Below are 57,671 nucleotides of genomic sequence, written 5' to 3'. Positions count from 1 at the left end.
TGGACACATAGACTCTCTTAATGTCAGTGTTGCTGCAGGAATACTCCTATATGAAGTAAGACGTAATTCATAATTTAATTAATAATAGAATAAAGAAAACAAATCTAATTGTCATTTGATGATTAGATTTTTTTTTATTAAAGAAGAAGTTTTAATTTTCATGGTATGATATTTTTTATTAGTAAAAAAAGTATTATAAATTCTAACAATAATTTTTACCGAAATAGAAATTGAGATATATGTAAAAAATAATAATTAAAAATTATTAATAGATAGAAAATTATATAAAACGAATATATATACAATAAATTGAATAAATATTTTGTTTTTTTAGGGCAAATATTGCTATCTTATGTTATAATAGAAACGAAATTTTATATTTTTTTAATGGTTCAATCACTTTCCTTGTGTGATTTGGAATTAGTATCTTAAATAATAAAATTAGATTTTTTAATAGATTGTAAAAAAAAGGCAATTCCTTTAATGTTGTTGTTACCACACAATAACAAAAGAGAGTTGCCCTACATGGAATATATCAAATTACCTTCAGTATTGAAAGGTTTTACTAATACAAATACTAAAATTGTTGAAACAAAATCAAATAAACTAATGTATCTTATTGATGGACTATTTAAAAATGATGAAGAATCACCACTTTGTCCTAATTGTAATAAAAGATTACATGTTAATGATAAATATCAAGTTAATTTAAGACATCTAAGTATTGGAAGCAAACTCAGTAACATCCGATTTACTAAAGAAAGATATAGATGTCCTAGTTGTGGATATACTAAAATGGAAAATATTCCTTTTAAAGCTCCACGACATAGAATTACTTTTGAATTATATCAATATACTAGAGATCTTTTAGCTTATGGCTTTACTAATAAAGAAATATCAGAAATTACAGGGCTTGGAAAAAATACTGTTAAAGATATAGATTTAGAAAGACTAAAAGAGAAATATACAATTGATGGGACTAAGTTAATTAAACCTGAAAAACAAGCTAAGTTTCTTGGAATTGATGAATTTAAACTTCATAATGGTCATAAATATGCTGGAGTTATTATTGATATGGAAACAGGCCATATTCTTTGGTTAGCTCATGGTAAGAAAAAAGCTACAGTTTATTCTTTTATTGATCATGTAGGTCTTGATTGGATGGATGGTGTTGAAGCAATTGCTTGTGATATGAATAGTGACTTTGAAGAAGCATTTGAAGATTGTTGTCCACATATACAGCCTGTCTTCGATTTTTTCCATCTCCAAAAAAATCTTTGTGATAAAGTCATAGGAGAAGTCAGAAAAAATGAATATCGAAGACTAATGAAAGAAGGTGACAGTGAAGCTGCAACTTCTCTAAAAAGAAGTAGATACATTTTAACTTCATCAAAAACAACTCTTCAACGAAAAGATAAAGAAGCAGAAGAATCAAAAGTAATATCAAAAGGAAACACACTTTTTCATAAAGAAGAAGTAGTTAGAAAATCAGGTTATGTTGATAGATACGAAGAATTAATAAATCAAAATAAGCTTCTCTTTACTACAGATATAATTAAAGAGAAGCTATCTAAAGCATATAAAATGACAGATGAAGTTAAAATGGCTAAAGAGATATCAGAAATAATGGATATCTGCAGTGCTACAAAAAACAAACACTTTCTTTGGTTTAAAAGGCTACTAGATAATCACTTTGAAGGTATCATAGCTCATGCTACATATAATATATCAGCTGGAAAGATAGAAGGAATTAATAATAAAATTAAAACTATAAGAAGACAGGGCTATGGGTATCCAGATGATGATTATTTCTTTTTAAAGCTCTTCGATGCAAGTAGGAAAGCTTATGTTAGGAATCCTCCATCAAATAAAATCACACAAAGTTTGTGATTGAGCCTTTTTAATTTATCTAATATAAAACAAAGGAGATTTTTTTATGAAAAAAACGTTAACTATTGCTCTTAGTTTAGTTCTTTTAACAACATTATTTATTTCTTGTGGTGGTAAAAAAGAAGAAACTAAAACAGAGACAACTGTCACTAAAGAAGCTACTACATCTACTACTGAGGAACCAAAAGAAGAAGTAGTTGAAGATGAAGCATTCCATATTGGTATTGTAACAGGAACCGTATCTCAATCAGAAGATGATTTACGTGGTGCAGAAAGATTAATTGAAGAATATGGAACAGTTGCAGAACGTGGTATGATTCAACACGTAACTTATCCAGATAACTTCATGGATGAATTAGAAACAACGATTTCTGTTATTGCTGGATTAGCAGACGATCCGATGATGAAAGCTGTTATTGTAAACCAAGCTATTCCTGGTACAACAGAAGCATTTAGAACTATTAAAGAAAAGAGACCTGACATTTTATGTATTGCTGGTGAAGCACATGAAGATCCAGGTGTTATCCAATCTGCAGCAGATTTAGCAGTTAATAATAACTTCGTTGCTCGTGGTTATTTAATTATTAATACAGCTAGATAATTAGGTTGTGATACTTTTGTACATATTTCCTTCCCTCGTCATATGAGTTATGAAACACTAAGTCGTCGTGCTGCTATCATGGAACAAGCTTGTAAAGATTTTGGTATGGAATTTATATTTGAAACAGCTCCAGATCCAACTAGTGATGTTGGTGTAGCAGGTGCTCAACAATATATCTTAGAGAAAGTTCCATCTTGGATAGAAGCTTATGGCCAAAATGCAGCATTCTTCTGTACAAATGATGCACACACTGAACCATTATTAAGACAATTATTAACTTATGGTGGATATTTCATTGAAGCTGACTTACCTTCTCCATTAATGGGTTATCCTGGAGCTTTAGGTGTTGACTTAACAGAAGAAAAAGGTGACTTCCCTGCAATCTTAGCTAAAGTTGAAGAAGCTGTAGAAGAAAAGGGTGGTGCTGGAAGATTTGGAACTTGGGCTTATAGTTACGGCTATACAACAACAGCAGCTTTAGGCCAACATGCAATTAATGTAATTAATGGTGAAAGTGAATTACTTAAACTTTCTGATATAATGAAAGCTTATAATAAATACACACCAGGTGCAAAATGGAATGGTGCCTTCTTTACAGATGTTAATACAAGTGTAAGAGCTAAAAACCATATCTTAATTTATCAAGATACATATATCATGGGTAAAGGCTATATGGGAACTCCAGAAGTAGAAGTTCCAGAGAAATATTTTACTGTAAAATAGTGGATAATATTAATGGGTAAACCCAAAGTTTAAAGGATTGTAAAGTTTTTACTTTGCAATCCTTTATAGCGAAATATATAAGGAAAAATGATGAAAGAGAAGAAAAATCCTTTACTTGAAATGAGAAATATCAGTAAAGACTTTTCTGGTAACAAAGTATTAAATGATATTAATTTTTCAATAGAGGCTGGAGAAATTTTAGGGCTCGTTGGAGAAAATGGCGCTGGAAAAAGTACTTTAATGAAAATTCTTTTTGGAATGGATGAAATTAGAGAAACCGGAGGTTATGGTGGTCAGGTCATAATTAAAGGTGAGATTGTTAATTTTAATTCTCCTTTAGATGCCTTAGAGAAAGGTATTGGTATGGTTCATCAAGAGTTTTCATTGCTACCAGATTTTACTGCTGCTGAGAATATTGTATTAAATCGAGAACCATTAAAGAAATCTATTGCAAGTGAATTGTTTGGGGAAAGAATGAACTCCCTCAATAGAGAAAAAATTGAGGACATAGCAAATGCTTCCATTAAAAAATTAGGTGTTAAATTAGATACCACTATGAAAGTATCTTCTATGCCAGTTGGTCATAAACAATTTACCGAAATTGCTAGAGAATTAAGTAAAGATACATCAGGAGATTCAAATCCAATTGAATTATTGGTTCTTGATGAACCTACAGCTGTGCTTAGCGAAAAAGAAGCAGATAGTCTACTTGTTGCAATGAGAAAACTTGCTAAAGAAGGCATTGCAATTATATTTATTAGCCATAGACTTAATGAAATTATCGATGTTTGTGACAAAATGATGGTAATGAGGGATGGTTTAATAATTAAGCATACTCCTGTAAAAGGTGTAAAAGTTCAAGACATCGCAAAATGGATGGTTGGAAGAGCTGTATCAAATTCTACTAAAAAAAGAGAATTTGATTATAAAAATAAAGAAACTATATTAAGTATAAACAACCTTTGGGTTGATATGCCAGGAGAAATGGTAAAAAATGTATCTCTCGATGTTAAAAAGGGAGAAATCTTAGGCATTGGTGGTATGGCTGGCCAAGGAAAATTAGGTATTCCAAATGGTGTTATGGGGTTATATACTGCCGGTGGAAAAGTTATATTTAATGGACAAGAATTAAAGTTAAACAATCCTCGTTCTTTATTAGATGCAGGACTTGCCTTTGTAAGTGAAGATAGAAGAAGTGTTGGTTTACTTTTAGACGAAACTCTTGAATGGAATGTTGCTTTTACAGCTATGCAAGTACAAGATAAATATTTGAAAAAATATTTAAAAGGTTTTATGACTTGGAGAGATAGTAAAGCTATTGAAAAGGTTACACAGAAATATATCGATCAACTTGAAATTAAATGTACAAGTTCAAAGCAAAAAGCTAAAGAATTATCAGGTGGAAATCAACAAAAAATTTGTTTAGCTAAGGCTTTTGCTTTAGAGCCTAAATTACTTATTGTAAGTGAGCCTACAAGAGGAATAGATATTGGAGCTAAATCTTTGGTATTAGATTCTCTTAGGAAATATAATCAAGAGCTTGGTACTACAATTATTATCATTTCTTCGGAACTTGAAGAATTGAGAGCAATAAGTGATCGAATTGCTATTGTTACTGATGGTAAAATTGAAGGTATTTTAGAAGCTTCTAGGCCTAGTGAAGAATTCGGACTACTTATGATAGGTCAAAAGGTTGAGGAGGTTGTCTAATGGGAAAAATAGCGATTATAGAAAAGATAAAAGATTTTATACGTAATTTTGGATGGCCAAGAATAATAATAGGTTTATTCCTTTTTTCATTATTTGTTATGGCACCTTTTGTGGGAGTTAATATAAATACATCTCTTTCAGATACATTAACTCGATTTGGAATGAATAGTATTATGGTTTTAGCTATGGTTCCTATGATTCACAGTGGTTGTGGGTTAAATTTTGGGTTACCTTTAGGAATTATTGCTGGTTTATTAGGCGGTACTTTAGCTATTGAATTTAATTTTGTTGGACCCATTTCATTTTTAATGGCAATGATTTTATCTACGCCTTTAGCAATTATTTTTGGTTGGGGCTATGGTAAATTATTAAATAGAGTTAAAGGTGGAGAGATGATGATTGCAACTTATGTTGGTTTTTCATCAGTTGCTTTCATGTGTATGATGTGGTTATTATTACCATATTCAAGTCCAACAATGGTATGGGGATATGCTGGTAAAGGTCTTCGAACTACAATTTCAACTGAGGGATTTTATCTTCATGTATTAAATGATTTCTTATCAATAAGAATTGGGGATCACTTCTATTTTCCAACTGGAATGTTTATATTATTTGCTATATTAGCTTTTGTTATTTGGGCTTTTTTGCATTCAAAGAAAGGGACTGCCATGACAGCTGTAGGCTCAAATCCAGTTTTTGCAAAAGCCTGTGGAATTGATATTGATAAAACAAGAACACTTTCTGTTATTTTATCAACTTGGCTTGGAGCGATAGGTATTTTAGTATATCAACAATCTTTTGGTTTTATTCAGTTATATATGGGACCTTTCTTTATGGCTCTGCCTGCAGTATCAGCAATCTTAATAGGTGGTGCTTCAGTAAATAAAGCTTCTATTACAAATGTTATAGTTGGTACTTTTTTATTCCAAGGTATTTTAACTATGACACCTAGTGTTATGAACTCAGTAATACAAACAGACATGTCTGAGGTTATTCGTATTGTAGTATCTAATGGAATGATTTTATATGCATTAACTAGAAAAACGGAGGCTACAAGATGAAAAAAATAACCTTTAAAAGTATAAAGAATTTAGTTAGAAATAATCTTGTAACAGTTTTATTCTTGATTATATGTGGGTTTGGAATACCCTTAAGTGGATATTCTCCTTCATATTTAATTTCACAAGTTATTATTAGACTTTCAAGAAATTCGTTTTTAATTTTAAGTTTGTTAATTCCAATTATGGCTGGTATGGGTCTAAATTTTGGTATGACTCTTGGTGCTATGGCTGGTCAAATAGGATTAATTTTAGTAACTGACTGGAATATAATTGGAATTCCAGCAATGGTACTAGCCATGATAATTAGTATTCCAATATCTATTTTATTGGGTCAACTTTGTGGAAGAATTTTAAATAAAGCTAAAGGTAGAGAGATGGTAACATCATATATCTTAGGATTTTTTATGAATGGTGTGTATCAATTAGTAGTTTTGTATGGCATGGGCCCAATAATTCGAATAAAAAATGCTTCTTTAGTTTTACCAAGAGGTTATGGAATTAGAAATACTGTTAATTTAATTGGTATTAGACAAAGTCTAGATTCAATTTTTGATATTAGTATTTTCGGCATAAAAATTCCTTTAATGACTTTTATTGTTATAGCTGTAGTTTGTATTTTTATAGTTTGGTTTAAAAAGACTAAACTTGGACAAGATATGAGGGCTGTAGGGCAGGATATGGAAGTTGCTGCAGCTGCAGGTATCCAAGTTGAGCATACAAGAATAGTTTCAATTGTTATATCCACAGTCGTTGCTGGAATAGGTATGATTATATATCTACAAAATATTGGTACATTAAATACCTACAACTCACACACACAAATTGGAATGTTTAGTGTAGCAGCTTTATTAGTTGGAGGGGCTTCAGTTAGCAAAGCTAATATTGGTAATGTATTTTTAGGTGTTATTTTATTTCACTTAATGTTTATTGTATCACCTATGGCAGGAAAAAACTTAATAGGACAAGCACAGCTTGGTGAATACTTTAGAGTATTTGTCTCTTATGGAGTTATTACAATGTCTCTTGTTTTATATGAAATGAGAAAGAAAAGAGAGAATCTAGCAAATGCTGAGCTATTAGAGGAAAATCAAGGAGCTGCAAATGACGATTAATAAAAGAAGGTTTTATGTTAGAGCAGCTGCTATTGTTATAGTTATTTTATTCGGTGTTTTGATGGCATTTATTGGGAAACAACATACTATCTTACTTGATAATAAAAATATTGTGATAGATGGAACTGAATTGAAAGCTCTCTCTCTTGTTGAGATTCAAGTAGATGATGAACCTTCTATGGAGCTTGCAAAAAGGGATAGAGATTTAGTTTTAGTACAAGGCCAAAAACATACAGTCAAAGTTATTTATGCTGATGAGAACTGGAATGAAATTGTATTAGAGCAGAAATTTAAAATTCCATTTGGTCAAGATATGTTACTCTTTTCTATACCTGCTTTCATAAATAATATAGATGATGTAGATAATTTTATACAACCATTTGAAATTGAAGTAGTTTCAGATAATTAATTTAATGCTCAGTTTTAATATATCTAATTAAAGCTGAGCATTTTCAGTAAAGACAAATTAAAATACTTTTATTTATTATTAAGTTAAATTTTATAAATGATAAAAACGAAGTAAGAAAATATATTTCTAAATATATTTCATAATAAAACCACCCAATCATTTTATGGGTGGTTTAAAATAAAATAGATATTTAATTAAAAATTACAGATATCATAAAATTTAACTCCGATATCTTTTCTATACCACATACCCTCAAATTTAATATGTTTAATAGCTTTATAAGCCTCTTCGCTAGCTTTAATAATATTTGTTGATCTACCTACGATAGTAACACAACGACCACCGGTAGTAACAATCTTAGAGCCTTCTTTATCAATACACCCATAGAAAAATAGAGGTAAGTCTTTGCTAAAAGTATTAAAGAGTAAAGGAGAAGATATAGGTTCAACTTCTTTATTAATTACAGGATTTCCTGGATATCCTTCACTTGCTATAACAATAGCAGTACAAGTATCGTTGCTAATATCTAATTTAAAATTACCAATATTGTCATTATTTAAAGTCTCATATATTTCAACAGCATCAGATTTGATTAAAGGAATAATAGACTGGGTTGCGGGGTCATTAAGACGAACGTGATAATCTACCAAAATTGGACCTAAATCTTTATTAAGAATGAGAGAAAGAGTTAAAACCCCTCTATATAAAAGGTTTTCCTTTTTCATTCCTTCAAGGACAGGATTAATAATTTTATCTTTAATTATATCTTTGTTAATTTGAGAAATTGGAACAGGACAGATAGAGCCCATTCCACCAGTGGGTAGCCCTCCTTTTTCTGTTTTAGTATATTCACTACAGATAGGGAGCATTAGATAACCTTTATTATCTATGAATAAAGTAACAGTTAGAGGAAGTCCCTCAATATGATTTTCTAATAGTATAGGAGCATTTTCTAACAGTTTTTTAGAGAAAGACAATAGAGCTTGTTTATTATCACTATCTATCATAACTCTACTTGGTGCTTGTTCGTTACTTTTAATTACAAATCTTTTGTTTTCATTTTTATTGAGAAATTTAGAAAGGGAAGAAAAATCTTTAAATATTTTATGCTGAGGTATCAAAATATTATATTTTGTTGAAAAATCCCTAGCATACTCTCTATCGTTTTCTAGTTTTAAACAATGAGAAGGAGTTCCAAAGACAGTAATACCTTTTTCTTTTAAGAAATCGACAACCCCAGTCATTAGAGGAGCTTCTGTTCCGATAAAAACAGTATCAATGTTATGGAGAAGACATGCTCTATAAACACTTTCAGGAGAAGATGGATTAACGTATTTTAAATTTACAGCAATTCCTTCTGTCCCGATATTGCCATGAGCAACATATAAGCCATTTATAAGTTTGCTTTGCGAAAAAAACCATGTGATTGCATGGTCCTTAGCTCCGGAGCCTAGTACTAATAATCTCATTAAAGATCCCCCTTAGTTCTGTAAAGATACCATTATCATAATGTTAGGGTCAACATGTATTTATCCAACAAATTTAATTGTTATTGACTTAACAAAGATAATGCATCTATATAGTCTTGTTTACTATTAGCTTTCATCAATAATTGTTTAACTTTTGATGATCCTCTAATTCCTTTTAAATAAGCACAACAGTGTTTACGCATTTCTCTATAAGCAAGGTCTTCTCTTTTTACAGAGCACATTAAATCAAGTTGTTCTAGTATTATATTTACTCTATCTTCAATAGAAGAAGGGTAAATATCTTCTCCAGTTAGAAGTAAATGTTTTGTTTGTTCAAAAATAAAAGGATTTCCAATAGCACCCCTTGCGAACATAAGCCCATCGACATTTGTTTCTTTTATCATATTTAAGCCATCATTTGGTTTAAATAAATCTCCTGATCCAAAGACTGGAATCCCTTTGTAGTTTTCATGAACCATAGTTGCTAATTTTTCTAATCGATCCCAATGAGCAGTTGGCATATACCCTTGTGTTTTAGTTCTAGCATGCATACATAAACTACTGGCACCACTATCTATAGCTAGCTTTGCAAAGTCTATATAGTTTTCATTTTCTAAATCCCATCCCGTTCTAAATTTTACACTTACTGGAATGTCGGTGTGGGTAGAAATAAATCTAACTAAGTCAGCCATAACATTAGGTGTTTTCATAAGGGCACTACCTGCACCTGTTTTAGTTACTTTTGGGACAGGACATCCACAATTTATATCAATTATAGTTGGGTTAGCTTTTAATAAATTATCAAACCCTCTTTCAAGTGAATCTAGATTGTCAGTAAAAATTTGTATTGCAAAAAGTTTTTCATTTTCAGCACGTGTCATTAAGTCTGTAGTTTTTTTGTTATTTCTAGCAATACCTTCAGTGCTTACCATCTCTGAAGTGGTAAGGTTTGCCCCATGTTTAAGGCATAATGATCTAAAAGGAATGTCAGTATATCCAGCTAAAGGTGCTAAGAATAGATTTCCTTCAATTTTAACATTTTTTATATAGATTGGATGATATAAAGAATCGTTATACAATATTATCTCCTAAGGTCTTTCTTATTTTATTTAGTCTCATATTATATTTTATCAAAGAGTTCTAAAATATAATATATATTTTTGTAGTATAATTTAGTTTTTAAAGAAAAAAATAATAAATGTAATAGTTGAAAATCAAAAATAAGTAGATACTTCTCTATTATTTGACTTTTTATCTTACTCGTGATACTTTATTTTGTAACGTTGATTTCAAGTAAGTTACGTTAATAGGAACTTTATGAAGACTAATAAACAAAATAATGATAAAGAAATGAATCAAAAACATCCAGATTCTGGCTATATATATTTAATTAAAAATCCTGCTTCAAATGAGGTTGCACTTTGTGCTTGGGATAAACCTCTTCCAATAGGAGAAAAAGTAATTTTTGACACTCGTTATGGTCTTGATTTAGGGGTAGTTGTTGGAGATGCCTCTCAATTAGGTAAACCATATCGATGTGGTAATACTAATGCATGTGGAGCCTGTATTTGTGGTGAGAGCGTTGAAGAGGATAATAGTGATTTAGTTGCAGAAGGAGAGCCTTCTCAATTAGAAGATGAAGAAAAAGAAGTTGTCCTCTATAGGAATTTTGATAATCTAGATAATAGTTGTAAACATTGTGGAAAAGAAAAGGTAGAAATTAAAAACAATGTTACTTGGCTTGAGAGAGTTGCAACACAGCATGATTTAGAAAGATATGAAGATTTATGCAAGAGAGAGAAAGATGCTCTAACATTATGCAGGGAAAAGATAAAAAAGCATAAATTAGAAATGAAACTAGTAACTGCTCATTTTTTACTAGTAGAACCAAAGGTCGTTTTCTTTTTTACCTCAGATGTTAGGGTAGATTTTAGAGAATTAGTAAAAGATCTAGTAAGTGTTTTCAGGATTAGAATCGAGCTAAGACAAATTGGTGTTAGAGATGAAAGTCGAGTCCTTGGTGGATTAGCTGTTTGTGGTAGGGATTATTGTTGTCATGGAGTTACTGATAAATTACAACCTGTTTCAATCAAGATGGCTAAAGAACAGAATTTATCATTGAATTCAATGAAAATTTCAGGACCATGTGGTAGACTCCTTTGTTGTTTAGCATATGAGCAAGATTATTATGTAGAAGAGAAATTAAAATTTCCTCCTGAAGGAAGTAGATTAAAAATTGGAAGAGAGTTAATGAAAGTATCTGAGGTCAATGTAATTACTAAAAAGTTATTATTAGTTGCAGCAGATGGAAGGATGCTTAATATTGACGCTACAAAAACAAAGTATAATAGTGAAAGTAAATATTGGGTTGTTGATAAAGAATATGTCAAACAGCTTCTTGAAGATTAATCACTTAAATACTGATAGAGAAAAAAAATGTATTATTATTGAGTAAATAAATTATTTATTACTTAAAACTTCGGTTTGTATTGACCGAACTTATAAAGTTGTGATATTTTAGGTACTTGTTGGAAATAAGCCAACTCATTTAATTTTATAAATGACAAGAAAATAATAAAAAATATAAGTAATATTTTGGAGGTATTACGTGTCTAACAACAATTCCGCAAAAAAAAGAGAAAGACAAAATATCACTCGTCGCATGAGAAACCGAGCAATTAAGAGTGAAGTTAGAACAGCTATAAAGAAATTTGAGAAATGTATTTTAGCTGAAGATAAAGCTGCTGCTGAAGTAGCTATGAAAGAAAGTTTTAAATTATTAGATTCTGCTACAAGTAAAGGTGTTTTACATAGAAATACTTCAAGTCGTAAAAAATCTAGAATTTATGCTGCCCTAGCTAAATTAAACTAGTAGATAATATAATTTTTAAGGAGCATTTTTTATGGCAGAATCCAAGAAATTGACTAAATCTATTATAATTGATAATTTATATGCCAAATTAAAAGAACGTTATGAAGATACTGATATTACAAAAGCAGAAATTCATATGTTAATTGACGAGTTCTTTGAAGAAGTTAAAGATGGTTTGAAAAGAGACCAAGTGATAGAACTTAGAGGTTTCGGTACTTTTGAGGTACATACAAGAAAACAAAGAGATCGTGCACACAATCCTAAAACTGGTGCTCCTGTTACTGTAGATACTCATGGAGTTGCTTTCTTTAGACCAGGTCGTGAGTTAAAAGAAAGAGTTTGGAACCTTCGCGGTTAATAAATAATATTTCCTGATAAATAATGGAGATCTTCAATTGTTTAAATTACACTCTAATAGAAACCTCGGGACTGTAGTCTCTGAGGTTTTATTGTTAATAATATCTGCATTTATATTTGCAATATCTTTTCCTAGTTTCATTAGCCTTAATGGATTATGGGTTTTATCTTTTATTGCCCTTATTCCTATGTTTGCAGTTATCCATAACACAAAGTGGTATCTAACCCCTGTCTATGGATTTCTTTATGGATTTGTCTTTTATTTAATATTTAACTATTGGTTAAAGACTTTCCATCCACTAGCCATACTTTTAGTTCCAATAATTAAGGGTGGTGAATTGCTTATAGCTTTTCCCTTATTCAAATTAATTGATTCAACGTTCAAAAAACGTGGTTTTTTGCTTAATGCCATCTTATACACCGCCTATACATATGTATCTCAAAATTGGTTTGCTGGTTACCCTTATGGTATATTAGGCTATGCTCCTTATAAATTTTTACCATTTATTCAAATAGCTTCAATCACAGGTGTTTGGGGTATTAATTTTATCATGGTTTTACCTCAAATATTCTTTGGAGTTTACTTAGGGGATTATTTAGCAGATAAAGCTAAACCTTTTAAAGCTTTCTTAAAAGAATATATTATTGATGAAGTTGTATTTATAATAGTATTTATAGCAATTTTAATTTTTGGTTTTATTTCCATAAGGAAATGGGATAATACAGAACCTCAAGATATTTGGAAAGTTGCAAGTGTTCAACACAGCAGTGATACTTGGAAAGGTGGATATTTAACATATAAGAGAAACTTTAATAATTTAAGATTGTATTCGCTTGAAGCCTTAAGTGAAAATCCTGATATAGTTATATGGAGTGAAACAGCTTTTGTTCCGAGTGTAGCTTGGCATGAGAAATATCCTAGTGATGAGGATACAAGCAAACTTGTAGAAGAGTTTGTAAACTTTGGATATGAACTTGGAGTTCCTCTTTTAACAGGAAATCCTGAAGGTGTTCTTGATGATGAAACTAAGCCCGCTATATTAGAAAATGGTGAGTGGAATAGAAAAGATTATAATACAGTAATCTATTTTAATGATGGTAAAATTGAACAAACATATAGAAAACAACATTTAGTACCATTTACAGAGCACTTTCCTTATGAAAAACAGATGCCACATTTATATGCTCTCTTAAAAGCAAATGATTACCATTGGTGGGAAAAAGGTGATGAGCCTGTAGTCTTTACAGCTGAGAGGGGAATAACATTTTCAACACCAATATGTTTTGAAGATGTTTTTGGAGAAATCTCAGCAGACTTTGTTAGAAACGGTGCTAATGTAATTGTAAATATGACAAATGATGGTTGGGCATATTCTGTAGTAAGTGAGATGCAACATGCAGCCATAGGCGTCTATAGATCAATTGAGAACAGACGGTCTACCATTAGGAGTACTAATAGTGGTATAACCTGTAGAATAGACCCTGTAGGTCGAATGATTGATCCAATGGAACCTTTCCATCCAGGTTGGAAAATATATGAAGTTCCTGTTTTTACAACCGAAGCAAATGGCTTTTCATTTTTTACATTACATCCAAACTTATTTGCTATAATAACAAAGTATGTATCTATTCTTTTAATAATTATTGCAGTAATATTAAAAATTAGTAATCGAGGGAAAAATGAGTAATAAAACAGCATCTATTTGTATAATTGGTTCTGAATTAACTAAAGGAATCATAGAAGATAAACATTCAAAATTAATATCTCAAGAATTAAATAAATTAAATATTATAGTAAATCAAATTGCAATAATTAATGATGATGGTTCTATAGAAGAACTTTTAAAATCATGGTTAGGCAAAAATGATTTAATATTTGTTACAGGAGGACTTGGACCAACTAGTGATGATTTAACAAGATCTGCTATAGCAAATGTAGCTAATAAACCTTTAGTAGAAAGTAAAAAAGCTTACGATGAACTATATAAACGTGTTGGAAAGAGGATTGAGGGTGCAAATTATAGTCAAGTACTTATACCTCAAGATTTCACCTTATTAGAAAATCCTTATGGTACTGCTGCTGGATTTAGAGGAAGCATTAAAGATGAAAAAGGTGAGACTGTAATTGTTAGTATGCCAGGACCACCTAGAGAATTAAAACCAATGTTTTTTGATTTAGTTCTTCCTTGGGTTAAAGAATATATCGGTTATAATGAAAGAATTACAACAGAATTATCAACTTTTTTAGTCTGTGAAAGCAAATTAGAAGAGGCTTGTGAGAGTTTAAAAATTGATGGGGCTACCTGGGGTACTAGATTTCAAGAGAACAGAATAAGCTTATTTGTTTATGGAGATAATTCAAAGTATTTTATATCTAAATTAAGAGATCTAATTGGCAACGAATTACTTTTAGATGGTAATATAGAAGCTATAGATTTATTAGTAAATGATTTAATAGAAAGTAAAAAGACCATCTCTTGTGCTGAGAGTTGCACAGGCGGACTTTGTGCAAAATTATTGACAGATAGAAGTGGAAGTTCATCATATTTTGAAGGTGGAGTAGTAAGTTACTCTAATAAAGTAAAAAATCAAGTTCTAAATGTAAAAAAAGATACTCTAGAGACATACGGTGCTGTTTCTAAGCAAACAGTTATAGAGATGGCAACTAATGTTAGAAAAATTTTATCAACAGATGTTTCTTTTTCAATTTCAGGAATTGCAGGTCCCACTGGCGGAACAGAAGAAAAACCAGTAGGTACAGTTTGGTTTGGTTTTAGTGCTGCTAATTTAGAGCCACAGGCTATTTGTCTTCACTTTACAGTCACCGGTAGAGCTGGAATCAGAAAAAGAGCTGCAGTAGCTGCGTTTTTATTAACAAGGTTGTATTTAAAGGGATATAGTTTGCTTGACATTATTAATAAGTGGGAATATATTTAGATTATCACATAGCTTATATTGCTTTCAAATTGAAAGCCTTATATTTATACTATATATCTGATTAATATGAGTAAAAGATTTCTAGTTTAAATACTATATATTCATAAATTAAACAAAATTGATGTAAAGATGATTAGGTAAGATGATAAACCTAATTTATTTCTTTGTATCTTGTAATAAATTATCAAAAACTTAAATATCAAAACGGAGCTTATTATATGGCCGATGAAGTTAAGCAAGAAGAAGAGAAAAATCTTGCAACTGAAGAGAAGAAGAGTGTTAAAGTTGTTGTCAAAAAAAGAGTTAGAAAAACAACAGCAAAACAAAATTCTGCTGACACACAAACTAGTGAAACAACTGATACAGAAGCAGTTTCTATAGAAGACTCTTCTACTGAAACACCAAAAAAAACACGTAAAAGAACTACTAAAAAGAAAGTTGTTCAAAAAGCTGATGAAAATGAACAATTAGAATTAAATCTTGGTGAAGTCTCATCTTCTACAGAAAAAAAAGAAGAAGCAGAAACTGTTGAAGAAGCCCCTAAAAAAAGAAGAACTACTAGAAGAAAAACAAAAGCTAAAGTTGAAACTGATGCTTTAAAAGAAGAACATGATTCTTCTAAAGAAGTTGGAACTTCAGAGAACAACACTCAAGAAGAAAAAACTATTGAAGCAGAAGATAAAACTGAAACTAAGCCTAAAAAAACAACAAGAAGAAGAAAAAAGGCAATTAGTGAAGAGGATTCAAGTTCCACAAATGAAGAAACAGTTGTAGAAGACAAAGCTGATACAGATAATAATAGTGAAGAAAAAGCTGTAGTAGAAACAACTTCAAGTGAAGTAGCTTCTAAAACTGAAGAAAAATCTCAAAAAACTCTTGTTCAAAATAATAACAATAATAACCAGGTTAATACTTCTTCAAATAATAATTCTGCAAACAATTCAAACAGTAATACTTCAAATAATAATCGTAGAAACACAGCTAGAAATAATAACAATAATACTACAAATAATAATCGTAGAAATAATAATAATCGAAATAATAGAAATAAAAATAATAATAAAAAACATTATGAAGAGAGAATTGAAGAAGTTAATCTCGAAGAAAATCCTAATGCAGACAAGTTATTACTTAATGAATATTATGATATGAGTTTTGATCTCTTAAGAAAAAAAGGGATTGAAATTGGGTTAAATCCTGAGAATATATATGATTATAAAAGACAAGAAATACTAACAGAGATCTTAAAGGTTCAATGCCAAAAAAATGTAGCTTTAGTTGTTGAAGGAACATTAGAAGTCCTTCCTGATGGCTATGGTTTTTTAAGAAGTAGTCGAAATAGTTATATTTCAGGCCCAGAAGACATATATGTCTCATCTAATTTAATTAGACATAATGCTTTAAAAACTGGTGATTTAGTATATGGACAGGTTAAAACACCAAGAGATACAGAGAGATTTTATGGATTACATAAAATTTTAAGTGTAAATAATGACGATGTAGTGAAGGCTAAAACTAGACCTTCCTTTGATAGTTTAACACCTCGTTTTCCAGATGAGAGAATGAGATTAGAAAATAGTAGTGAAGATATTTCAACTAGATTAATTGATATGTTCTGTCCAATTGGTAAAGGCCAAAGATCACTAATTGTAGCTCCTCCAAGAACTGGTAAGACTGTATTAATGCAAAAGATAGCAAATGCAATAAGTGAAAATTATCCAGAAATTGAATTAATTGTATTACTTGTTGATGAAAGACCTGAAGAAGTTACTGATATGAAAGATAATGTAAAAGGTGAAGTTATAGCGTCAACTTTCGATGAACAAGCAACAAGACATGTACAAGTAGCTGAAATGGCAATTGAAAAAGCAAAAAGAATGGTTGAAGCAAATAAAGACGTCGTAATTTTACTTGACTCAATTACACGTTTAGCAAGAGCATATAACCAAACAGTTCCAGCTAGTGGAAAGATACTAAGTGGTGGTGTTGATTCCAATGCTTTACATAAACCTAAACGTTTCTTCGGTGCTGCAAGAAACATGGAAGGTGGCGGAAGCTTAACAATTATTGCAACAGCTCTTATAGAAACTGGTTCGAGAATGGACGAAGTTATATTTGAAGAGTTCAAAGGAACTGGTAACAATGAGATTGTTTTAGATCGACGTTTATCCGATCGAAGAATATTTCCTGCTATAAATCTTAAAAAGTCAGGAACTAGAAGAGACGATTTATTGATACCTAGTGATGAAGCACAACGTATTTGGATTATAAGAAATGCAATAAATGATATGGATGAGGTCGATCAGACGACTTTCCTTATTGACAAAATGCGAAAAGCAAAGAATAATGAAGCGTTCTTTAAATCTATTAATACAGCTATTGCGAAATAGAAATGAAATTTGTTTGCTGTCAAGAGGATTCTCGTATCAGCAAATTAAGATATATGTGGAGGCATCTTATGAAAGATAAAATTCATCCTAAATATGAATTAAGAGAAATTCATTGTTCATGTGGTAATGTTTTCAAAACAAAAACAACTGCAAAAAACGTTGAAGTAGAAATTTGTTCTGCTTGTCACCCATTCTATACAGGCACACAAAAGCTTGTTGATACAACAGGCCGTGTAGAGCGCTTTAAGAAAAGATATGGTATTTCAAAGTAATTATCATGGGGCCACTGAGGAAACTCAGTGGTTTTTTGTTTGCTCAGTAAGAATGATATCTTGATTATCTGATATCACTGTTTGACAAGAAACTCTGATACTAGATTTAAACTTTCAAAATTAATTTTTTTGTTGCAATATGCCTTTATATAGCTTAGACTAAAGAAAAAGGGCCATTTATGAATAATATCATTACTAAACATAAAAAGAATTATGATAAAATTGAACCTCAGGTTATAGCTAAAGCTCCAATTGTTTGTACTTTATTTGGTGCCTTTGCGGATGCGTGTCAAGGTTACTCTGTTCTTTGTTGTGGTATAAACTCAGTTATAATTGCAATATCAAAAAGTAATGATAATTTAGTAAAAGTTATAAAAGCTGATGGAAGTGATAGAAAAAGATTTGCAATTAATGCTTTGAGATTCAGGAAAGAGGACAGATGGGCTAACTATGTTAAAGCAGTAATTGCTGTTTTGATAAAAGAAGGTCATTCATTTGTCGGAATGAACATAACATTAGATGGAAACGGTCTAAATAGTGATAATACTTCTTTAAGCACTAGCCTTGCATTAGCGACTTGTTTGGCTTTGGATTCTTTATTTCAATTGAAATTATCCCAACAAGATATTGTTAGGGTAGTTCATCAAGCTAATACTTCATTTAATAATGAGACATGTCGTATTGGCGATTTAATGACATTGTTGAATGGAATAGAAGAACAAGTTGTTTTCTTCGATCACCAACATAGTACATATCAATTTGTTGATTTTCCATTTGGGAAACTTGATTCAAAATATAAAGCAATAATTATAGATAGTAAAATACCATCGCAAGCTATGAGGGAAGAAAACCTTATAGCTCATCAGTTGACTCAAGAAGCCTTAGATAAACTTCATGTATTTTATAAAGATACTCCAAGAAGAGATATTCCTGAAAAAGATATAGCTTCTAGAATAATTCCAATTGAAGAAAAGTATAGAAATATATGTGTTTTTACTTTGAGAGAGTCAAGATTTGCTCAGGAAGCCAAAAACCTGCTTGAACAAAACCAACCTGTACTATATGGTAGGGTTATGAACAGAGCTGAAGTAGACTTAAGAGATAAACTTGAGATAACTTGCCCTGAAGTCGATTGGTTAGTTAAGAGAGCTGGCGAACTTGAAGGCTGCAAAGGTGCACACCTAGTCTTTGATGGAAACAGTGGTTCAATTATGTTACTAATTAGTGATGAAGCTCTCGAACTATATCAAGCTAAGATGGAGGAATATGGACATATTTTTGGCTTTGAACCTACTTGGAAAAAATTTGTTCCAACAGGAAGTGCAAAAGTATTGTTTTTAAAATAATGAATGAGAATATTGCTAACAAATGATGATGGTTATAATAGCAAAGGAATAATTGTATTAGAAGAAGTGTTAAAATCTTATGGTCATAAGATTAGTGTTTGTGCGCCTTCAACACAACGAAGTGCTTCATCTCAAGCTGTTAGTCTAAGAGATTCTATACATATTTATTCATATTCTAAAAATCATTATCATTGTTCTGGAACACCAGCAGATTGTTTATTATATAGCTTTAGAGGGGGATTATTTTCCCCTAACGATTTTGATTTAGTTATTAGTGGTATTAATCATGGCTTGAATGTTTCCAGTGATATTTTATATTCAGGTACAGTTGGAGCTGCAAGAGAAGCTGTGCTTATAGGAATTAAGGCAATGGCAATATCATTAGCCATGCCTCCAAAAGGTCAAAAATTCAATTTTGAAAAAGCCGCAATCTTTTTAGCAGAACACATAGATGTTTTTTATCCGCTTTGCACAAAGAATTCTATGGTGAATATTAATGTTCCCCATGACTGTGAAGGTCCATGGAAAACGGGATGTGTTGGATTTTTGGATTATAATGATAGCGCTGAAGTTACTAAAGGAACTTTAGATGATATTAAAGTTGAAGAAAAATCTCAAAATAAAATAACATTAGGTTTAAAAGGAACAAATAAAGCTCCAAGTTTAGTATCTCATAGTTATCCCTCAATAACAGATTATGAATTGATAAATAATAATCATATAGCTGTATCGATATTAGAAATATTGCCAGCTATATCTTCGCTTCAAGAAAAGTTAGTTGAACTTGAAGGGAGAGCCATATGAAAAATTGGGAATGTCATTGTAAAAAATGTGGCTTATGTTGCCATGAGAAAGTAATATATAATAAAACCTTAGTAATCGATTTAGATTCATATTGTGAACATTTCGATATAAGAACTAAAACATGTAAAATCTATGCGACTAGATTTGTAGATAGTGTTAGATGTAAAAAAGTAACACTTACAAAAGCTATGTTCGCTCCTTATTTGCCTCCAACTTGTGGATATGTTGAGTGGGCAAAATTAAAGCATATTCGATTTTCTTCGATTAGAATGCTAAGACTAATACACAGTAAACAACCTCCTAGTAGTGATGATACAGATAATTTTGTATATCAATGTTTTTAACGTTGGTTCATAAATTCAATTTGATTTTATGAGATAATTTTGTATATTTTAACTAGAGGTAAAAAAAATGGATAACAAATTTGTTTATCTTGATAATAATGCCACAACTCAGGTAGCTCCTGAAGTATGGCAATTAATGAGTGAATCCCAACAGTTGTTTGGAAACGCTTCAAGTATGCATGGCTTTGGAAGAGCAGCTGCTATGGGGATTTCAAAGGCTAGAGGACAAGTTGCATCACTAATTGGTGCAAATAAAGATGAGATATATTTCACAAGCGGTGCGACCGAATCAAATAATATAGTATTTAATATAGGGGCATCTCTAATTGATAAAAATAAGGGTAAAGGTAGAATTGTTACTACAACAATTGAACATCCTGCAATTATAGAGACAGCAAAGTATCTTAGAAGCAAAGGGTATACTATAGATCTTGTTAATGTTGATTCCACTGGTTTATTAGATTTAGAAGATTTAAAAAATAAACTAGATAAAGATGTTGTGCTTGTAAGTGTTATGAGTGCTAATAATGAAACAGGGACTATACAACCTATAAGAGAAGCAGCAGCTTTAGCACATGAAGTAGGTGCCTTATTCCACAGTGATGCAACCCAATCAATTGGAAAAATGGAAATATCAATGGAAGACATAGGTATTGATTATTTAAGTCTTTCTGGACATAAATTTTATGGGCCTAAAGGTATTGGTGTATTAGCAACAAGAAACAAAGCTCCAATATTTAATTTAATGCATGGTGGTCATCAAGAAAAAGGATATCGCCCTGGTACATATAATAACTTTGCAATTATTGGGCTTGGTAAAGCTTGCGACATTGCTAAAAGAGATTTATCTTATGAAAAAGAAAAACTTTGGGAAATGCGAGAAGCTTTAAGAAAAGGAATTTTAGAAAGAATTGATGAAGTAATTGTCAATGGAAATCAAGAACATTGTTTACCAGGCACATTAAATGTATCTTTCCCAGGTGCAGAAGGTGAATCAATATTATTATATTTGGATATGGAAGGTATAGCTGTATCAACAGGCTCAGCTTGTGCTACCGGTAGTTTAGAACCTTCATATGTATTATTAGCAGGTGGACTCGATATAGAAATTGCGCATGGTTCCATAAGATTTAGTCTTGGAAGATATAATTCAATGGAAGATGTAGATTACGTTTTAGAAAAGTTACCACCAATTATTAAAAGAATCAGGGAGATGAGTACACGATGAGTAGTTTTTTAGACCAATGGGTATATACAGATGTAGTAAAAGATCATTTTATGAATCCAAGAAATATTTGGAGAAAAGAAGATGATTTTGAACCAGACGGAGTCGGTGAAGTAGGATCTTTAGCTTGCGGAGATCAAATGAGAATTGGTATTAAAGTTAAAGATAATAAAATAGAAGATATTAGATGGTTAACATATGGTTGTGCCTCAGCAATAGCTAGTACTTCAGTTATGAGTGAGTTAGTTAAAGGAATGAGTTTAGAAGAAGCTTATAAGATAACTCCAAAAATGATTACTGATGCTTTAGGTGGTTTACCTGAGCACAAATTCCATTGTTCCGTCTTGGGAGATAAAGGTTTAAGATCAGCGATTGATGATTATTTAGAAAAAAATAATTTACCAAATCATCTTAAGCATAAAGTTGCAGTAGTTGTATGTGAATGTAATAATGTTACTGATCAAACAATTGAAGAATTAGTTAAAACTGATAAAGCAACTAATCTTGAAGAACTTCAAAAGCTTACAAATTATGGAACAAAATGTGGTAAATGTAAGGATAAAGTCAAAGATTTATTTGAAGAATATCGCCATATTTATGGGAAATAAAAAAAATTGCTAGGGTTTAATTCCCTAGCATTTTTTTTAAATTAAGTTACGTTAAATTCGCTTCCACCAATAAATTCTCTTAACAGAGAATCTTTAGGTACTAGACTTTCAGGTATAGGGTGAACTCTAGATAAGAAGGCTAATAGTCTTCTTGCAATCGCGAAGGCCATTGAAGAAGAAGGTTCAACAGTTTTAAGCAAAGGTTCAACAAAAGGTTTTATTGCTCCTAATTCGTACTCTAGAGCTGAATTTAACATAATATCAGCATTATTTTGATAAGGGAAAATATGTTTGTTTTCACCAGCTTGAACACTCTCCCACATAGTTAAAGTTGTGGTAGCACTGACTCCTCTAGTCATATTATCTCTTGTGATTCTTCTTAAAATTCTATTATCAGTTGTGCTAATCCTATTATGGTCATCAAGATTTAATTGTGTGAGAGCTGAAATATAAATTTTAAAAGTAGTATCTTTATCAACATTAGGGATCAATTTAGGATTTAAACCATGAATACCTTCAATCAATAAAATAGTTTCGTTGTCAAGCTCTGCTGAGTTTCCTAAATATTCTCTTTTATTTTTTTTGAAATTAAAGCTTGGTAATTCAACTTTTTTTCCATTAAAAAGATCATTTATATTTTGTTGGAATAAATCTGTATCAAGGGCCTCGAGGCATTCAAAGTCTAATTTACCGTTTTCATCTAAAGGAATATCTTTTTTTAGTCTATAATAATTATCTAAGGAAATTAGGATAGGATTTTTTCCAAGTAATTTTAACTGTATACCTAACTTATGAGTAAAAGTAGTTTTACCTGAAGAAGAAGGACCTGCAATAAATACAATTCGTGTAGATTGTCTATCGCAGATAGCATCAGATATTTGAGCAATTTTTTTTTGTTGGAGAGTTTCTGCGAGGCGTATGTAATCACTTATATCATTGTTTATGCAATTCATATTTAATTTACCAAGAGATTCAAAATGCAAAACTCTATTCCATTTTTTATATTCTTTAAAAACTTTAAATAATAAAGGATTATCTTTAAACTCTTGAAGTTGTGTAAAATCACTAGATCTAGGATATCTTAATAGCATACCTAGAGAATCATATTTTCTTAAATCCCAAAGACTTAAAATACTTGTGTTATAAACTAGAGGTTCATAGCTTTTGTCCATGTAATCATTAATTTTATATATTGCAATAACTGGCTCATGTTGAAATTTTATTAAATCAACAGTTTGATCAGAGCCACGTTCTTTAAAATAATTTAGACATTTTTCATAAGGAACACAAGTATATGTAATATCAATACCACTTTTTATAATACTATTCATTTCATTTTTTAGTTTTTCAATATCCTCTTGTTTTAAAAAATAAGAGTCTGTGAAATGAAAATAATAACCATCTCCTAGGCTATGCCCAATCATTAGGCGTCTTTTAGGGAAAAGTTTCCAAGAGGCATAACAAAGAAGGTAGCATATACTATGGCGATATACTCTTTTTCCTAAATCTGAGAATAGATATATGGGCGTAATAACAGCATCATAAGTGAGTCTAAATGATAAAGGCAATAGCTCATAATTAACTTGAACTGCAACAATTGGATTTTTTTGATATTCAGTTTCTAATTTTACATTATGATCTAATAAGCAGTCTTTAATTGAGATACCACTAGAGTGTTCAATCGTTTTGTTATTGTATGTTGTTTTAATTTTTGTATTCATATCTTCATTGTACATCTCTTTTTTATGAGTGCAAGTATAATTTATAATAAAGAATAAAGTTAAAAGAAAATTATTTATTTCTAACAATGTTGCGAATATTTCGAAAAAAGGTATAATTAAAATAATAATGAGAAAAACAATTGACAAAGGGTATCCTTACAGAAATCGAGAAATATTAGTTATCGATTTAACAAAAGATGAATATAGCTGTACAAAACTTGATGAAAAAGTTTGTACTAAATACCATGGGGGAAGAGCTTTAGCATACAAGCTCTGGGTAGATTATGTCGATTGGGATACAATTAATAAAGATTGTTTATATGTTGGAGCTCCTATAGTAATAAGTTTAGGAGCTGCTAGTGATTTAGGTTTTGATTTCGCTAAGAGTTCTACACTTTTAACATATTCTTTAGAAAGTAAATCAGTAGTATCATATAACTTTTCTTCTAAGTCTTTTGCCTTAGCCTTAAGTTCTTTAGGTTTTAGCGCCTTAGTAATTAGAGGAAGAGCTAGAAGATTAACAAATATAGAAATATGGAAAAGTGAAATAAAAATAAGTCTTTGTGAGAATTTTCATAATTTAAATACTCGTGATATAGAAATGTTTTTAGAAAAAGCTTCTAGTATTATTTCTATTGGTGCACCTGGAGAAAAGGCTATTGATTATGCTTCAGTTAATATTGATTCGTTAAATGTTGGCAGAAGTGGAGTTGGTGCAATCTTTGGAATGAAAAATCTAAAATGCGTAGCTATCTATAGTAGTAAAGATAAGATAAGATTGCCATATTATGAAAAATTATCAATTGAAGTAAATACATATTTTGAAAAGAGGAAAAAGGTTAATATTTTAGAATATGCTTCTAAATATGGTTGGGCAGCTATTGAATCTTTCAAATATCGCACTGACCCAAGGTTATGGGGCCTTGGTAGTGATTTGACTCCTGATTGTGATTTAGATTGGCTAATAGCTTTGGCTTTAGGGGCTAATATTGGAATATATGATTGGAAGAAAGTTAAAATATTAGAAGAGTGTTGTCTTTCCTTAGGGGTTGATCCTATATCAATTGGAATTTTTTTAAATTGGGTTTTATTTGCTGAAGAAGAGAAAATAATCGATTTAAAGATTGATAAAAATGTTGATATTATAGAAAGGTTAATTATAATAATTGAATATTTAGCAACATCCAAAAGTCATTTTTCAAATTTAAATGAAGGTGTAAATTCATTATCCAAAAAGTTTGGATTTAACAAATTTAATTTTACATCTTTAAATAAAGAATTATTACCTTTAGATTTAAGAGGTTTAAAAGCTTTTTCTCTATCAGTTGCTTTAGATGATGATACTTTTGTTCCTTGGGAAATGTTTGGGGAGCTGAAAAAAAAGAATGTAGTTAAAGCCTTATACACTTCGCAAATATATAGAGAGATTTGTGAAATTTTAGGACTAAGTTGGAAAAATGTTCTTTATTTAGCTTATATAGATGGAAAGTTAAAAAAAACTAAAAATAGATTTATTAACATATTAACTAAAGTTTTTGCTATAGCTGAAGGATATAAAATAAGTGAAGAAGATTTATTTAATCTAGGAAAGAGGAGCTTTTTTGTTAGAAGAAATATTGAGGAAATTAGTAAAAATGAAGTTGTTTATTCAATAAATAATATCCCTATATATTTTTTAACAAATAGGTTTAGTAATTATGGAGAAAATACAGTTTCTGTGGGATCGTTTTTAGATGATTACTTGTCCCTAATTAAAGAAGAAGAGGCTACATTATAATTTTAATTTAAAAATTATTTTATCTTTTCTTAAAGTTCTAATTTCTATTAAGTTTTCATAAATTATTGCATAACTTGAATCATAGTTACCCCGAGGTCTGCTTAAACTCCCTGGATTTAGATTGATTATCCCCATCTCATCAATGAATAATTTTGGTACATGAGTATGCCCAGATAGAAAAAAATCGCCTGATTTTAATTGTATTGAGCTCTGTGAAGCTGTTTTTATAAGGTCTCCATGTGTAATTACAAAAGTTTTATCAAAAAAGTTTTCTACTCTTATTCTAGGTGGGATTATTATGTTCGCTATAGAAAAGTCAAAAGCATTATCACAATTACCTTTTACTAAATAAATATCATTATCTAATGAATTAAAAAGATATGCAAAACTTTGAGAGTAAGGTGTTAAGTCACCACAAATAATTGCGGGGTTTGAGTCAATTTTTTCTATGAATTTTTTAAAGGCATTATAATCTCCATGAACGTCTGAACAAACAAATATTTTAGTCATTTAAATTTATACCCCACTGAAATAGTTATTTAAGATAAGCCTTCTAAATTAAACATTAAGGTGTTATGTAGTTTTATAGATTAAAGCTTTCTCCTTCGTTGAAAAACATTATGATACGAAAGTAAGTTGAGTGTCAATTATATACATTTTTGTGTTTTACTTTGTTTAATTAAAACTTTAAACATATATAATTTAAAAACATGTTGTAACATTTGTAAAATATAATTAATTTGCATTTAATAGATTTGTTTAATATAATTAGAAAATAGAAGTTATATAGTTAGAATAAAAATGAGGAGCCAATAATGACTAGAGAAAAATTGATTTGTGCAGATTCTCACGTACTTTATTATCACGTTTGGGAGCCAAAGGGTAAAGTCAACTCTGTATTACATATTCAACATGGGATGGCTGAACATAGTGCTCGATATGATAACTTTGCTAAATATTTAAATTCTCAAGGAATTAAAGTGTATGCACAAGATCATAGAGGTCATGGATTTACTGGTGAAAAAGAAGTTTTAGGTTTCTTTGCAGAGTTAAATGGCTGGGACAAAGTGGTTAATGATGCGAGTGAACTTTCCAAAAAAATTGTTGATGATAATCCTCAGGTTCCTTTGTTTTTAATGGGACACTCTATGGGCTCTTTTATTGCTAGAGTCTTAATAGCTAAGAATCAGAATCTATATAAAGCAACGATAATAATGGGAACTAGTGATAGCCCTGGGATAAAAGGTAAAATTGGTAAATTTTTAGCAAATTATAGTGTCAAGAAAGATGGTGCTCATTTTCTAAATAAGAAATTAAATGATATGAGTTTTGGTTCCTATAATAATAAATTTGATCCAAAAGGTTCTGCGTTCCAATGGCTAAGTAGAGACACAAAAGAAGTAGAAAAATATGAAAAAGATCCTTGGTGTGGTTTTATTTGTACAAGTTCTTTTTATTCAGATTTAATTACAGGCATTTTTATGGCTAATGATATAAATTTAGCCCGTAAAATTAAAAAAGACCATCCTCTTTTATTAATTAGTGGTACAGATGATCCTGTCGGAAATTTTGGAAAAGGGGTTAAAAAAGTAAAATCTTTTTATGAAAAAGCAGGATTGCGAAATATAGATTTAAAACTTGTTGAAAATGCTAGACATGAATTATTAAATGAATTAGACAAAGAAGAAACTTATGAATTTATAGCTTCATGGCTAAAGGACAAAGTAAAATAAAATGGATAAAAAAAAAGCTACCTCTGACGAAATTAAAAGGAGATTAAAAAGTGGTTCTCAGATATTTAAAGTCACATCAAATCATTTTTTAGTTGATAAAGCTTTTATTGCCTCATCAGGACTTGTTTATACGACATTAACAGCATTAATTCCTGCTTTAACAGTATTTTTTACATTTTTTGGTGCACTAGGAGTTCTAAATCCTTTTAAAAATTTCGTTATTACATCAATTAATGAATTCACAAAAAACAATATAGGGGATCAAATTGTTGATTTATTGACAAATTATACTCAAAATGCGACAAGCTTAGGTATAGTTGGATTAGTATCATTTTTAGTTACTATGATTTTATTAATTAATAGGGTTTGGTCTGTTATTAATGGGATATATAGAACTGCAATGAATCGTAATATTATTAAACGATTTGCCAATTTCATCTCTTTTGCTATTGTTTCAATATTATTAATAGCGGCTTTTATTAATGTACAATCTAGATTAAGTGAAAGGTATGTGGAATTAATGGGATTGAAAACAATAAGTGATACTGCAAAAATATTTAATCAATTTCTACCCTTTTTTATTTTATGGGTGGCTTTTTTCCTATTAATTTTTTTCGTACCAAATACTAAAGTAGAGTTTGCAGCAGCAGCAGTAGGTTCAACAGTTGGCAGTTTAATAGTATTAATCGCTAATACAATATTTTTTAGCTTATCTACCTTTGTTGTAAATTTATCTATAATTTATGGTTCTTTTGCAGTTTTCTTTTTGTTTCTTGTTTGGTTTTATATGCTGTGGGTAATTATTTTATTTTCAGTTGAACTCTCTTATGTATATCAATTTAGACCCGATCTAGAGCAAAATGAAGGATTAGTTCAAGCCCCAGCTAAGTTTATTTCTGAAGGAATAAATATAGTGATGTTAATTGGTGATAATTTTAGACAAGGTAAAGGTTCTACTTCAACAAGAGAAATGAATGAAAGGTTAGCAATTCCAGACAAAAGACTTTATGGATATTTAGATTATTTTGTTAAACTCAATTATTTAATCCCAACTAATAATGGTAGAACTTCTTTTATACCCGCTAGACCTTTATCAGATATAGTTATACAGAAAATTGTTGATGGGTTATATGGTTTAGATAAAATTAGTTATGAAGACAAAGATACAGCTGGAGAGGCTGTTGTTATCCAAATTCATGGACATGGTGTTACTTCTTTAGGTAAACTTAATCTAGAAAATCTATTAGAAAGAATATAAGATATCTTTTTGTAGATTTTAAATTGAGGAGAATAATTATGTATATTGATAGAAATAATTTGGTACCATTGGATGCTTTGACTTGGCATTCTCTACCAAGTGAAGAATATGGTTTAATAAAAGAGGAATGTTATAAAGTAGGGAAATATGAATTAAGAATGTTCAAAGCTCCATTAACTTTAGGAAATGAAAATTTAGTTTATATAGAATATGCTATGATCGCAAAGTTGAATGGTAAGCCTGTTTTAGCGATTAACTTAGAAAAAGATGATTTAAGAGCACTAGCTGATTCGTTTGGTTGTAGTTTGCGACAGATTCAAGAAGATTATAAAACTAAATCTAATTATGGCCCTATTCACTGTGTCTTATATTCTCATGAAGAAAAAGAAGATATGGGAGTTTATACTGGTGAAACTGATATAATGAGTTTAAGACTTTTCTTCATGGATGTTCTTCTAGATACTTTAGATTGTACTGATGAAGTTGTTAAACTTTTTAATTAAAGTTATTAAGTAATGCAATAATATTTACAATAAATGATACCTCTTGATAAATTATTTATCTAAGGGGTTTTATTTTGAATATAGTATTGTTATCTAGAGATGGACATATTAGGACAATGATAAATAAGTGTATTCAAGGAAAGTGTATTATGATTTCTTCAAAAGATAAGTTTATAAATTATCTTTCTGAAAATAGAAGTATAGATTTTATTTTTCTTGATGAATTAATCTTATCTTTTGAATTACTAAACTTAGTAGTTTTCAGTTTACCAAATTCAACCATTATAATATTAATGAAAGGTAAAACTTCTAATTATTGTGAAAGTGGTAGATTCATTTTTTATTCAAAACCAATTGAGAGAAAGACTATTGAATCAATATTTAATAATACTCAAAAGGGATGTAATAATTTCTCAATAGTAAATAATGAAGAATTTCTAATTGGAAATAGTTTAATGATGAGCAATTTACGTAAAGAACTTAAACTGCTCGCAAAAGAAGATTGTCCTATTTTGTTATATGGGAAAAGTGGTACTGGGAAAGAACTTGCTGCAAAGATGCTACATGGAAATAGTAAGTATTATTATAAAGAATCAGTTAATATTAACTGTTCTTTACTTAATTCGGATATTGCTGATTCTATATTATTTGGGCATAGAAAAGGTTCTTTTACAGGAGCGGAAGAAGATACAGTTGGATTAATAGAGAAAGCAAATGAAACAACTCTGTTTTTAGATGAAATAGAAAATATATCAATTGAATCTCAATCAAAGTTGTTGCGTACCATAGAATTAGGTGAGTATAGAAAAATAGGGGATACACAAATATATAAAAGTCAGTTTAGATTGATTTCTGCTTCAAATAAGGATTTGAATAAACTAGTTGAGCAAAAGATTTTCAGAGATGATTTTTATTTTAGAATTTCTTTAATTCAAGTTAGATTACCTTCTTTAAATGAGCATAAAGAAGATATTGAAGAATTAGTTTTAAATTATTATCAAAAGAAAAATGAAAAAAGACCTTTAGAAAAAGGTTTTATCAAAAAATTAGAAGAAGAAGAGTGGCCTGGAAACGTGAGACAACTTTTTAGTGTCCTAGAAAAAAGTAGGATTTACAGCTCTTCTTCTATTATTAGATTAAAAATTTAGTATATTATTCAAAAAGTTTACTCAATGCTACCTTAGCAGAAGTGAAAGCGAGATCAATTCTATCGATATCTTCTTTTTTATTTAAAGTGCTGAGGACAAAGCCTGTGATTTCATTTTCATCTTCAGCAACCAATTTGTTTATAATATTAATATTATTATTTTCTTCGATAGTTGCTAAAAAGAAGATATCACAAGTTATATAATCTATTTCTTTATAACTGTAATTATTAGTAGCACTAGTTAAATATTCTAATTTTGAAGGTATTAAACCAATTTCTTCTTTACATTCTCTTTTAGCAGCTTCTTCTGCACTTTCTCCTGGGTCTACAAAACCTCCAGGAACGGCTAATTTACCTTTTTGTGGATCTTTACCTCTTTTTATAAGGAGTACTTTATTATTATTTTTATTTTTAATAATGATAATTAATCCTACTGCAGCTGCTACATTATTATATAGAGATAAATTACAACTACTACAAACCCATTTTCTATTGTTAACATATTTTAATGTTTTCTTCCCACAATTGGGACAATAAGATAAATCTTTCATTTTTTTATCCTTAATTATTTTCTCTAAATAGTGGCATACTCATACATCTTGGTCCACCACGACCTCGTGATAATTCACTACTTGGTATTTCTAGAGTTTTGATGCCATAATCATGAAGAATTTTATTTGTTACAGTATTTCTATCATATACAATTGCAGTTCCATTTTTTATACATAAAGTGTTAGACCCATCGTTCCATTGCTCTCTAGCGGAAGCAATGTAATCATTTCCCCCACAACTTATTAATTTTATATCATCTCTAGCTAATTCTTTAGAAAGAAGTTCCTTTAGACCTTGTTTAAATTCACTCACCTTTAAATTTTTATTTATTGCTGGCTCTATAATAAATAGTCTAAGAGATTTTAGGATATTTGGATGAATTACGAACTTGTTTTTATCAACTTGTGTAAAAACAGTATCTAAATGCATGTATGCTCTAATACTTGGAATATCTAAAGCAATTATTTTTTCAATCTTACTTGTAGGATTATTAAATAGATTTTTAGCTAGAGTTTCTACTGCTTCAGGTGATGTTCTTTGAGATAATCCTATTAAAAGTAGCTTTTCACTTATATTTAATATATCTCCACCTTCAATATTATGAGGGAGGTTACTTGTATAGTATATTGGAGTATTCAAGAAATCTTTATGATATTTAAAAATATATCGTCCAAAAATTGTTTCTCTTCTTCTTGTTCTTGAATACATATGATTAATAGCAACACCGTTTCCAATAGTAGCAAAAGAATCTCTAGTAAAATAAAGATTTGGAATTGGATCTAGGGCAAAAATTGTTCTAGAATCTACTAATAAGGATGCTAAAGGATTTCTTTCTTTTTTTTCTATTTGATTTGCTTTTATACCACCCATTAGAGTTAAAACTAATTCATGAACATCTTCAAAATCCAAAAGGTAAGAGGTTAATTCTTTTTTATAGGTATGGGCTATCGTGTTAAAACTTTCATCAATAAAGTCGTTGATAAACCTTGTTTTAATTTTTTCATCAATTTCTAATGTTTCAGCCATCAGTTTTGAAAGATAAACTACTTCAACACCATTTTCTCTTAATATTTTAGAGAAAGTATCGTGTTCTTGTTTTGCTACTTTCAAAAAAGGAATGTCGTCAAATAATAGAGATTCTAAGGCTTCAGGAGTTAATTGCTCGAGTTCTAACCCAGGTCTGTGCAATAAAACTTTTTTTAAAGTCCCAGTTTCAGATGTAACATTAATCATAACTTACTCCTACCATATACTCTACATTAAAACAAAGTCTTTTACAATAAAATACTCCTGACTTTTAGAATCAGGAGTAACTAAAGATTACTGTTTGTTAGGTCTCATTTTGGGGATATATTCAAACAGTAAATAGTATATTAAATAAATTCTTTTATCACTAACCAAATATATTTTATAATAACTTTTAATTTTTGTCACCAAAAAAAATAGGCTGAGATTTTACTCAACCTATAATTTTAAAAGAATAGAAAAATTTAAATTGTAACTTCTTCTTCTTTTCCTGTTTTGTCTTTTGGCAAAACAATATTTAGGAAAATTGAGAATACAGCTGCAGGGACAATTCCAGAACCACCAAAAATTAATTGAATAACTTGAGGTAAGTTGTTTAATGTTCCAGATGTGCTTCCAAGCCCATAACCTAAGCCTAGGGAAACTATTAATATAGTTCCATTTCTATGTGTAATTGGTTCTTTTGTAATTAGTTGGATACCACTAATAGCAATTGAAGCAAACATCATTACAGCAGCACCACCCAATACGCTATTTGGCATAATTGAGACAATAGCTGCTAATTTAGGGAAGAAACCACAACATAGAAGGAAGATTGCACCTAAGAAGATAATGAATCTATTTACAATACCGGTCATACCAACAAGTCCAACGTTTTGTGAGAATGAAGTGTTTGGTAATACACCGAAGATTGAAGCAATAGAAGAGCCAACACCGTCACACATGACGCTACCGGAAAGTTCTTTATCTGTAGCTTCACGTTTTAGACCACCTTGAGTTATACCAGATACATCTCCGATAGTTTCAACAGCAGTAACAATAAACATTATTAACATTGGGATTATTGCTCGAATATCAAATACTAGTTTTACAGGCATTAATTTTGGAATAGAGAACCAACCAGCTTCATTAACCTTGTGCCATTGAAGAACCCAAGATTTTGTAACTTCTTGACCATCTACTATGAAAGTGTTAGCAACGGTGAGTGTCATAATAGCAGCAATAATATATCCTACAACAATACCAATTAAAATAGCTGTAGCACTAACAAATCCTGTAAATCGATGTTGGAAATATACTATAACAACTAAAACTATTGTTGCAATAAGTAAGTTTTCAAGAGAACCATAATCTTTTGCACCAGATCCACCAGCAAAGTAATTAATGCCAACTGTGATTAGTGATAGTCCAATAGAAAGTACAACAGTACCGGTTACAATTGGGGGAAAAAATCTTCTTAAAGGTTTTAAGAAAAATCCTAAAACACCTTCGAAAAGGCCACCAATTAGAGAAGCACCTAAGATTGCACCATAAGCTACTACACCACCGCCCATTGAAGCTACTATACTTCTAGAGACTCCAATAAATCCAGAACTAGTACCCATAACAATAGGTAGTTTACCACCAACTGGACCTAACCCAAGAACTTGTATTAAAGTTACAATTCCTGCAATAATCATTGCATTTTGAATAATGGTAATTTGTAGTGGGGATCCTGCTGCTATACCACACATTCCAGCAATAATAATAATTGGAGTGAGGTTTCCGGCAAACATTGCCAGTACATGTTGTAGCCCTAGTGGAAGTGCTTCCTTAACAGGGACTGGTCCGTCTAATTTATAGACGTTTTCGCTAATCTTTTTTTTCATATAAAAAAATCTCCTTAATAATACTGATGTAGTATAAAGGCATTTTTTTTTATATGTAAAGAGAAAAAAATAAAAATTTATTGAAAAAAGTGATATTAAAGTAAGTTTTTTACAAAAGAGAAAGAAAATGTTTACTTTTGTAAAAAATATACCAATTTGGTGGATTTTGTGTAAAAATACAATTTGTTCTATACTTAAATTAAGTACTTTGAAGTTTACCTAAAATTCTTATCCTTTAGACTAGAATATTCATCAATATGATGGTTTTGATACGTTTATAGTCATTTTTATATTTTTATTGATATTCTTTTAATAAATCAAGGAGAACTGATTCGTTTTTTATTCTTCCTTCAGATTTATATACAATTTCATTTTGTTTAAAAATATAAATTCCAGGTATAGAGTATATTTTAAATTGATCAACAAGTTCTCTCTCTAGATCAACATTTACACTTGCAATTACGGCATTTGTTTTATTATCTTTCTCTAAAGTTTCCAATATTTCTTTTTGTATTGTACAAGGGCCACACCATGGGGCCCAAAAATCCACTAAAACAAGGTGTTTTTCATTTTTTATAAAATCGTTAAATGTTTCATTTGTTAATATCTTCATATGCTTAAGGTTATATAAAAAACTGCATCAAAACAGTGACTAAGTCTCATTAGATAATATTGATTAATATAAGTTAGTATAAATATTTTTATATATTTAACTTGGTGATTATTAAAAATGCACTCCTTTTTGATTAATGAATAGGGGCCTATTCATTAATAAGGGGTGCATAAGGTGTTAAATTAAACTAATTTAAACATCTGTTACAGATAAAGTAACTGTAGATTGATATAGACCAGCTGGGGCTGAGTCAAATTCAGTAGAATTAGTTCCATCCCATTGTAGTTTGAAAGATGTACTTAATGAAGTGCCTGTTAGTGGGTTTGCTACAGGAATAGATACAGTCCAAGAACTTGTTGAGGATGATCCAATAATTTCAGGAGTTACTCCACTATTAATATTGCCGTTTAGAAATTCTCCTGCTACAGCTGAAATTTGTAGGTCTTTTGGTGAAGATCCTCTTCATGTTCCAAAGAAAAAGAAATAATTTGTTTCTTCATTTCCAAAAACATTCCAATTTTCGTCAATAGATTTTGTTATAGTTCCATCTACTAAGATAGCATCTTGTTCACTAGTTCCATATTTTAATAGTAAGCCTTGTTGAGAGGCTACAGCTTCTGCTGTAACTGTAAAATAAGTAGTTTCAGCACTTGATGTTGTAGGTAATATAACTACACCATTATCAATTTCATCAGCAAAAATTGCTGTGCTTGCTATTATTAGAATAGCTGCGATTGTAAATAATTTTTTCATATTTTTCTCCTAATACTTTTATTAAATAAGCACTTTAATAATATAATAAAAGTCTAAGGGGCTGTTTAACATATGTCAAGAGTAATCTTTTAAAGATGTTGATTTTTAATTAAATAATTGAATATTTGTATAAAAAAAATGTAAATTGTAAAAAGATATGTCAATAATTTATGCGTTTATATTCTTCGATAGTATCTACTAAAGTGTCATAAATAGATCTTGGATTATAATTAAAAGAAGTAGTTGCTTTATCATGAGAAAAGTGTGGGCAGTTATTTAATGTATATATAGAATATGAGCAAAATAGCGCAGGTTTTTTCAAAATTTTATAATATATTTCTGATAATGGTGCTAATAAATTTGCAATATTTTTAGGAATTTTAATTAATTTTTTATTGTCTTTAATAATATCGCCGATTTTTTCAAGGAAAGTTTTGACACTAATGAATGTGTTTGATAGGATAAAATTTTCATTTTCTATTTTGCTTGTGACTAAGGAAGAAATAAAGGATGATACATCTCTAACGTCAACCATATCATAGCCACCGTCCGTGTAAGCAAATAATTTTCCATTCATTCTATCTTTAATAACTGAATTTAAATGGTTATTACCGAAATCCTCAGGTCCAAGTATTCCGGATGGGAATATGATATTTATATTTAGGTTTTCTCTTTCTTTCATCATGATTTTAGTTGTCATAGCTTTTGTAATTGCATAAGGTCCAATAACTTTATTAGGATCAATATCAGAATTTTCATCAATTATATCTTTATTATTTATGAAGGCATGGACAGAACTAATATATGTAAGGGGGAAATTATGTTTTTTGCATAAGTTAAGAACATTTACAGAGCCTTGGACATTAACATCATAAAGGGCTTTTGTCATTTTTGTTGTCACATTTATGATTCCAGCTGTATGGATAACTTTTGCTTTTTTTACATCGAAAAAAGATTTCATGCTATCTATGTCTGTAACATCACCATAATAAACTTCTTCAATCTTAGGTGTTTTATAAGATGAAGATGACAGCCTTAATCCTCTAACTATTTTACCTTTTTTAATTAATTGTTTTACTATCCAACTCCCTAAATGACCATCTGATCCTGTTACTAAATAAGTCTCTTCCATTTTTATTCCTCCAAAGCATTTAATTATCCTCCTATTTCATTTAGAAAGCAACTTACTGAGAGTCTTATTTAGTATTGATTGTTAAATTGTACAAAAAAAACTATTGTGCATTTTCGCACAATAGCTAATAGTTATAAAATATTCTCTATATTATCTCTAAAATCAAAGACCAAGAATCTTCAATTCCCTTATATAGATATTGTTTATGGATTGGAGCTCCCCAGGAATCATCACCTGCTATACCACTTTGTCCATGTAAAATCCTTATAGTATTATAATCATGGGTTTTTAAATCTTCGAAGTGTTTAGCTTCTTCAATTTCATGTGGAGAATAGGGAAGTGCTGAACCTTCAAAAATAGTGGAACAAGTTATTCTTAAACCTTTATTATTCTGATCTAAGAATTCAATATATCTTAAATCTGTTTTGTTACCACATTCTTGAGGATCAACATATTTAACATATTGATCTTTTATATACTCCTCTTTAATTCCAATTAAAGCTGATTCTTTTCGATCACAATATGCTTCACCTTTAATATTCCCAAAGTATTTGATTTTATCATAAGCTTTATTTAATCCGAATGTTATACCAAAACAAGGCATATCTTCCTTTTTATTAGTGAGTCTTTTAATATTAATTTGCACTTTTTTATTTTTTTCAAATAGATATGTTATATTATAGCGTTCGGAGGCACAAGCAAGTTCAAATGAAGCAGAGTTTTCTTGTTTGTCTACTTTTACGATTTTTTGATATAAAGATGCTGTTTTGTTATTAGCCCATCTAAAAGCATTATCATTTGCTTTATCATTTGTTGTTGGGGCTCTCCAAAACTCAAGACTTATTGGTTTTTCTAAAATATTTAGTTGATCTAATAAAATTGCATTTATCTTGCCAATTGAATATTTGACTAAACATTTAAAGGCCTCTCCATTTAAGCCAACATTATCTTTTCCCCATATTAAGGCGTCAGGTTTTTCTACTTTTGCAAAATATGGGTTATTGTCTTGTTGTTTTAAATTAGTAAAGCTATGATCATTTATTAATTTATTCTTTTTATCATAAACAAAAATATTTAAAATAAAATCTTTATTATTGCCTTTTTTTACTTTAAGCAAGAGTTCTTTTTCTGGTTCTGTATTTATGTAAAAATAGTTTCTTTCTATTCTTGCTAAGTCTTTAGTCTCTAGGTAGTTATGTAATTCAAAATTCGTTTGTTTTGTACCATCTAATATGAGTTCTACTTTAAATTTAAAGGTAGATAAATTAGTGAATTTGTAATTATTGTATATTCTAATATATTCTTTATCAGATTCTAAGATTATTGGGCTATATAATTTTTTTACTTCTTTTAATTTATAACTTTCATCATATTGTGAAGTTATTAAACCATTACAACAGAAATCTGCATCTGTTGGGAATTTTCCTTTAAGTCCTGCATATACCATGTCTTTTTTATCAAAAATTAGACTTTGATCTAAGAAATCCCAAATAAAACCACCTTGATAGTTTTTATATTTTCTCTCCAAATCAGTATATTCTTTTAAGTTTCCACAAGAATTTCCCATTGCATGAGAGTATTCACATAACATAAATGGTTTTTGAGGATGTTTTTTTATAAAATCTTCAACTTCACAAGGTTTAGTATACATTTGAGACTCTACATCACTTATTGCTTGGTATGGTGAATCGTACTCTACATTTTCGTAGTGTATTATTCTATCTCCAAATGTTTTTAAGAATTTGCTCAATTCAAGAAGATTTGATCCATCACTACTCTCATTTCCACAAGAAAACATTACGATACAAGGATGGTTTTTGTCTCTTTGAGCCATATTATTTGCTCTATCTAATGTGCATTTTTTCCACTCTTCTCTATTGTATGGAATCGCTATTGTATAGTCTTTTTGTCCATATGCATTAATTGTTGTTCCGTGTGATTCTATATTAGTCTCATCAATAACATATAAACCTAATCTGTTACAAAGATTGTAAAAAATGCTTTGGTTAGGATAATGTGAGGTTCTAACTGAATCTATATTATTATCTAACATTATCAATAAATCTTTTTTGATATCTGAAAAGTCTATAGCTTTAGCTTTAGTTGCACTAAACTCATGTCTATTAACACCGTGAAATACTAATCTTTTATTATTTAAATATAGAACATTATCTTTAATTTCAATTCGTCTAAATCCGAATTCTACTCCACAGACAAAAGTTGATTTGTTCGTATTTAATTCAACAATTAGAGTATATAGATTAGGGGTTTCATGACTATATAAAGAAATTTGATTCATTACATGGTCAATTTTTATTTCTTTTTGGTTTGTTAATTTTATTTTTTTTAAAAGATGTCCTTTTGTTAAAGCAGATAGAGTAAAATCATTTTCATCAATTTTATCACTTTTATCTTCTGCTTCACTTAAGTAAAAGGTAAGCTCTCCTGTAGTTTTTTCGTTTAGTTTTAAATCTATAGTTAGGTTTCCTTGCTGTAATGAAGGTGAAACTTTTGGGTTTACAAAGATATCATGAATATAATTTTTTGGTAAAAATTTTAAACTCACAGGTCTAAAAATACCACTTAACCTCCAAAAGTCTTGGTCTTCTAGCCAACTTCCACTACAGTAATGTGTTACTATACAGCTTATTAAATTTGAACCAGAATGCAAATATTTATTTATTTCAAATGTTGAAGTTGTAAATGAATCTTCCCGATAGCCTACATATTTCTCATTGATATATAAAGCTAAAGAGGTTTCAACTCCTTCAAATTCCATTTGAATGATGTTTTCGTTAAGTTGTTTTTCAGTTAAGTCTATGTTTTTTTGATAAACTGCAACTATGTTATCTTCTTTAGGTACCTGAGGTGGTAAAATACTTTCTTTGGCATCCCAAGGATATTGAGTATTTGTGTATTGAGGGGTATCGAAACCTTTCATTTGAAGGGAAGAGGGAATATGTATTTTATCAGGGTTATTAAGTTTTTTTCCACCTAAAACACTTGAAGGTACAATAGATGGATTTTTATAACATTTTATATCCCAAACTCCATTTAAAGAAAGTTTTTTTTCAGAAGAGAAAAAACTGCTATGTGAGGGAATAGTACCCTCATTGAATTTTGTTAAATCTTCTAGATATTTAAAGTCGAACATAGATTTTCCTTATTTTATAATTATTGTTTTACCGATCCAAGCATGCCTTCAACAAATTGTTTTTGGAAGCCAAAGAATACTATTATTACTGGAGTTGTTGATAGAGCTATTGCCACCATTATGACGCCATAATTTGGAGTATATGAACTACTGAGAGAAGATACAAGTAAAGTGGTTGTTCTTTTTTCAGTTGTTTGTAATACAATTAATGGCCATAAATAATTGTTCCAACTTGTCATGAAGGTATATATAGCAGCCGCTGCATATGTGCTTTTCATAGATGGAACGAAAATGCTTATAAAGGTCCTTAATTCAGAAGCTCCATCTACCTTTGCAGCTTGTAATATTTCTGTTGGATAATTTACAAAGCTTTGTCTAAAAAAGAAAATCATGAATACAGATGCTGAAGAAACTAAAATGATTGCAGAATGGGAGTTTAGTAATTTTATTTTAGATATAATTTGAAATAGGGGAATCATTAAAGAAGCAAAAGGAACCATCATAGTAATTAAAAAGAAGGTATAAGTGTTTTCTTTTGCTTTTGTTCTATACATCTGAAAACCATAAGCTGCCATTGATGTTATTGCTAGAGTTAGTACAACTGTTAATGCAGCTATTTTCATAGAGTTATATAGTGCCATTCCCATGTTAGCTTCTGAAAATAGAAGTTTAAGATTTGAAAATAGAGAGGAACCTATTGTTAATTTTCCCCTCAGTATATCAACTGAAGAATTTGTTGCACCAACTAGAATCCAAAAAAATGGAAATAGAGAAAAAAATGATGCTAAAATTAATATTATATATGAAATTACTAAGCCAATGCTTATTTTATTTTTTTTCATTACATTCTCCTCTTTTTATGCTTTAATTACGTGTTTAGTAATTGTCTTTTCACTTTGACGATTTATTCTAAATTGGATGTAAGATAAAATTGCTACTAGGACTAAGATGGCATAAGAAACAGTAGCTGCATAACCAAATTTAGGAGTGTATTTAAAGCATAAATTATAAATATAGACACTCATTGTTAAGAAACAGTTATTAGGTCCTACCATTGAAGCAGTAGTTCCCCCTTGTGCTAAGTTCATAGGTTCGTCAAACAATTGTAGTGTACCTATTGTAGACATAACTGTTGTAAATAGTATCATGGGTCTTAAAAGAGGTACTGTGATTTTAAAGAAAGATTTTATCTCAGATGCTCCATCTACTTTAGCAGCTTCATATAAGTCACTGCTAATATTTTGCATAGCTGATAGGTAAAATATCATATTATATCCAGTCCATCTCCAAACCATAGCTAAAATTAATACAAAAGTTGCAAGTTTTTCATCTGAAAACCAATCTAGAGGTTTTTGTATGAAATTCATAGCGATTAAAGTGTTGTTTACAAGACCTTCGTAACTAAAAAGCATTTTAAACAAAATTGCATAAGCTATTAGAGAGGTTACTGAAGGAAGGAATATAGCTGTTCTAAAAAATCCTCTAAATTTAATTTTCTTATTGTTTAATAATGCAGCAAAGATTATTGCTGAAATTAACATAATGGGAACTTGTAAAAATAAGATTTTAAAAGTGTTTTTTAGTGCCAAAAAAAACATAGGATCGTTAAATAGTTTGATATAGTTATCAAAACCAATAAAACTAGTTACGATTCCTTTTGTTTTAGTTGTTGTTAGATAAAGAGAATATAAGATAGGATATAATAGAAAAATAGCTAATAAGAGAGTTACAGGTATAATGAAATACCAACCCGTTCTTTTCATTTTCTTTTCGTTTACCATTGAATTTTCCTCATAATAACAAAGGGGGATTTCTCCCCCTATGTAATTTATTACTAGTAATAGTAATTATAGAATGTCGTTTTCTAATTGTGTGCTGATAGCTTCAAGAGTTTTTTCTAATGATTGTCCATTATAGAAAGCTTCCATGTTTCCCATTACAGCTGCATCAGCTTCATATGTGTATTCACCAATATTTACTGTTGGAATATCTTCAGCATATTTACTTAACATATCGTAAACTTTTTGACCACCGAAGAATTCATCTGCTTTTGAATAGTTTTCGCCAGCAAATGCTGGGATATATGAACCCATAGCTCCATTTTTAACTAAAATATCTTGATAGAAATCGACATCAGCACCATAAACTGAGTTTAAGAAATCAATAGCTTGTTCTTTGTTTTTACCATTTTCAAGAACATACCAAGATGATCCACCTAAGTTTGATGCATTAGTTCCATCTTCAGATAATCTAGGACAAGGAGCTAAAGCCCATAATCCGCTTTGGTCACTTGCAGCTTTTATCGATCCAATAATCCAAACACCTGAAGTTATTGTAGGTACTTTTTCATCATTTATAGCACCAACCCATTCTGTCCAACCGTTTGTTGGGAAGGCTAAATCTTCATCAATGAATCTTTTATAAATTTGCATAGCTTTTGCTAAGCTTTCGTTGTCTTTAATATAAGGGTTGCCATCGTTGTCGAAGTACCAAGATCCATCGCTTTGAAGCATTATTCTAAACAAACCACCATCAGCTTTACTGTTTGCAAAGAAATAATTTCCTGTTTTTTCTTTATAGTCTTTTGCTATATCACAGAATTCATCCCATGTTATATTTGTTAAATCTTCTGCTGTATATCCAGCCTTTGCTAGCATATCTGTTCTGTAAAAGAAGCCGGCAACACCGGAATCAAAAGGCATTGAATAGTATTTGTTGCCAACTTTTGCTATATCAACTTTAGATTTTAAGAAATCATTTTGATTTATAGCATCAGTTAAATCTGCAAATTGACCTGGATATGAATTTAGATATTTTAATCCATTGTAGTCTTCAATTAGTACAATATCAGGTAGACCTTCTGTTGTCCTTGCTGCTAAGTTAGTATGAAGTTTTTGCTCTACATCAGCTTTTGCCATCTCAACTATATTGAATTCTACATCTGGATGAGATTTTTGATAAATTTCTGCAGCATCTTTCATAATTGAAATGTTGAAATTAGGGTCCCAAGCCCAAATTGTGATAGGTGTCTTTTCTTGAGTTTTTGCTGTTTCTGAGGCTCCTCCAGCAAATAAAGAAGTTCCTACTAATAAAGCCATTAATAATACTGATAATATTTTTTTCATGGTTTCTCCTTTTATTGGTATGTGTAAATAGAATATCATGAAAGGCAGTAAAGTCAAGTAGAAATTTAGTAAATATTTACTAGTGTTATTTCTTTAAATATTATATATAAATTACTGTTTTTGTATAATAAAAGCTCGTTTTGTTTATTTAAATAGAGTTTTTGGAAAGACGTATTTCAGTGTTGAAGTAAAAAAATAGTTAAAAAAAAATTTTCTTAGACATTGTTTACCAAATGTGATAAACTATCTTTTGAGAAAAAAAAGTATAGGAAAAAAAATGGCAACAATTAAAGAGATTGCTAAGGCAGCAAAGGTTTCACAAGCAACAGTATCAAGAATTTTAAATAATGATATAACCTTATCAGTATCAGACGAAACTAAACTTAGAGTTTTGGCCATTGCAGATGAATTTGAATATATTCCATTAAAAACTAGGAAAAAGGCTAAAAAAAATTCAAGGCTAAATATTGCTATTGTTGATTGGTATGTTAACAAAGCTTTAATTGGTGATCCTTATTATTTATATTTGATGACGACTGTAGAAAAAGCATTATCAAAGGAAAATATTAATTCTTATAAAATGTTGAAAGTTGAAGGTAGATATATTTCTTCTGTAAATACTGTACCTGATGGCATAATTGCTATTGGGAGATTTGATAAAGAATCTGTAAACCAATTATCTGATATTTGTGATAATATTGTTTTTATCGATTCCTCCCCAAGAGCTGATTTATATAGTTCAGTTATGATCAATACAGAGCTTGGAACAAATCAAGCTTTAAATTATTTATATGAATTAGGTCATAGAAAAATTGGTTTTATTGGAGGTAAAGTTATTTCAGATACTGGTTTGAAATTATCCTTTTCAATTGATGATAGAAGAAAAATCGCATATCAAGATTTTATTAAGAATAATAATTTAGAGACGTATATTTTTGAAGGTAATAAATTGTCTTTTGAAGAAGGTTTTGAATTAGCAAATGTTCTATTAAAAAAGCATAATCGCCCAACAGGAGTTTTTGTGGCAAATGATACAATGGCTTCTGGCGTACTTGCTAGGTTTACTCAAGAAGGAATTAAAGTTCCAGAAGATATTTCTATTGTTGGATTTAATGATATCCCAGGTTCAAAATATTTAAATCCTCCATTAACAACAGTAAGGTTAGATATGAATTACATTGCAATAAGTACTATTAATTTGTTGAAAGAGAGATTAGAAAGTTCTTTTTTCTTTCCAAAAAAAGTATTAATTCCAACATCTTTAACGATAAGAAATTCAACATCAAAAGTATTTAAAATATAGTTTTTTTTGTTTAGGAAAATTATTAGTTTTTATAATTTATTTACCCCCTTTTTTATTTTGTGGTGTGATGACAAAAATTAGAGTATACTAAGTTGAGTAACAATAATAATTGCTTACAATATTTAAGGGGGGGGAGAAATGGAAATTAATATTAATGAATTGATGAGAGAAACTATTAAAGTTGCACAACAAGCTAGATTACATAATAATCATCCTTTTGGGGCTATTTTAGTAAATCAAAACGGCGAAATTCTTTTAAAAGCAGAAAATACTGTTGAAACTGATCATGATGTTACATCTCATGCTGAAAAAAATTTGATATCTTTAGCTACAAAAAAATATAATCCTGAGTTTTTAAGAAATTGTATTTTAATTAGTAGTGCAGAACCTTGCCCAATGTGTTCTGGTGCCATTTATTGGTCAAATATAGGTACTGTAATTTATGGATTAAGTGAACAAGCTTTATATGAAATCAGTGATCCGAATAATAAAAATTCTTTGATGTTATCATGTCGGACTGTTTTAAATAGTGGAACTAGGGTGATTAAAGTTATTGGGCCAATTTTAGAAGAAGAAGCTAGGGAACCTCATCTAAATTTTTGGAAAGTTTTTTAATCTATTTTTTAAGAAAAAAAGGAGTTTTATATGTCTCTCTGGATAATTATTGCAGTGGTTGTTTTATTAGTTATAATTTATATTTCGATTTATAACAAAATAATTAAAATGAAAAATAGGATTGAAGCTTCTTTTGCACAATTGGATGCTCATTTAAAACAGAGATATGATTTAATACCTAATCTTGTTGAAATTGTAAAAGGGTATGCTAAACATGAAAAGGAAACTTTAACTCAAGTAATAGCTGCTAGAAATACTGCTTTAAATGCAAATACTATAGAAGAAAAAGATAGTGCTAATAAATCTTTAGCAGGGGCTTTAAAAAGTGTTTTTGCTTTAGCAGAATCTTATCCAGATTTAAAAGCAAACGAAGGTTTTATTAAATTACAAACGCAACTATCAGATATTGAAGAAAAAATACTTCAAGCTAGAAAATATTATAATGCTGTTATTAGAGAATTTAATAATTTAGTTGAAGTCTTCCCTTCCTCAATTGTTGCTAACATGATGCATCAAGGAAAACGTACGTATTTAGAAGTTGAAGAAGTTGAGAGAGAAAGAGTAGATATTAAATTTTAGAGGGAGAATTTATGAATTATAAAAAAAGAAGTTTTATATTTCTCCTTATCTTAATTTGCTCCATTTTTTCTCTATTTGCAAATTACAGAATACTAGATTATAAAATAAAAGTTGATGTGGGTGTGGATAATGTTTTAAACGTAAGAGAAGATTATATCTTTGAATTTGATACACCTCGTCATGGTTTTTATCGTGTTATTCCTTATAGAAACTACCCTTATCATAAAATTAAAATTAGTGATTTAGAAGTTGAAGGGGCTCCGTACGAAACAAGTAAATCTAATGAACTTTATACTATTGTAGTAGGAGATCCTGATCGAACTATCACTGGAGAGATGCCGTATTCTATTTCATATACTTATGATATTGGGGCAGATATTAATGATGATTTTGATGAGTTTTATTTTAATTTGGTTGGAACTATGTGGGAATGTCCAATTCAAAAAGCATCCTTTGAGGTAGTGTTTCCTAAGCCTATTAATGAAGAGATGACTTGGCTCACAGTTGGTAATGCTTACAGTGAAAATGTTGATAATTCATTATTTACCCTATCAGAGGATAAAAAAACTCTTATTGGATATGTATCTAATTTAAGTTCAAAAGAAGGCGTAACTTTAAGAAGTGAGATGCAAAATGGGTACTTTGTTGGAGCTAGAAACTATCAAATTGCAATTAAGATAGTATCAATTATCTTAATTATTTTGAATATAGCTTTAGGAGTTTTTGCATATTTGATTTTTAATAAATATGGTAGAGATGATAAAGTTATTGAGAGATCTAGATTTATTCCACCCGATGGTTTTACACCTCTTTCCTTATTTTATTTTATAAATAATGGCTTTACTTCTACCTCTTATTCTGCCTCTTTTATTTATTGGGCTGACAAAGGATATATAGATATAAAAGAATTAGAAGATGAAAGTGTTAGACTAATTAGAAAAGTTGATTTTTCTAAAGTTAAAGAAGATAAAAAAAATGACATAGATTATAATCTTTTTATTGCTATTTTTAAAAATACTGAAATCGGTGAAGAGGTTGATTTAGAAAAATTAGATAGTGAGTATTTTGGTCAATCTTTAAATAAATTAAATAAAGTAGCTGAAAGGAAATTCTCAAGTAAAGTTATGGTCGATAAAAAATCAAGTAAAATGAAAGTTTATATTTTCCTTTTTGCCCTTATTTCAGCATTCTCATTTTTCTTATTTTCTTATATTGCTTCCTCTCAGTTTATGCCATTAATATTAGTTGGCTTTTTCTTCTATCTAGTACTATCTGTAATTTTACTCTCTTCTGTTAATTCAAAATGGTCTATTTATAAACCAGTTAAGAAAATTGGAATTGTTTTAGGTATAGCAATATTAACTTTAGTCTTCTTTGTCGCAAATTATTTAAATATTAATTCTTTAAATCTTGTTGAAGCTACAACTAATATAATAATTTCGGCTGTCTCTACTGTCTCTATGTTACTGCTTGTTATCTTATTTACTTTGACTGAAAAAAGAAGCGCATTTGTACAAAAGACTCTTGAAGATTTATTAGGTTATACTTCTTTTCTTAAATTAGTTGAAGTTGATCAAATTGAAAAAATGATTGAGGATGATCCAACCTTCTATTTTAAAAATTTATGCTATGCTCAAGTTTTGAATTTGACCAAAACTTGGGAAAAGAAATTCGCTAAAATTAAGATAGCGCAACCTTCTTGGTATGTTTCACCAGCTTATGGCATGTATTCATATGCAAGAATTAATAATGTTACAAATCGAATGAATTCTTCTTTGAACGTTCCTATTGCTCAATATACAAAAGCTCATGCAAGTAAATCCTCTTCTTCTGGATTCTCTGGTTCTGTTGGAGGTGGAGCCGGCGGTGGCGGTGGTGGCGCTTGGTAATTTAATTTATAGGATTGTATTTATTTTACAATCCTATCTTTTTCTTTTTTTCTTAAATCATTTATGTGTTTGCCAGGAGATACTTTAGTTGGACAAACCTTGCTACAAGCAAAATGTTTTTCACATGCTTTAACTCCATTTTCTGCATATGCTATATCTTCTAATTCTTTAATACTATTTTCATCTGTTTGTTTTAAAATTTCTCTGTGTATTGAGGCGAGAGGGGCTGGACCAATAAAATCGGTATTAACAGGACAAGCACTTGAGCAAGACCCACATTCTATACAATTTTCAAATCTGTTCCATTGAAAAATTCCATTAGGTTTAATAGAAGAAGGTGATAATTCACTTTCTCTTAGATATGAGCCTTCCATTTTATTAATCATAGTCGATATATCAACTATTAAGTCTGATATTACCTTAAAGTTTCTTAATGGTTCTATTGTAATCTTATTAGTTTCTAAATCTTTTAAAAAAGTCATACAAGCTAATTTTTCCTCTCCATTTATCATGCAAGCACAAGTACCGCAAGAGCCATGGTGGCAAGAATGTCTATAACCAAGAGTTGGATCCATTTTAAAGCGAATCTCATCTAATGCATCAATTACTGTTAATGAAGCGTCTAAATTAAGGGAGAAGTCTACATACTTATCATTTGCTCTTTTAATTGAAATGATGAAATTTTTTTTATTGTTTTCCATGATATCCTCCCTTATAAAAAGCTCTATGATCTGGTAGGATAAATTTGTCTGTTTGACATTTTATATCAAGACCAACTTTCTTACAAACCATATCAGCAACGACTTCCCCCATTGCCCTTAGTGTTGTTGCTTTGCCTCCAACGATACTAATCATATTATTAATATTATCCTCTTTTCCATGGTCTATCGCACGAAAATCTCTACTAAGATTTCTTACATCCTCATCTGTTTTATAATTTCCAAATAAAGGGCGTGCAGCTGACCAAGCTGTATGATATTTTAAATATTTGAATGAAGGAAAAAGCTTTATAGCTGATTCTTTTAAAAATTCTATATCGCTTTTAGGGACTCTATTTATATCTGGATTGTCACTAATCCATTGGGTTGAGCCAATTATAGTTAATTGTCTTTGAGGCACTACTATATCTCCATCACCGGCTTTGTGTAAGCGGCTTACTACCATATTAGTTATTCGCGATTTAGCAGCTAATAAAGTTCCGGGTGATGGTGTTATATCTATATTGATATTTGCCATTTTAGCAATGTTAGAAGCCCAAGGACCAGTAGCATTTATAAATAAATCAGCAGATAATTCTTCCTCTTTATTTTTATTATAGTCTTTAATTCTGATGGATTTAATATTATTTGAATTTCTATTAATTGAAATGACCTCTGTATAAGGTCTAATTGTTGCATTTTTAGTTTTTAAAGCTGCGGCTGCAAAACTAATTACCAGTCGCCAAGGATCAATTGTTCCATCTGGAACTAAAACAGAAGCTTTTATATTTTTATTTAATTCTTTTTCATATTCTAAAGCTAGTGAGATTGGAATTTCTTTGGCAGGAATGTTTGCTTTAAGACAAGCTTCTATAAATTGATCTTTATATTGCATATCCTCATCATTTAATGCAACAAACATCCCCATATTATATTCTATCGCGGATGGCACTATTTTTCTTAAGATTGCACTTTCTGCCATGCACTCTTTAGCTATGTTCACATCTCCCATTGCATATCGTGCACCACAGTGTAATTGGCCGTGATGACGGCCTGTGGTTCCGCTTGTAAGTTCACCTCTTTCTATAAGGGTAACTTTGAAACCTCTAAGACAAAGATCATACATGGTTGCAATTGCAGTTCCACCACCACCTATGATAACAATATGGGTATTATTTTGAGCCATTAATTATCTCCCTTTTTATATAAGTATAGCATTAATTAATGGCTCATAAAGTTTTTTTTTGCTTAGTTTTTTAAAATGGTTTTAACATCATTAAATTCATTTAAGATTATAGCATCTTCTTGTGGATTCAATTTATTGATAATTAAAATAACAATGAAGTTTGCAATAAAACCTGGAACTATTTCATACATTAGACTACCTAGTCCAATTTCTTTCCAAAGTACACAAACTATAGCTCCCACTACCATACCTGCTAGTGCAGATTTCCAAGTAGTTTTCTTTGAGAATAGTGCCATTAGAACAATAGGTCCAAATGCAGCACCAAATCCACCCCAAGCATATGATACTAATGATAAAATACTACTTTTGGGATTTAAAGCAAGTAACATAGCAATAATTGAGATTAAAATAACACAAAGTCTACCAACCCAAATTAATTCTTTTTCACTAGCATCATGTTTGATAATTTTTTGATAGAAATCCTCAGTTAGCGCAGAAGAAGATACAAGTAGTTGTGAATCAATTGTTGACATAATAGCTGATAAAATTGCAGCTAATAATATACCCCCAATCCAGGGATTAAATAAATCACTTATCATGTAAATAAAGACTTTTTCTGCATCGCCACCAGGAGCTTCTTGATACATTGCAAGACCAATTAGTCCAACTAAAATAGCACCAAATAAAGAGATTATAACCCAAATTGTTGCAATAGTCGTTGAACGTGACATTTCTTTAACATCTTTAATACTCATAAATCTTGCTAAAATATGTGGTTGTCCAAAATATCCGAGACCCCAAGCCATTGTAGAAATAATAGCGACTACACCTGCAATCCCACTATTTGATTCAAATAATGACATTGAAATATTTTTAGCTTGAGCTGCTGCATGAATAGCATTAAATCCTCCGTTTGTAACAAGAGCAAAAATAGGGACTATTAAAATTGAGAAGAACATTAGAGCACCTTGGAAAAGGTCTGTCCAACAAACAGCTAAAAAACCACCTAAGAAAGTGTATAAAACAATGACAATACAACCTCCAACAACTGCAGCAGTATAAGGAATATTAAACATTGCTTCAAAAAGTTTTCCAGCCCCTGCCATTCCTGAGGAAGCGTAGATTGTGAAAAATATTAATGTGATAATTGCTGAAATTATTCTAAGCAATCCAGTTGGATCTTTGAACCTATTTTCAAAAAAACTTGATAGTGTTAAAGATGAAGTTTTTTCTGTATAAATTCTAAGTCTTGGTGCAACTAAAATCCAGTTTAAAACTGTTCCTATTAGTAAACCTATTGCTATCCAACTTTGACCTAAACCATATAAAAAAATGGCTCCAGGTAGTCCCATCAGTAACCAACCAGACATATCACTAGCTTGAGCTGAAAGAGCAGTTACCCAAACTCCCATAGATCTTCCACCTAGCAAATAATCTTCAAGATTGTTTGTTTTCTTGTAAAAGAAAAATCCAATTGCTAGAAGAAAAATAAGATAAATAATAAATGTAATAATTGTTGCTAAAGTTGCCATAAACTCTCCTATTATTGCCATAATACATAAAGTTGTATATTTATGCAACTATTATACAATTATTATACATTTTTAAGGTATAAATTTATAACCTAAGCCTCTTATTGTTCTAATATGTTTAGGTTTTTGTGACTCTTCTAGATGGAATCGAAGTTTAGCAATATGAACATCTATTGTTCTAGTGAAAATATTTGACTCATATCCCCAAACATCATCTAGAATTTTATTACGATCTAAAATTTGATTTGGGTGAGTTACAAAATATTCAAGTAGACGAAATTCTTGGGCATTTAGTAATATTGGATCATTTCCAATTTTTGTTAAAGTTCCTTTTTTAGTATCTAGGGTAAAATTTCCAAAAGTATAAACATCTTTCGACTTTTCACTATCGCTTATAATTTGATTATTTCTTCTCAAGCAGGATTCTATTCTTGCAATTAGGACACCCATATCAAAAGGTTTCATAACATAGTCGTCAGCCCCTTGTTGGAGTCCCATAATTACATCTATATTAGTATTTCTAGCAGTAAGCATTATAATTGGAGTTGTAATATTTTTGTTTCTTAGGTGTTTACAAACCGTAAACCCATCTCTACCTGGGAGCATTACATCTAGGATAATTAAATTATACACATTATTTATAGCTTCTTCTTCTCCACTAATACCATCTCCTTTTACAACAACTTGGTAGCCTTCAGCTTCGAGTCTATCTTCAAGAGTAATTTGGACACCTATTTCATCTTCTATTAATAATATTGGGTCTTCTAACCTATATGTGGGTTAGATCCTATTAATTTTCTTGTTAAGTCCCTTTGTTAACTGATTTTATCTGTTAGCTAAAGGGATTTTTATGTTGCTACAAACCAAAAGTACATAATTGAGTAAATTATTTATGTTTCTAAACCCGTAAGCTCTTCTAATACAGAGTTTTATTTTGTTATTTAAAGCCTCAGTTTTTGCATTGCTAATATTGTATGTTCTAGTTGCCATAATAGCATCATAGTGTCGTTTTATTTTTCTTCCAAGATCTATAAAACTTGGTATTCTGCATCTTCTAGCCCAAGATAACCATGAATCTAAATGCTCTTTAACTTCATCTATATCATCAAGCTTGAATATAAATCTAAGCTCTTCTTTTAGCCTATATGCTCTATATAATTGATTATCATTAAGCTTTATCATTTCCAATTTTTCTCTCTGATTTTTTGTTAAGTTTTCAGGGTTCTTGCGTAAGGCAAATTTAGAATTTTTTATAATCTTTGATTCATCTATTGGTTTCTCATCTCCTTTCTTAGGTTGTCCTCTACCTCGCTTCTTTGGTTTTCCTTCCTTCTGTTCAAGTATTGCTCTTGCTCTTTGAGAAGCAGCTTTTCTTACATCATCAAGTGCAACTTGTGCCCAAGAGATAGTATGAAAAGGATCAATACAACGCTCTGCATTAGGGATATATTTATCAAGACAAGCCTTTATCCATCTAGCTCCATCACCACTGACAGTCTTAATAGATGCTCTCTGTTCTGGACTTAAATATTCAAAGAATTTAGATAAAGTATTTTGATTATGTCCTTCCTCTGCCCATATAACTGTACTATCATCGTTATTTACAACTGTTGTAATATAATTATGTCCTTTTTTATAGCTAGTCTCATCAATTCCAATATTAACTAAATTGTTAAACCTATCTTCATAATTAGGAGCAATATCCCATAATACTCTATTAATAATATCACCAACAGTATTCCAAGAAACACCCATAAACTCTGATAATGTTTTCTTGCTTAAATTAAAAGCTAACCAGGCTACTTGATTTTCAAAATCTTTAGTAAATCTAGAGTTATGCCTAGCCCAAGGAACTGCTGCAGTTATAACACCATGTTCTGAACAAGTTACTCTATTAGTATTAGCTAGGACATATACAGGAATATTTCCAACATTAAGTGATCTCCATTTTCGAGGAGTTCTCTTTTTGTCATATCCTGGTAATCTTCTACCACAGATTGGGCATTTATTCTGCTCTTTTTTATATGGTTCTACATGAATAAAAAGTTCTTTAATATTACTGGAATTTGTAATTAATTCCCAACTTTTAACTTTTACATTATTGACACCGATTAATTCTTTTAATAAGCTCGTTCTAGTCACTGGTTATACCTCTTTTGTTGGTTTGTAGTAAAACTACAATAGACGATAACTGGTGACTTTTTCAATAAATTCCTTAAAAAAACTAATATCTGTATTCTTTATTTCTTTCTTTTTTCCTTTCTTTTTCAATTCTCAATTATAAAATTTACCCACACTTACTGATGAAGCCTCATAATATTTTATTCATTTTTAACCACCTTACAAGGAATTTTAAATTCAAAATGACATCCATTTTTAATAGTACCATTAAGTCTTTTATATGGAGAAGTGAGAGAAATCTTACCACCAAGAATAGTGATATTTTTCTTTACGATAAATAATCCTAAACCACTTCCTCTCTCTTGAGAATTAATGGAATTTTCACCTCTATAATAAGAGTCCCAAATATATTTTTGTTCTTTGATAGGAATTCCAATTCCATCATCTTCAATTATAGCAAAGATTGAATTGTGAGGTTGATTAAATTTAACTTCTACTCTAATTTCTCCACTATATTTATTATAAGCATGGAATAAACTATTACTAATTAAATTAGAGAAAACTAATTCTAATAACCTTCTATCAATTAATACAACCTTATCGTCTACATTTTTTAAAACCCATTGAATTTTAATTCCTTTTTCTTTAGCTAGATCAGCGCTTTGGATCTTTAATAATTCAAAAAATTGTTTCAAATTAACTTTATTCTCTATTTTATTATAAAATTTATTGCCTTCAATTTTTGAATAAACTAACATATTTTCTATCATAGAATTTAATCTAGTAGACTGTTGTTTTATTAACTTTCCGTAAGAAGGAATTTTTTGTGGTTTAACAAGATTTTCACAAAGATTATCTGAAGCAGATTGTATAACGGTTAAAGGAGTTCTAAGTTCATGGGTAATTGAAGAAGTAAATTCTCTCTCTTTATTTCTTTGTCTTTGTATTCTCACTAATTGATATAGTAATAGAATACAGATAAGACCAATTAAGCTAATTAAAATTATACCACCTATAAAGATTAAACTTAAAGTTTTTTCGATATAAGAGCCATAGAAATTTTCTCCATTTATTTTTATACCAACATATGCATATACCTCATCTGCTTCTAATATAGAATTAGGTATATTATTATTATTGGGCCTTATCATTTTATTTAAAGCATTATTTTCTACTTCATTAGTATTTGAGTTATATAAATCTTGAGAAACTATAGGAATTACTAATACTTGTTTTGATATATAAGGTCCATTAAGGATTGATAGAATAGGTTTAAATTGATATGAATAACTTTTTTTTAATAAATTGTTATAATTTTGATTAATATATGTTTTGTTAGATTGGCTGATCCATTGAAGATCTATTTCATCATTTCCTTCTAGAATAGCAGGAATTATAATATCATTAGTAAATTCTATTAAATTGAAATTAACAATGAAATAAATATTTTCACTAACAGAAATAGTAATAGTTAATCTTTCATTATCAAAAAAGTAATCTTGTTTTTCATTACCATTATTTATTATCTCTAAAACATCTTTTCTAATACGATTAGTAGACCACTGTTCACCATCGTACATAGTTTCAACACCTAAATCTTTATTAAGGCTTAAATATCCTATTGATGAAATAATTGATTGATCATACTCACTATAAAATTCTTCATAAGTATCAGATATAAAATTTGTAAGGTTTTGACTATCTTCATCTCCTTTGTAATTTTCTAACCAATTTGTCAACAGATTGAAGCTATCAAATTCTCTATTTGAGACTTTATTAAAATGTAAAATGAAAGAGTTGTAAGTTTTGTAGTATTCATTTTCAGCAATTTTGCTAAACCATTTATATTCAATTATTCCAAAAATAAATAAAAATATTATTAGAATAATTGAAAATATTGAAATTACTAATTTAATGTTTTTTTTTCCTAATTTCATATCTTAATAATAACTTAGAAAGTAAAAATATCATAGATTTTATTTTATTTTAATATATTTGTTTTACATAGTTTACAAACTATTTACACTCATTTAACCATTAATTTTATTTTTTTCTTTAATGTATGGAATATATAGGAGGAACCCTAATGAGTTCAGAAGATAAAATTATAAATGTTGATAAGGTTAAACCACATACATCAAAGAAGAAAAAAAGAAGAGTAATAATTGTATTATTATTATTAATTGCCCTAGGTGGAGGAATATATTGGTATTTAAACCAATCAGTAACAAGCGATATTGTTTCTGTCTCTTCATATAGCACTGTTTATGTAACAGAAGGTAATCTAACTTCAACAACTGAGGCTAGTGGTACAGTTGTTCTTCCTAATCAAGTTACAATTATTAGTACAGAAGATGCTTATGTTGATACTCTTTATGTAAGTGAAGGTGATACAATTACAACTGATGATGTATTAATTAAATTTAGTATTCCAGATTATGAAGATGATATGGAAACTTATAATCTAGAATTAGAGCAAGCAAATATAGAATTAGAGTCTCAATTAAAAGAAAATGAATATGTTTTACAGAATTTAGAATTAACAATTGAAAGATTAGAAAGTGAAATTGAAGATACTCTAGAAGAAAAAGAAAAATATGAAGCATTAGCTTCTGTAAAAAACACATATAAAGATACGTTAGATGACATTGAAGATACTTTAGAGTCCTTATATGAAAGTCTAGAAGACGCTCAAAATGAATTAGAATATGAAAAAACAATTCAAGCGATAGATATTAATAAGCAAAAAGCTAATATTAAATTAATTGAATTAAATATATCTCAACTAGAAGAAGATATAGAAGAGTTAAATATAAAAAGTCCAATGGCTGGTGAAGTCCTATCTATAAATGAGGATTTATATATTACAGGAAACTACATTGAATCCTCTGATCAATTATTTATTGTAGCAGATAGATCTTTAGTCTATGTAGATCTTGATATATATGAACAATATGCATCTCTCTTGGATGTTGGAGATCCTCTCGAATTGACAATAGGAACAGAAACTATGAATGCAACTATTGTAAGTATTGGTAAAGTAGCTTCTATGGATTCAGATGGACTTACAGCACCTATAACAATTAGGGTAAAGCCTGAGACAGAGACTACTTTAAATCCTGGTGCTTCTGCTGTAGCAAGCATTGTTTTAGGTGTAGAAGAGAATGTCTTACTATTACCTAGAGGTTCATATTTAACAACTGGAAATCAAAAATATGTTTATGTAGTTGATGGTGATAAAGCTTATAAAACTGAAGTTGTATTTGGAGATATCCAATCAAATACTGTTGAAGTTATCAGCGGCTTAGAAGCTGGAGATGAGATTATAACATCATCTTATCAAGGATTCATCTCAGAAGATGTTATTTTATTAAAAAAGTAAAGGAAGAAAATTATGATTAATTTAGAAAATATTTCAAAAGTATATGATCTCGATGAAACAAAAGTTAAGGCTTTAGATAATGTATCAATCCATATAGATAGAGGCGAGTACATAGCAATAATGGGCCCTTCTGGTTCAGGTAAATCTACCTTAATGCATATTCTTGGAATTTTAGATACAGCCTCCTCAGGTGTATATAAGCTTGAAGGATACGATATAACAACTTTAGAAGATAAAGAGCAAGCTAGGATTAGAAATAAGCATTTTGGATTTATATTCCAAAGTTTCAATCTATTTCCAGAATTAAGTGCTTTAGAAAATGTAATGCTCCCAATGCAATATGCAGCAGTTCCATTAAAAGAGAGAAAAGATAGAGCAGCTTATTTATTAGATGAAGTTGGCTTAGCTCACAGGATGAATCACCTGCCAACTATGATGAGTGGTGGTGAACAACAACGTGTAGCTATTGCAAGAGCTCTATCAAATGAACCAGATTTGATATTAGCCGATGAACCAACAGGTAACTTACCAACCGATAAGGGGGATGAAGTTATGCAAATTTTGGAGAAAGTTAATAAAACAGGTGTAACAATTGTTATGGTTACTCACAATCCTAATCAAGGAAAGAGAGCTAACAGAATTATCAATGTTAGAGATGGAAGAATAGTAGAAAATATAAAAGATGTAGGAGCTAATTATGCTAAGTGAGCCTTTCAAAATTATATTTAGAAGATTTGTAAATCGTCTAACTGAATCTGGATTGCTAATTATTAGTGTAGCCCTTGGTGTAGGAGCTTTTGCTGCAGGAGGTACATTATTTGTTAATGTATTAAACGAAAACAATGAAGTATTAAATTCTCCTGCATATAAAGAGATTGTAGTTTCCACTAGAGAAGAAACTGAGTCTATGGAAGTTCCAGCTAAAGAAAAATTGCTCAATCAAGATGCAATTTTAGCACAATCTGATTTAGAAGCTGCTCAGCTAATTCCATCCATTAGTTATTCATATATTATGAACGATACTAGACTTAGAATGATTAATGAGGAGTTCGAAGAGAGAGCAAATAATTTTGCTCCTCCAGCTGGTGATAATGGCGAAAATGAAGAAGGAGAAGTTAGAAATGACAATCCTTCTAATGTTATGGAAGATTTACTAGAAGATGGTGGTTTTGATGCAATTTTAGCAGATAGTAGTATAGTCTTAAGTGATGAAGATGAGATAAGTGGTTATGAAGTAACATCTCAATTTTTTGATGCATGGGATATAAAAGCTGAATATGGCTCTTTATTCTCTACTGTTGATTATAATCAAACTAATTCTCTTGTTGTACTTGGAAGTGAGTTTGCTAGAACTCTTGTAGATGATGAAGAAGATCTTAGTATGCTAATTGGTAAAAGGATGTTAGCATTGCAAGGATATCAAACAATTGTTGGGATTCTTGAAGAAACAGATTCTTCTTATGACTATCAATTCTTTAGTCCTTACTCTGATGCAACTTCTAGTGGTGACTTTTCACAAATTAGAAGATTAGCACAAAATACCCAACTAAGGTTTGCCGTATCTGATCCTTCAGATTTAGATACAGTTTCTCAAATGTTGGACCAGTGGTTTACTAATGAATTTGGTGAAGGCCAAATAATTGTTACAAACCCTAGACTTGAAGCTGAACAAACTGTAGAGAGAAATTCAGGAATTAGTTTATTATTATTAATCTTAGCTATTTCTGGCTTGTTCATATCATCAGTAAATATTTCTCATATTTTGTTAAGTAGAACACTCAGAATGAAAAAACATGTTGGTATTTTAATGGCTCTTGGAGCAACGAAGAAAAAAATTAATCTTCTATTCTCAGTGGAAGCCCTTTTAATAATAG

General features: G+C 29.9%; 51 protein-coding genes and 1 pseudogene (2 of these 52 only partly in view). 32 read left to right on the top strand and 20 right to left on the bottom strand.

Translation table 11 applies throughout. The features are described from left to right. The 7 genes and pseudogenes from rlmB to ACZ5SO_RS11965 form a co-directional block, all read left to right on the top strand. Positions 1 to 73, top strand: the 3' end of a protein-coding gene (gene rlmB, locus ACZ5SO_RS11995) for a 23S rRNA (guanosine(2251)-2'-O)-methyltransferase RlmB (protein WP_464624893.1). It extends 671 nt beyond the left edge of the window; 73 of the gene's 744 nt are visible here — the last part of the coding sequence; the start codon falls outside the window, past its left edge; it ends in the stop codon at positions 71 to 73. Positions 74 to 525: 452 nt separating this feature from the next. Next, positions 526 to 1,890, top strand: coding sequence for an ISL3 family transposase (locus tag ACZ5SO_RS11990; protein WP_464624891.1), 1,365 nt, complete (start codon positions 526 to 528; stop codon positions 1,888 to 1,890). A 46-nt stretch (positions 1,891 to 1,936) separates the two neighbouring features. Next, positions 1,937 to 3,214: pseudogene (locus tag ACZ5SO_RS11985) on the top strand (DUF3798 domain-containing protein). A 90-nt stretch (positions 3,215 to 3,304) separates the two neighbouring features. Then, the gene (locus ACZ5SO_RS11980; protein WP_464624890.1) at positions 3,305 to 4,924 is read left to right on the top strand and encodes a sugar ABC transporter ATP-binding protein; all 1,620 of its coding nucleotides are present in this window, start codon (positions 3,305 to 3,307) and stop codon (positions 4,922 to 4,924) included. Then, positions 4,924 to 5,985 (top strand): ABC transporter permease subunit, encoded by a 1,062-nt coding sequence (locus ACZ5SO_RS11975; RefSeq protein WP_464624889.1) that lies wholly within the window; start codon positions 4,924 to 4,926, stop codon positions 5,983 to 5,985. Before ACZ5SO_RS11980 ends, ACZ5SO_RS11975 begins: the two co-directional genes overlap by 1 nt. Further along, the gene (locus ACZ5SO_RS11970; protein WP_464624888.1) at positions 5,982 to 7,097 is read left to right on the top strand and encodes an ABC transporter permease; all 1,116 of its coding nucleotides are present in this window, start codon (positions 5,982 to 5,984) and stop codon (positions 7,095 to 7,097) included. Before ACZ5SO_RS11975 ends, ACZ5SO_RS11970 begins: the two co-directional genes overlap by 4 nt. Continuing rightward, complete coding sequence (locus ACZ5SO_RS11965) at positions 7,087 to 7,506, top strand: DUF6672 family protein (RefSeq protein ID WP_464624887.1); 420 nt, start codon at positions 7,087 to 7,089, stop codon at positions 7,504 to 7,506. The genes ACZ5SO_RS11970 and ACZ5SO_RS11965 overlap by 11 nt, the downstream gene beginning before the upstream one ends. Before the next feature lie 194 nt (positions 7,507 to 7,700). Here ACZ5SO_RS11965 and purD read toward each other — a convergent pair whose 3' ends face one another. Next, positions 7,701 to 8,975: a phosphoribosylamine--glycine ligase gene (gene purD / locus ACZ5SO_RS11960; protein ID WP_464624886.1), complete on the bottom strand. Its 1,275-nt coding sequence runs from the start codon at positions 8,973 to 8,975 to the stop codon at positions 7,701 to 7,703. An 80-nt stretch (positions 8,976 to 9,055) separates the two neighbouring features. Then, positions 9,056 to 10,054 carry a tRNA dihydrouridine synthase DusB gene (gene dusB, locus ACZ5SO_RS11955; protein ID WP_464624885.1) on the bottom strand — a complete coding sequence of 333 codons (999 nt, stop codon included), beginning with the start codon at positions 10,052 to 10,054 and terminating at the stop codon, positions 9,056 to 9,058. 238 nt (positions 10,055 to 10,292) lie between these two features. On the opposite strand from dusB, the gene ACZ5SO_RS11950 reads away from it, so the two are divergent. The 12 genes from ACZ5SO_RS11950 (at position 10,293) to ACZ5SO_RS11895 (ending at position 22,130) form a co-directional block, all read left to right on the top strand. Then, complete coding sequence (locus ACZ5SO_RS11950) at positions 10,293 to 11,384, top strand: PSP1 domain-containing protein (RefSeq protein ID WP_464624884.1); 1,092 nt, start codon at positions 10,293 to 10,295, stop codon at positions 11,382 to 11,384. A 199-nt stretch (positions 11,385 to 11,583) separates the two neighbouring features. Beyond that, entirely contained in the window at positions 11,584 to 11,847 is a 264-nt protein-coding gene (rpsT, locus tag ACZ5SO_RS11945; RefSeq protein ID WP_464624882.1) for a 30S ribosomal protein S20, read from the top strand. A gap of 31 nt (positions 11,848 to 11,878) precedes the next feature. Continuing rightward, positions 11,879 to 12,205 (top strand): HU family DNA-binding protein, encoded by a 327-nt coding sequence (locus tag ACZ5SO_RS11940; RefSeq protein ID WP_464624881.1) that lies wholly within the window; start codon positions 11,879 to 11,881, stop codon positions 12,203 to 12,205. A 37-nt stretch (positions 12,206 to 12,242) separates the two neighbouring features. Next, a complete protein-coding gene (gene lnt, locus ACZ5SO_RS11935; RefSeq protein ID WP_464624880.1) occupies positions 12,243 to 13,892 on the top strand; it encodes an apolipoprotein N-acyltransferase in 1,650 nt (549 codons plus the stop codon). Then, positions 13,885 to 15,141 carry a nicotinamide-nucleotide amidohydrolase family protein gene (locus ACZ5SO_RS11930; protein WP_464624879.1) on the top strand — a complete coding sequence of 419 codons (1,257 nt, stop codon included), beginning with the start codon at positions 13,885 to 13,887 and terminating at the stop codon, positions 15,139 to 15,141. Before lnt ends, ACZ5SO_RS11930 begins: the two co-directional genes overlap by 8 nt. A 218-nt stretch (positions 15,142 to 15,359) precedes the next feature. After that, positions 15,360 to 17,531: a transcription termination factor Rho gene (gene rho, locus ACZ5SO_RS11925; RefSeq protein WP_464624878.1), complete on the top strand. Its 2,172-nt coding sequence runs from the start codon at positions 15,360 to 15,362 to the stop codon at positions 17,529 to 17,531. A 68-nt stretch (positions 17,532 to 17,599) separates the two neighbouring features. Further along, positions 17,600 to 17,803, top strand: coding sequence for a 50S ribosomal protein L31 (gene rpmE, locus ACZ5SO_RS11920; RefSeq protein ID WP_464624877.1), 204 nt, complete (start codon positions 17,600 to 17,602; stop codon positions 17,801 to 17,803). Between the two features lie 179 nt (positions 17,804 to 17,982). Further along, complete coding sequence (locus ACZ5SO_RS11915) at positions 17,983 to 19,149, top strand: galactokinase (RefSeq protein WP_464624875.1); 1,167 nt, start codon at positions 17,983 to 17,985, stop codon at positions 19,147 to 19,149. A gap of 3 nt (positions 19,150 to 19,152) precedes the next feature. Next, the gene (gene surE / locus ACZ5SO_RS11910; protein ID WP_464624874.1) at positions 19,153 to 19,953 is read left to right on the top strand and encodes a 5'/3'-nucleotidase SurE; all 801 of its coding nucleotides are present in this window, start codon (positions 19,153 to 19,155) and stop codon (positions 19,951 to 19,953) included. Next, positions 19,950 to 20,297, top strand: a complete 348-nt coding sequence (locus ACZ5SO_RS11905) for a CxxCxxCC domain-containing protein (RefSeq protein WP_464624873.1) — start codon at positions 19,950 to 19,952, stop codon at positions 20,295 to 20,297. The genes surE and ACZ5SO_RS11905 overlap by 4 nt, the downstream gene beginning before the upstream one ends. 67 nt (positions 20,298 to 20,364) lie before the next feature. Further along, a complete protein-coding gene (locus ACZ5SO_RS11900; RefSeq protein WP_464624872.1) occupies positions 20,365 to 21,525 on the top strand; it encodes a cysteine desulfurase family protein in 1,161 nt (386 codons plus the stop codon). After that, entirely contained in the window at positions 21,522 to 22,130 is a 609-nt protein-coding gene (locus tag ACZ5SO_RS11895; RefSeq protein WP_464624871.1) for an iron-sulfur cluster assembly scaffold protein, read from the top strand. Before ACZ5SO_RS11900 ends, ACZ5SO_RS11895 begins: the two co-directional genes overlap by 4 nt. Positions 22,131 to 22,171: 41 nt before the next feature. On the opposite strand, the gene ACZ5SO_RS11890 is transcribed toward ACZ5SO_RS11895, so the two are convergent. After that, positions 22,172 to 23,866, bottom strand: a complete 1,695-nt coding sequence (locus tag ACZ5SO_RS11890; RefSeq protein WP_464624870.1) for a uridine kinase family protein — start codon at positions 23,864 to 23,866, stop codon at positions 22,172 to 22,174. 112 nt (positions 23,867 to 23,978) lie between these two features. On the opposite strand from ACZ5SO_RS11890, the gene ACZ5SO_RS11885 reads away from it, so the two are divergent. Next, positions 23,979 to 25,628 carry an aldehyde ferredoxin oxidoreductase N-terminal domain-containing protein gene (locus ACZ5SO_RS11885; RefSeq protein ID WP_464624869.1) on the top strand — a complete coding sequence of 550 codons (1,650 nt, stop codon included), beginning with the start codon at positions 23,979 to 23,981 and terminating at the stop codon, positions 25,626 to 25,628. On the opposite strand, the gene ACZ5SO_RS11880 is transcribed toward ACZ5SO_RS11885, so the two are convergent. Continuing rightward, positions 25,623 to 26,138, bottom strand: a complete 516-nt coding sequence (locus ACZ5SO_RS11880) for a YfcE family phosphodiesterase (protein WP_464624868.1) — start codon at positions 26,136 to 26,138, stop codon at positions 25,623 to 25,625. The two genes, ACZ5SO_RS11885 and ACZ5SO_RS11880, sit on opposite strands and share 6 nt — an antisense overlap. A 305-nt stretch (positions 26,139 to 26,443) precedes the next feature. On the opposite strand from ACZ5SO_RS11880, the gene ACZ5SO_RS11875 reads away from it, so the two are divergent. From ACZ5SO_RS11875 to ACZ5SO_RS11860, 4 genes are all read left to right on the top strand, one after another. Then, positions 26,444 to 27,361, top strand: a complete 918-nt coding sequence (locus tag ACZ5SO_RS11875; protein WP_464624867.1) for an alpha/beta hydrolase — start codon at positions 26,444 to 26,446, stop codon at positions 27,359 to 27,361. A gap of 1 nt (position 27,362) precedes the next feature. Continuing rightward, entirely contained in the window at positions 27,363 to 28,619 is a 1,257-nt protein-coding gene (locus tag ACZ5SO_RS11870) for a YihY/virulence factor BrkB family protein (protein WP_464624866.1), read from the top strand. Positions 28,620 to 28,657: 38 nt separating this feature from the next. After that, entirely contained in the window at positions 28,658 to 29,122 is a 465-nt protein-coding gene (locus tag ACZ5SO_RS11865; protein ID WP_464624865.1) for a hypothetical protein, read from the top strand. Between the two features lie 74 nt (positions 29,123 to 29,196). Further along, positions 29,197 to 30,270: a sigma-54-dependent transcriptional regulator gene (locus ACZ5SO_RS11860; RefSeq protein WP_464624864.1), complete on the top strand. Its 1,074-nt coding sequence runs from the start codon at positions 29,197 to 29,199 to the stop codon at positions 30,268 to 30,270. 4 nt (positions 30,271 to 30,274) lie between these two features. Here the strand turns inward: ACZ5SO_RS11860 and ACZ5SO_RS11855 are convergent, their stop codons facing one another. The 4 genes from ACZ5SO_RS11855 to ACZ5SO_RS11840 form a co-directional block, all read right to left on the bottom strand. Next, positions 30,275 to 30,820: an NUDIX hydrolase gene (locus ACZ5SO_RS11855; protein ID WP_464624863.1), complete on the bottom strand. Its 546-nt coding sequence runs from the start codon at positions 30,818 to 30,820 to the stop codon at positions 30,275 to 30,277. A 10-nt stretch (positions 30,821 to 30,830) separates the two neighbouring features. After that, positions 30,831 to 32,054, bottom strand: a complete 1,224-nt coding sequence (arcA, locus tag ACZ5SO_RS11850; protein WP_464624862.1) for an arginine deiminase — start codon at positions 32,052 to 32,054, stop codon at positions 30,831 to 30,833. Between the two features lie 257 nt (positions 32,055 to 32,311). Beyond that, positions 32,312 to 33,715 carry a uracil-xanthine permease family protein gene (locus ACZ5SO_RS11845; RefSeq protein WP_464624860.1) on the bottom strand — a complete coding sequence of 468 codons (1,404 nt, stop codon included), beginning with the start codon at positions 33,713 to 33,715 and terminating at the stop codon, positions 32,312 to 32,314. 295 nt (positions 33,716 to 34,010) lie between these two features. After that, on the bottom strand, positions 34,011 to 34,328 hold the full coding sequence (locus ACZ5SO_RS11840; RefSeq protein WP_464624859.1) for a thioredoxin family protein: 318 nt from the start codon (positions 34,326 to 34,328) through the stop codon (positions 34,011 to 34,013). 286 nt (positions 34,329 to 34,614) lie between these two features. Between ACZ5SO_RS11840 and ACZ5SO_RS11835 the strand changes: the two genes are divergently transcribed. Continuing rightward, a complete protein-coding gene (locus ACZ5SO_RS11835; RefSeq protein ID WP_464624857.1) occupies positions 34,615 to 34,815 on the top strand; it encodes a hypothetical protein in 201 nt (66 codons plus the stop codon). On the opposite strand, the gene ACZ5SO_RS11830 is transcribed toward ACZ5SO_RS11835, so the two are convergent. From ACZ5SO_RS11830 to ACZ5SO_RS11805, 6 genes are all read right to left on the bottom strand, one after another. After that, positions 34,791 to 35,081, bottom strand: coding sequence for a hypothetical protein (locus tag ACZ5SO_RS11830; RefSeq protein ID WP_464624856.1), 291 nt, complete (start codon positions 35,079 to 35,081; stop codon positions 34,791 to 34,793). The genes ACZ5SO_RS11835 and ACZ5SO_RS11830 overlap by 25 nt on opposite strands. A gap of 160 nt (positions 35,082 to 35,241) precedes the next feature. Beyond that, on the bottom strand, positions 35,242 to 36,213 hold the full coding sequence (locus tag ACZ5SO_RS11825; protein WP_464624855.1) for an NAD-dependent epimerase/dehydratase family protein: 972 nt from the start codon (positions 36,211 to 36,213) through the stop codon (positions 35,242 to 35,244). Between the two features lie 145 nt (positions 36,214 to 36,358). After that, positions 36,359 to 39,367 (bottom strand): glycoside hydrolase family 2 TIM barrel-domain containing protein, encoded by a 3,009-nt coding sequence (locus ACZ5SO_RS11820; protein WP_464624854.1) that lies wholly within the window; start codon positions 39,365 to 39,367, stop codon positions 36,359 to 36,361. Positions 39,368 to 39,387: 20 nt separating this feature from the next. Continuing rightward, entirely contained in the window at positions 39,388 to 40,209 is an 822-nt protein-coding gene (locus ACZ5SO_RS11815; RefSeq protein ID WP_464624852.1) for a carbohydrate ABC transporter permease, read from the bottom strand. A 15-nt stretch (positions 40,210 to 40,224) separates the two neighbouring features. Beyond that, the gene (locus ACZ5SO_RS11810; protein WP_464624851.1) at positions 40,225 to 41,148 is read right to left on the bottom strand and encodes a carbohydrate ABC transporter permease; all 924 of its coding nucleotides are present in this window, start codon (positions 41,146 to 41,148) and stop codon (positions 40,225 to 40,227) included. A 66-nt stretch (positions 41,149 to 41,214) separates the two neighbouring features. Next, entirely contained in the window at positions 41,215 to 42,492 is a 1,278-nt protein-coding gene (locus tag ACZ5SO_RS11805; protein WP_464624850.1) for an ABC transporter substrate-binding protein, read from the bottom strand. A gap of 277 nt (positions 42,493 to 42,769) precedes the next feature. Between ACZ5SO_RS11805 and ACZ5SO_RS11800 the strand changes: the two genes are divergently transcribed. The 4 genes from ACZ5SO_RS11800 to ACZ5SO_RS11785 all read left to right on the top strand — a co-directional run bounded on the left by ACZ5SO_RS11800 (position 42,770) and on the right by ACZ5SO_RS11785 (position 46,878). After that, positions 42,770 to 43,795 carry a LacI family DNA-binding transcriptional regulator gene (locus ACZ5SO_RS11800; RefSeq protein ID WP_464624849.1) on the top strand — a complete coding sequence of 342 codons (1,026 nt, stop codon included), beginning with the start codon at positions 42,770 to 42,772 and terminating at the stop codon, positions 43,793 to 43,795. Positions 43,796 to 43,933: 138 nt separating this feature from the next. Next, entirely contained in the window at positions 43,934 to 44,410 is a 477-nt protein-coding gene (locus ACZ5SO_RS11795; RefSeq protein WP_464624847.1) for a nucleoside deaminase, read from the top strand. Positions 44,411 to 44,440: 30 nt separating this feature from the next. Then, positions 44,441 to 44,989: a LemA family protein gene (locus ACZ5SO_RS11790; protein WP_464624846.1), complete on the top strand. Its 549-nt coding sequence runs from the start codon at positions 44,441 to 44,443 to the stop codon at positions 44,987 to 44,989. A gap of 11 nt (positions 44,990 to 45,000) precedes the next feature. Then, positions 45,001 to 46,878: a DUF2207 domain-containing protein gene (locus ACZ5SO_RS11785; RefSeq protein WP_464624845.1), complete on the top strand. Its 1,878-nt coding sequence runs from the start codon at positions 45,001 to 45,003 to the stop codon at positions 46,876 to 46,878. A gap of 20 nt (positions 46,879 to 46,898) precedes the next feature. Here ACZ5SO_RS11785 and ACZ5SO_RS11780 read toward each other — a convergent pair whose 3' ends face one another. The 6 genes from ACZ5SO_RS11780 to ACZ5SO_RS11755 form a co-directional block, all read right to left on the bottom strand. Beyond that, positions 46,899 to 47,579, bottom strand: a complete 681-nt coding sequence (locus ACZ5SO_RS11780; protein WP_464624843.1) for a succinate dehydrogenase/fumarate reductase iron-sulfur subunit — start codon at positions 47,577 to 47,579, stop codon at positions 46,899 to 46,901. Continuing rightward, positions 47,566 to 48,762 (bottom strand): FAD-dependent oxidoreductase, encoded by a 1,197-nt coding sequence (locus ACZ5SO_RS11775; RefSeq protein ID WP_464624842.1) that lies wholly within the window; start codon positions 48,760 to 48,762, stop codon positions 47,566 to 47,568. The genes ACZ5SO_RS11780 and ACZ5SO_RS11775 overlap by 14 nt, the downstream gene beginning before the upstream one ends. 62 nt (positions 48,763 to 48,824) lie before the next feature. Then, positions 48,825 to 50,294, bottom strand: a complete 1,470-nt coding sequence (gene putP, locus ACZ5SO_RS11770) for a sodium/proline symporter PutP (RefSeq protein WP_464624841.1) — start codon at positions 50,292 to 50,294, stop codon at positions 48,825 to 48,827. Positions 50,295 to 50,366: 72 nt separating this feature from the next. Next, positions 50,367 to 51,041, bottom strand: coding sequence for a response regulator transcription factor (locus tag ACZ5SO_RS11765; RefSeq protein WP_464627848.1), 675 nt, complete (start codon positions 51,039 to 51,041; stop codon positions 50,367 to 50,369). 78 nt (positions 51,042 to 51,119) lie between these two features. After that, positions 51,120 to 52,436 carry an ISL3 family transposase gene (locus ACZ5SO_RS11760; RefSeq protein WP_464624749.1) on the bottom strand — a complete coding sequence of 439 codons (1,317 nt, stop codon included), beginning with the start codon at positions 52,434 to 52,436 and terminating at the stop codon, positions 51,120 to 51,122. A gap of 179 nt (positions 52,437 to 52,615) precedes the next feature. After that, a complete protein-coding gene (locus ACZ5SO_RS11755) occupies positions 52,616 to 54,352 on the bottom strand; it encodes a sensor histidine kinase (RefSeq protein ID WP_464624840.1) in 1,737 nt (578 codons plus the stop codon). 149 nt (positions 54,353 to 54,501) lie between these two features. On the opposite strand from ACZ5SO_RS11755, the gene ACZ5SO_RS11750 reads away from it, so the two are divergent. The 3 genes in view from ACZ5SO_RS11750 to ACZ5SO_RS11740 are tightly spaced (at most 12 nt apart) and all read left to right on the top strand, a layout consistent with a single transcriptional unit that may run on beyond the window. Then, positions 54,502 to 55,797, top strand: a complete 1,296-nt coding sequence (locus ACZ5SO_RS11750) for an efflux RND transporter periplasmic adaptor subunit (protein WP_464624839.1) — start codon at positions 54,502 to 54,504, stop codon at positions 55,795 to 55,797. Positions 55,798 to 55,809: 12 nt separating this feature from the next. Further along, positions 55,810 to 56,505, top strand: a complete 696-nt coding sequence (locus ACZ5SO_RS11745; RefSeq protein WP_464624838.1) for an ABC transporter ATP-binding protein — start codon at positions 55,810 to 55,812, stop codon at positions 56,503 to 56,505. Further along, on the top strand, positions 56,495 to 57,671 hold the 5' portion of the coding sequence (locus ACZ5SO_RS11740; RefSeq protein WP_464624837.1) for an ABC transporter permease. Its footprint extends 200 nt past the window's final position; 1,177 of the gene's 1,377 nt are visible here — the first part of the coding sequence; it begins with the start codon at positions 56,495 to 56,497; the stop codon falls past the right edge of the window. Before ACZ5SO_RS11745 ends, ACZ5SO_RS11740 begins: the two co-directional genes overlap by 11 nt.

It is taken from the genome of Pleomorphochaeta naphthae, from assembly GCF_055396005.1.
This window is presented reverse-complemented; position numbering and strand designations above follow the sequence as displayed.

Coding starts and splice junctions, on each gene's coding strand:
- rpmE (WP_464624877.1), top strand. CDS start 17,600: ATGAAAGATAAAATTCATCCTAAATATGAATTAAGAGAAATTCATTGT.
- ACZ5SO_RS11790 (WP_464624846.1), top strand. CDS start 44,441: ATGTCTCTCTGGATAATTATTGCAGTGGTTGTTTTATTAGTTATAATT.
- ACZ5SO_RS11805 (WP_464624850.1), bottom strand. CDS start 42,492: ATGAAAAAAATATTATCAGTATTATTAATGGCTTTATTAGTAGGAACT.
- ACZ5SO_RS11775 (WP_464624842.1), bottom strand. CDS start 48,762: ATGGCTCAAAATAATACCCATATTGTTATCATAGGTGGTGGTGGAACT.
- ACZ5SO_RS11820 (WP_464624854.1), bottom strand. CDS start 39,367: ATGTTCGACTTTAAATATCTAGAAGATTTAACAAAATTCAATGAGGGT.
- ACZ5SO_RS11810 (WP_464624851.1), bottom strand. CDS start 41,148: ATGGTAAACGAAAAGAAAATGAAAAGAACGGGTTGGTATTTCATTATA.
- ACZ5SO_RS11965 (WP_464624887.1), top strand. CDS start 7,087: ATGACGATTAATAAAAGAAGGTTTTATGTTAGAGCAGCTGCTATTGTT.
- ACZ5SO_RS11865 (WP_464624865.1), top strand. CDS start 28,658: ATGTATATTGATAGAAATAATTTGGTACCATTGGATGCTTTGACTTGG.
- ACZ5SO_RS11785 (WP_464624845.1), top strand. CDS start 45,001: ATGAATTATAAAAAAAGAAGTTTTATATTTCTCCTTATCTTAATTTGC.
- ACZ5SO_RS11845 (WP_464624860.1), bottom strand. CDS start 33,715: ATGAAAAAAAAGATTAGCGAAAACGTCTATAAATTAGACGGACCAGTC.
- ACZ5SO_RS11750 (WP_464624839.1), top strand. CDS start 54,502: ATGAGTTCAGAAGATAAAATTATAAATGTTGATAAGGTTAAACCACAT.
- ACZ5SO_RS11885 (WP_464624869.1), top strand. CDS start 23,979: ATGAGAAAAACAATTGACAAAGGGTATCCTTACAGAAATCGAGAAATA.
- ACZ5SO_RS11990 (WP_464624891.1), top strand. CDS start 526: ATGGAATATATCAAATTACCTTCAGTATTGAAAGGTTTTACTAATACA.
- ACZ5SO_RS11745 (WP_464624838.1), top strand. CDS start 55,810: ATGATTAATTTAGAAAATATTTCAAAAGTATATGATCTCGATGAAACA.
- ACZ5SO_RS11950 (WP_464624884.1), top strand. CDS start 10,293: ATGAAGACTAATAAACAAAATAATGATAAAGAAATGAATCAAAAACAT.
- purD (WP_464624886.1), bottom strand. CDS start 8,975: ATGAGATTATTAGTACTAGGCTCCGGAGCTAAGGACCATGCAATCACA.
- ACZ5SO_RS11975 (WP_464624889.1), top strand. CDS start 4,924: ATGGGAAAAATAGCGATTATAGAAAAGATAAAAGATTTTATACGTAAT.
- ACZ5SO_RS11915 (WP_464624875.1), top strand. CDS start 17,983: ATGAATAATATCATTACTAAACATAAAAAGAATTATGATAAAATTGAA.
- ACZ5SO_RS11875 (WP_464624867.1), top strand. CDS start 26,444: ATGACTAGAGAAAAATTGATTTGTGCAGATTCTCACGTACTTTATTAT.
- ACZ5SO_RS11795 (WP_464624847.1), top strand. CDS start 43,934: ATGGAAATTAATATTAATGAATTGATGAGAGAAACTATTAAAGTTGCA.
- ACZ5SO_RS11970 (WP_464624888.1), top strand. CDS start 5,982: ATGAAAAAAATAACCTTTAAAAGTATAAAGAATTTAGTTAGAAATAAT.
- ACZ5SO_RS11855 (WP_464624863.1), bottom strand. CDS start 30,820: ATGAAAGATTTATCTTATTGTCCCAATTGTGGGAAGAAAACATTAAAA.
- ACZ5SO_RS11895 (WP_464624871.1), top strand. CDS start 21,522: ATGAGTAGTTTTTTAGACCAATGGGTATATACAGATGTAGTAAAAGAT.
- ACZ5SO_RS11815 (WP_464624852.1), bottom strand. CDS start 40,209: ATGAAAAAAAATAAAATAAGCATTGGCTTAGTAATTTCATATATAATA.
- putP (WP_464624841.1), bottom strand. CDS start 50,294: ATGGCAACTTTAGCAACAATTATTACATTTATTATTTATCTTATTTTT.
- ACZ5SO_RS11755 (WP_464624840.1), bottom strand. CDS start 54,352: ATGAAATTAGGAAAAAAAAACATTAAATTAGTAATTTCAATATTTTCA.
- ACZ5SO_RS11930 (WP_464624879.1), top strand. CDS start 13,885: ATGAGTAATAAAACAGCATCTATTTGTATAATTGGTTCTGAATTAACT.
- arcA (WP_464624862.1), bottom strand. CDS start 32,054: ATGATTAATGTTACATCTGAAACTGGGACTTTAAAAAAAGTTTTATTG.
- ACZ5SO_RS11825 (WP_464624855.1), bottom strand. CDS start 36,213: ATGGAAGAGACTTATTTAGTAACAGGATCAGATGGTCATTTAGGGAGT.
- ACZ5SO_RS11800 (WP_464624849.1), top strand. CDS start 42,770: ATGGCAACAATTAAAGAGATTGCTAAGGCAGCAAAGGTTTCACAAGCA.
- ACZ5SO_RS11780 (WP_464624843.1), bottom strand. CDS start 47,579: ATGGAAAACAATAAAAAAAATTTCATCATTTCAATTAAAAGAGCAAAT.
- ACZ5SO_RS11830 (WP_464624856.1), bottom strand. CDS start 35,081: ATGAAAAAATTATTTACAATCGCAGCTATTCTAATAATAGCAAGCACA.
- rho (WP_464624878.1), top strand. CDS start 15,360: ATGGCCGATGAAGTTAAGCAAGAAGAAGAGAAAAATCTTGCAACTGAA.
- ACZ5SO_RS11890 (WP_464624870.1), bottom strand. CDS start 23,866: ATGTACAATGAAGATATGAATACAAAAATTAAAACAACATACAATAAC.
- ACZ5SO_RS11980 (WP_464624890.1), top strand. CDS start 3,305: ATGAAAGAGAAGAAAAATCCTTTACTTGAAATGAGAAATATCAGTAAA.
- ACZ5SO_RS11940 (WP_464624881.1), top strand. CDS start 11,879: ATGGCAGAATCCAAGAAATTGACTAAATCTATTATAATTGATAATTTA.
- ACZ5SO_RS11905 (WP_464624873.1), top strand. CDS start 19,950: ATGAAAAATTGGGAATGTCATTGTAAAAAATGTGGCTTATGTTGCCAT.
- ACZ5SO_RS11870 (WP_464624866.1), top strand. CDS start 27,363: ATGGATAAAAAAAAAGCTACCTCTGACGAAATTAAAAGGAGATTAAAA.
- ACZ5SO_RS11880 (WP_464624868.1), bottom strand. CDS start 26,138: ATGACTAAAATATTTGTTTGTTCAGACGTTCATGGAGATTATAATGCC.
- ACZ5SO_RS11840 (WP_464624859.1), bottom strand. CDS start 34,328: ATGAAGATATTAACAAATGAAACATTTAACGATTTTATAAAAAATGAA.
- ACZ5SO_RS11900 (WP_464624872.1), top strand. CDS start 20,365: ATGGATAACAAATTTGTTTATCTTGATAATAATGCCACAACTCAGGTA.
- surE (WP_464624874.1), top strand. CDS start 19,153: ATGAGAATATTGCTAACAAATGATGATGGTTATAATAGCAAAGGAATA.